The following is a 41,797-nucleotide window of genomic DNA, read 5'->3' on the forward strand; positions in this document are numbered from 1 at the left end:
ACTGCTCGCCAGCGCCCGGAGGCGAGGCATGCGCTGCGATCTGCTCGATCTGCGCAACTCCGGAGATACCGCTGGCGATCGCAGCCGCGTCGTCGGCTACGCGGCGTTCGCTTTCTACGAGAACTAGATGACGACCCAGGTGGAATCCACCGCCCGGCGCGGAGCGGTCCTGCTCCGGCTGGCGCGCCGAGTCATCGAGAGCGAACTGGGCCTCGGAGGCGAGCGGGCGGACGATCTCGAGGCCGATTGGCTAGATCAACCCGCCGCCACCTTCGTTACCTTGCACCTGGACGGCCGCCTGCGAGGCTGTATCGGCAGTCTCGGCGCCCGACGAACGCTGCGCGAGGATGTGACCCGCAACGCCCTTGCGGCGGCTTTCGAAGACCCGCGGTTTCCGTCGTTGACGGCCGAGGAGTTGGCGAGCGTGAGCCTGGAGGTTTCGATCCTTGCGCCCGCCGAGCCCATGCAGTGCTCGAGCGAGGACGAGCTTCTGAAGGCGCTGCGGCCCGGTGTCGACGGGCTGGTTCTCGAGTGTGGGGCGCACCGATCGACCTTCTTGCCGCAGGTCTGGGAGAGCTGTCGCGAGCCACGGCGTTTCGTGGCGGCGCTGAAGCGCAAAGCCGGCCTGGCGAGCGACTTCTGGAGCGAGGAGATTCGCTTCTGGCGCTACACGGTGGAGAAGTTCGGCGAAGACTGAGCCTCTTGGAGTTTGGGGGGCGATAGGCCAAAGTCGGCCAGCGTCGCTACGGGTGTTTAGCCAAGCTGCTCACTCGGCGCGGAGAGCCTCGACCGGATCCAGTCGGGCGGCTCGGCGCGCCGGCATCACCCCGGACGCGATGCCGGTCAGAAAGCTGACGGCGATGGCCGCGAAAACGAAGATCGCGGGCGTGTGGACCGGCAGTCCTGGGACGGCGGTGCGGATGAGCGCGCACAAACCGAGGCCGGCTCCGATTCCAAGCAGGCCGCCGAGCATCGCGAGGACCGCCGCCTCGGTGAGGAAGACGAGCTCGACCTGACGTCGGGTCGCGCCGAGCGAGCGGATGAGCCCGATCTCGTTGGTGCGCTCGCCGACCGCGATCCACATCATCGTGAGGATGCCGATCGCGCCGACCAGAAGCGAGACCCCGCCGATGGCGCCCACCGCCATCGTGATGATGTTCATGATGTTGCCGAAGGTCTCGAGCATCGCTGCCTGGGTGGTGATCGTGACGTCGTCCTTGCCGCCGTGACGCTCCATGAGCAGTAGCCGAATCGCTTCGGCGACGTCCTCGGGCTTGCGGCCGTGGGCGAACGTCAGATCGATTTCGTTGAGCTCGTCTTGATTGAAGATCCGCATCGCCGTCGTCACCGGGATGAAGGCGGCGTCGTCGAGGTCGAAGCCCATCATCTGCCCCTTGGACTCCATGACACCGACCACACGAAACCGAGAGCCGGCGATCTTGACGAACTTACCCAGCGGGTTCTCGCTGCTGAAGATCTCGCGTTTGAGCTTTGGGCCGAGCACCGCCTGCTGGAAGCCCTGCCGCGGGTCGCCTCCGGGCCAGAAGTCGCCAATTCGCACGGTCCATCGCCAGACCTCGTCCATCTCGGGGGTGATGCCGTAGACGAAGACACTGCGACCTCGACCACCGGCTTCGACGCGCGCCATGCCGAAGGAGAACGGCACGACGTCCTCGATTCCGGGGATCCGGCGCAGAGCCTCGGAATCGTCCAGCGTGAGCTTGTGGGTGCTGCCACCGAAGATACCCGGGATGCCACCGGTGTCGATCTTGCCCGGATTGATGGCGATGATGTTGGTGCCAAACTGCGAAAACTGCTCCACCATGTAGCGCCGGGTGCCCTCTCCCAGCGAAGTAAGCAGGATCACGCTGGTGACTCCGATTGCGATCCCGATCATCGACAGAATCGATCGCAGTCGATGGCTGGTGATGGCCCTGAGGGCGAGGCGGATGAGCTCGAGCACTGCGCAATCCTTACTTTATCTGCGGCTGAGAGCGGTCACGGGGTCCAGCCGGGTCGCACGGCGCGCCGGCAGGAATCCGAAGACCGTGCCGACGGCGACCGAGAGGCCGAAGGCGGCGGCAACGGCCCAGAGCGGCGGGCTCGCGGGCAGCGCCGGATAGAGCTGAACCAGGAGGGCGACTGCCAACCAGCCGACCGCGAGACCGAGCAGCCCTCCGGCGGCCGAGATGAAGGTCGCCTCGGTCAGAAAGGCCGCGAGAATCTGCGGGCCGGACGCGCCGATCGCCTTCAAGAGCCCGATCTCTCGCGTGCGCTCCGACACCGAAACCAGCATCACGTTCATGATGCCGATACCGGCGACGGACAATGAGATCGCCGCGATCGCTCCGACCACCAGCGTCAGGGTGTCGAGAATCTGGGAGAAGGTCGCAACCACTGCGTCTTGGGTCAGGATGGTGATGTCCTCTTCTTCGTGTCGCTCGGTGACCAGGCCGAGGATGGACTCCTTGGCGATATCTAGATCGGAATGGGCATGGACCTGCGCCACGACTCGAAATAGGGAAGAGCGATTCAACATGCGCATGCCGGTGCGAACCGGCACGATGGCAATGTCGTCGAAGTTGACGCCGACGTTCACGCCTCCTTCCGCGAGCACGCCGATCACACGAAAGCGCCAGCCACCGACCCGAAGAATTTCTCCGATTGGATCGGCGGCGCCGAAGAGCTCGCGGGCTGCCTTGGAGCCGAGTACGAGCTCGGCTCCGCCGCGGAACATCTCCTCGGCCGGCAGGAACTCGCCTCGGGCCATCTCGAGGTCACGTATCTCGAGGTACGATCGGGTGGTTCCAAAAACCGGCATCTGGCGCCGGCGGTCGCCCGTAGAGACCTCCTCGGTCCCGACGGTGACGGGCGCGACCTTGTGGACCGAGCGGATCTCGCGCTCGATCGCCAGAGCGTCGTCGAGAGTCAGGTCGTTCGGTACGCCCCCGAACCCGAACGAGCCCGAGGTCTCGGTCTTGCCGGGCATGACGATCAGGAGATTCGTGCCCAGTCCCGCGAACTGGTCGATGACGTAGCGCCGAGCGCCTTCGCCCAGAGCCGTCAGGATCACGACCGCGCTCACGCCGATCATGACCCCGAGCAGGCTCAGCGCCGTACGCAGACCGTGTCCCTTCAGGCTACCGGCCGCGAAGCGCAGCACGTCGCGCCACCGGATCGAATGAAGTTCTTTTTGCGCCATCGCGGTCAGGTCTCGGTGAGGATGGCCAGAATCTCGTCGAGTTGATCGCCGCGTACGCGTTTGGCGATCTTGCCGTCCACGAGGACAACGATGCGATCGGCGCGCTGGGCTACCTTGAGGTCGTGGGTCACGACCAGAAGCGTGAGCCCGGCATCGTTCATCTTGTCCAGTAGATCCAGGATCACGTTGCCCGATTTGGTGTCGAGGTTGCCGGTGGGCTCGTCGGCGAGCAGAATCGACGGCTTCATGATCGTCGCGCGGGCGAGCGCGATGCGCTGACGTTCGCCTCCGGAGAGCTGCTCGGGCTGGTGATCGGCGCGATTGGACAGCTCCACCGCCTCGATCGATTCGGCGACTCGCTGTCGTCGCTCGGCTCGTGGAATGCCGGCGAAAATCATCGGAAGCTCGACGTTCTCGGCAGCCGTCAGCCGCGGCACCAGATGAAAGAACTGAAAAACGAATCCGATGCGATGGCGACGGACCTCGGTCAGCTCTCGGGTCGATAGATTCCCGACCGCTCGGCCCTCGAGCTCATAGGTCCCGCCCGATGGGCGATCGAGGCAGCCGAGAATGTTGAGCAGCGTCGATTTGCCCGAACCGGAGGGACCCATGATCGCGACGTGTTCTCCGGACTGGATCTCCTCGTTGATGTCGACGAGCGCGTGGACCTTCTCCTCGCCGACCTCGAAGGTACGGTCGATTCCTCGCAGCCGGATCATCGTTTCGGATTCGGTGAGGCTTGCTGGCTGGCTCACGTCTCGTCGGTGTCGGATACCGCCTCGGCCTTGGCACCGTCCTCGATATCGGCCTGATCCAGGGACACGACCACGAGCTCGCCCTCGGCGAGACCGTTCAGGACTTCGGTGAAGTTCCAGTTTCGAATGCCGACCTCGAGATCACGCTCGTGCAGGGTTCCCTCGTTGAGCACCATCGCCTTGTTGCCCTCGATCAACGCGGCGGTCGGAATGCGCAGGACCTCGTCTCGAGTCTCGAGAATCACCTCCAGGTCGGCCGAAGTACCTGGAAGAAGCGTCGAGGCGAAGTCAGAGTCCTCGAGCTCGGCTTCGACCTCGACGGTGCGGTTCTGCTCCTGGATGTCGAGCACATAGGGGGCGACTCTGGTGATCTTGGCCGCGAACTCCCGACCTCGGTGCGAGTCGATCGTGACCCGAACCTGCTGGCCTGCTCGAATGCGGGCCGAGTCGACCTCGTCCATCGGCGCGGAAATGTAGATCGAGGACGGGTCGATCATGTCGAGCACCGCCGGGATCGGCAGCGCCGGCGGCGAGGGCGTGGTCCACTCGCCGACCTCGACCGTCAACTCGGCAATGACGCCGTCGAACGGCGCCCGAAGAAAGGTCTTGGAAAGCTCGGTTCGGGTTAGAGATACCGCCGCGCGCGCGCGGGCGGTCTGGGCCGAGGCGGCGGTGCAGGCGGCGTCGGCGGCAGAGTGTGCGCTCTCGGCCTGGTCGAGCAGGTCGATCGAAACGATCTGGTCTTTGGCCAGGCGCTGGACTCGCTCCATTTCGCGTCGGGCGCGCTCCGACGACACGCAGGCGCGGTTTTCCTCCGCTCGCGCCGCTTCGAGCTCGCGCTGTCTCAGGACGAGGTTGGCTTCCTGGGTCCTGGCGTCGAGCTCGAGGATGATGTCGCCTTTCGAGACCCGGTCGCCCTCGCGAAAGGGCAAGGCCAGGACCTGGCCCCCGACTTCGGGCGACAGCCTGGCGCGGTGGCGAGCCGTGACGGTACCGGCTCGCGAGTTCGTGATCGTCGCTTCGACCCGACCCTTCGCGACTCGCTCGACGCGAACCTTCAGAGGCTCGGGCGCCAGCACGGTCAGGCGTAGGATCCAGATCAGAGCGACTACGCCCACCGGTATTCCGATACGAAGAATCCAACGACGCATATTCAAAACTGTAGCAGTAACAGAGCGCCGCGCGCGATCGCTCTGGACAGCAGCGCCCCTCTTGCCTCTTCGGGTGGGTCGGGGCCCTCAGGGCTTAGTACGATGGAGCTGCCGTGTGTCGTCGACCGCGTTCCCCCACCCCTTGGCTACGACGCCTGGTATGGGCGCTTCTGGCCCTGCTGGGGCTCGTCGCCGTAGCGGTCGGGGTGCTCTGGCTGGCGTTGGGATCGTCTTCGGTACGGCAGAAGGCACTGGCCAGAGCGAGCCAGTGGGCGGAGACCAAGTTCGGGATCACCTTCAGCGCGCGCGACGTGTCCCTCCAACTCAGTCCCTTACACGGCTCGCTCAGCCTTGAGGGTGTCGAGGTAGCGAGCGTTTCGGCCGGGCCCTTTCTGGTCGCGGAGGACGTTCGGCTTGTGGCAAGCCCCTGGTCGGTTCTGCATGGCGCACGTCGAGTGAGCCACTTCGGAGTGTCTGGCGTGGTAGTGGATCTGGCCGGTGTCCCACCGGCGTGGCTGGAAACAAGCGACGAGGAGGCCGACGGTCCGCCACTGACGCTGCCTGAGGTGGATATCCTCGCTATTCACGGCCTGAGTGTCAGATCGCTCGCTTCGGTCTACGAGGCCGAGTGGCTGGAGGCAGCGCAAGCCGACGAATTGGCGATTGCTGGGCGGCTTCAAGACCAGCGCCTCGAGCTCGGTCTGGTGGAAGGTCGAATCACGATCGATACGACCTTCACGCAGTCACTCGTGCTCGGCCTGGACGGCCACGCGGCTCGCACGTCGGACGGAGTCATGATCTTGGATGGCTTGGAGCTCGCGTCCCCAGAGCTCGCCCTTCGTCTCAACGCGCGAGGCTCCGGGTTCGAGGATCTCTCGGGCGACTACGAATTGGAGCTCGATGCGGGCACAGTTCTTCGGGGCCAGGCTTCGGCCGCCAAGATCAGGGCGTCGGGTGTCTTCGATTCGGCACGAAAGCACGCCACTTTGAAGCTCGCGGCTCCGAAACAGAGCCTCGCTCTCGTCGAGGATCTCGTCGGTCCGGAGGTGTGGTCGCGCTACCCACTGGGCGATACGAGCTTCGATCTCGAGGCGGATCTCGAGCTCGACAACGGCAGGAGCGACGGTGAGGTGCGCTGGCAGGCGAGGCGAGCGGGAGTCGAGGTCTTGAGTCTGGAGGCGCAGCCCAGGCTCTCGATCGACGCGGGCTCTCTCGAGATGCCTTTCGAGGCTGCGGTCTATCCGGGCCGCGGAGGAACGCGCAGGTTGAGTGGAGTGGTCAGGGCCTCCGACGTGCGCCAGCCGGCTGCGGCGGTAATCGAACGAGGTGGGTGGGCTGTGAACGTCCCCGATCTCGAGTCCGAGCTCAGCTTCTTGCGAGTCCAGTGGCCGGAGCTTGTCTCGGCCGAGCTGTACAGCGCCCTCCGGAGTGGCGCCCGAGGCGCTCTGGCCGGCGACGGCACGGTCAACGGCCGACTCGTCGACCCTGAGCTGCAAGCCAGACTGGACTGGCAGCCGACATCGGCGTCGTTGGTGGAGGTGTCCTTCGCCGGATTCCCGGCTCAGGGTTCGGGAGACTCGACGGTTCGGCTGGCGGGACTGCCTGTGGATCTCTTCTTGGACGATGTTTCCGGACTGGTCAGCGGGAAGGCGTCGGCATCGCGTACGGGCACGAGCTCCCCGGAGATCCAGTTCGAGCTCACGACTTCTGCCCTTTCCTGGACCGGAGAGGCAGTCCTTGACGGCGCCAGCCTGAAGGGGCGATCGCGGGACGGGATCCTCGAGTGGGAAGCAGAGGGGAGATCGCCCACCCATGGACCCCTCGTGGCGGCCGGTACCCTCTCGACCGAGCTACCGATTGAAAGGGGAGAGGCACGGCTGCAGGTCCTCGCCGGTCCGGCCGCGCTTTCACGCCTCGATCTCGAGGCTCGGCTGGAAGGCGGCGTGCTCCGGGTCGCGACCCGAGAACCGGCCGCGGTCTTCGGCTCGAGCGCGACGGTGGAGGCGGCAGTGCCACTGAAGACCCTAGCCGGGTCGATTCCGGCGCTGGCGGACCTCATCCGCGAGGACCGGGTCCCTGGAGTCGGCGGTCCGATCGTCGCCGAGGTGGAGATCGAGCCCGGCGACTGGACGGGCGCGGTCGAGGACTTCACCGGGCACCGACTGGAAGCAGCGGCCGCCGGTGGCAGCCTGGAGATCGCGCTCGATCCGATGAAACCCGCGCTGGCAGAGGGCCGATTGACAATCTCAGGACTCGAGGTCGCCACCGAGACCGGTCGATGGCGGGCCGCGGAGGCTCTGGCGGCCCACTTCGGCAACGGTAGGGTCGAGATCGAGCCCTGGCGCCTCGTGAGCGAGCTGGCGCAAGTCGAGCTGAACGGCGATCTCTCACTCTGGCCCGGCTGGACCCCTGACCAGCCTCTGTCGCGCTTGCTCGCGCGGGGCCGCGGTGTTGTCGTCGCCGAGGCGCCGGCCGCTGACCACGACCTTCCCGGTGGTCTGCGGTCGCTCAACCTGCCGTGGCGGGTGGACAGCGGCCGGCTGGAGATCGTCGACGGGCGGTTGATCTTCGCGGGCGCCGATCCGGCCGATCCGGAAGAGCAGGGCAGGGTCGAGGCCGCGTTGCCGCTCGGAGGCGGGGAGGGTGGCCGAGTTTTCGACCTTCATCTCGAGGTGCCTTCTCGCGACTGGCGTGAAGTGCTTGGCCGGGAAGGGCTGGCGGAGGAAATCGACTCGTTGATCGCGGCACTCGAGGTCGAGCTGACCGGCGAGCTCGACGATCCCCTGGGCGTCAGCGGGTACATCGTCGTTCCCGAGTTTCGAGCGCGACTGGGTGAAAGGATCTCCGAGCTCGAGAAGCCACTGACGATTTCGATCCGAGACCGACGCGCCTTGCTCGAAGAGGGTGTCTTGAAAACTGCGGGAGAGTTGTTCAGTTACCGCGGAAGCATCGATCTTGCGGAGACCTGGTCGGCCGAGGAGGGCTGGGAGGCTGCGATAGCCCGGCTCGAGCTCCTGGCGCACGGGCGGCTCGACGGCGCGGTGTTGAACCCTCTGCTCCTGGGCGGAGTCGCCTCGGGCTCGGTCGAAGTCGACGTCTCGCTGTCGGGGGCCCTCGAGAATCTCGAGGGGCGGGCGCGAGTAAGCGGCGAGATAGCCTCAGTTGTCTATCGCGAACCCTATCTGGTCAGGCTGTCGGCGCTCGATATCGACCTCGGTTTCAGCGACGGCACGGTCGAGGTGCGCCGAGGGCATCTGAAGCTCAACGAGGGCGAGCTGGACCTTTCGGGAGTCGTCCTGGATGGAGAGGGAGTCACGGATCTGCGTTTGGCACTGCGAGACGCGAACTTTCGCCTGGACCACGGGCTGATTGTCAAGGTCGACAGTGATTTACGCTACCGATCGCCCCTGCCTCCGGAGGTGATCTCCGCCCTGGCCGAGGCGTCCGAACGCGACGCGTTGGTGTCGGGCCGGATCGAGGTGGATCGAGGCTATCTGACCCGACGCATCAACCTGGACGTCGATTTTCTGACCCAGCTGCTGGCGCCGATCGACCTGACCTCGACCACCGACGATCCACTCGAGGCGATCGAGCTGAACCTCCAGGTAACCACCCGGGAAGGCGTTCGGGTAAAGAACAATATCGCCGATCTCCTGGCCAGGTGGGACCCGATCTCGGTTCACGGCAGTCTTCTGCGGCCGGTGATCGAGGGGGTCGTCGAGGTCGAGCCGGGTGGCCTGGTCCACCTCTACGGGCAGACGGTTCGGCTCGACAGCGCGTCGATCTCCTACCCGGGCGATCTGGGCGCCGAGCCCAGGTTGGATCTGGAGACCACGACGTCCTTGGAGGACCCGTCGATCGGCCAGCTGGCCGGCAACGACCCCTTTCGAGGCGAGGATGAGACCGACCAGCCGGTCGTCGGCCTGGACGACGTCACCGGCGATCTGGCTCTTTACTACGGCGAGCAGCTTGCTCAACGGTTGAGTGAGTCGCTTGGCGAGATCCAGGTCTCGATACGGCCGGTGCTCGTTTTCGGCGAGGCGGATCCGACCACGCGCCTGACGGTGAGCCGGGACTTCTCCGCCAACGTGGCACTCGCAGCCTCGGTGGACCTGCGCAATGCCGAGAACCAGACCTATGTAATGGACGTCCGCGAGCTGCAGCGCCTGCCGGGACTCGTCGGACAGACATTCACCGACGACGAATCCGCCTACGGCGGCTCCCTCTTTCAGAAGCTGGAGTTCGGAGGGGCGCGGCGGCTCGAGGACACGGGTCCGCGGATTCGCCGGATTCGAGTCCCGAAGCTGGCAGGTGTTTCGAAACGAAGCATCAAGAGGAACCTGGGAATCGCGAAGGGCGACCGCCTGGCTCCCGGGTCGGCGTTCGCCGCCGAGGTCGAGTTGATCGAGCACCTACGGCGGCGCGGCTACCCGAGCGCCTCGGTGCGCATGATCGCTTCCCTCGATGAAGCCGGCGAGCGAGTCGAGTTGGACGTCGAGCTGGAGGCGGGACCCAGGATCGATTTCCGCTTCATCGGTGAGAAGATCCCGAAGGCACTGCGCGGATCCGTTCGAGACCTCTACCGGGTTGAAGCACCCGAAGCCGAGACGCTGGGCGAAATCCGGGCACAAACCGTTCGTGTGTTGCGCAGCCGGGGATTTCTGGATCCCCAGGTCGAGGTCGAGATCGTCCACGGAGAGTCCGACAGCAATCGGACGATCGAGGTGCGGGGTGAGGGCGGCGTGCGCATCGAGCCCGGGCCTCCGGTGTTCATGGGGCTGGGGCCGGAAGACGCCGAGATCGTCGCCCAGCGGTTCGCGGGACCCGTGCAGCGGGTCGAGCTGGCGCTGGGGCTGCCCGAGGCGGACCAGCGCCTGGTGAGCACTCTGGTCAAGCTCGGTTATCCGGACGCTCGAATCGTCCGGCGATGGTCCGAGCAGGAGGGCAAGGGCCTAAACGTCGAAGTCGAGACCGGAGCGCGCCGGCGAATTCACTCGATCGCACTGACCGGTGTCGACAACGATACGGAGCGAGCCAGACTGACCGAAGCGTTGGCGGTCACGGCGGAGAGCCCGGCGCGCGGCGATCTTCTGGCGCTTTCGGTGCTGCAGCTCGGCGAACAGCTCGAGGAGGACGGCTATGGGCGCGCGCGCGTTTCGCTCGCGACGGAGGAACTTCCCGGAGATCCCTTCAGAACTGCCGTGATCTTCGACGTAGTCAAGGGAGAGCGCGAGTCGGTGGGCGCGGTCGATTTCGACGGATTGCGGGCGAGCCGCAAGTCCTGGGCGGGGCGAGTCACCGACCTCGAAGCCGGGGACACGCTGGGGCCCAGCACTTTGAATTCGGCTCGGCGCAATCTTCTGAGTACGGGAGTGTTCTCGTCGGTGTCGTCTCGGGTCGAAGGCGCCGAGGGTGCCGGCGAGCTCGTCGTTTTCGAGGTGGAGGAGCGCGAGCGCTACGAGCTCGCCTACGGTGCCCGCTGGCGAAGTGAAGACGGCTTGAGCGCGGTTCTCGACGCGTCCAACCGAAATCTCCTCGGTCGAGGCGCCACGGTTGCCATGAGGGCGCTCTACCGGGATGACGACCAGAGCTTGCGTTGGCTACTCCGGCTGCCACGCGCCAGGAAGAATGCCGGCAGCTTCGAGATATTCGCGTCGGCTCGAAGCCGGGTGGACGCGGGCATTGTCGAAGACATTCTCGAGACCACGCTTCAGTATTCGCGGCCCTTTGGCGGGCACTCCACGGTACGTGTCTACGGTCGCTACCGTGACACCGAGCTTTCCGAAGAGAACCCGGATCCTTTCCTCCCGTTCGAGGAGAGAATCAAGCGGCCGCTCTTCGGGACGCAGTACATTTTCGACAATCGGAGCTCGGATCCGATTCATCCTCTGGGAACGTTCGTCAGTGTCGATCTTTCCGGCAGCGATCAGTCGTTTGGCGACTTCGGCTTCGCCCGCGTGTTCTCTCAGCTACGTCATTTTCGTGATCTGCCGCAGCTCGCGGGCAGGCGGCTCACTTGGGGACAATCACTCCAGCTCGGCGCCGCCGAAGCGTTTGGGGAACTGTTTCTGCTCCCGGTGGACCGCTTCACCGCAGGCGGTGAGTACTCGGTCCGAGGCTATGGCTTCGAGTCGCTGGGGCCGGAGGACGAGCGGCTTTTCGCGAGCGAATCCGCCGTTGTTGTCCTCAATCAAGAACTGAGATGGAAGGCGTTGGACCGGCTGTCGCCGGTGGCCTTCGTGGATGTCGGCAACGTCTATCAGGATCTGGGCGATCTGGGCTCGGCCCTCTTCGCGTCGGTTGGTTTCGGGGTGCGCGCCCTTACGCCGGTCGGCCTTCTGCGCCTGGACCTCGCGCACGCGCTAGATCGCCGGAGCGTGGATCCCGAGTTCAAGCTCTATTTTGGTCTCGGTACCTCCTTCTAGTTCGGGCAGCGGGGGACGTGGCGGGTTCGATATGGCACCTGGCTTGCGCTAAGCTGGTGCAGGGCCCGCGCGGCCCAAGCGAAAGGGAGGAGCCAGAGTTTTGTCCAGCAGATCGAAAAGAACTTTTGTAGTCGCCGTGTCCACTTTGCTGGTCCTGGCCATGAGCCTGGACGTCGAGGCCGGCAAGAAGAAGAACAAGAAGAAGAAGAGTAAGAAGAAGGCGGCCGCAAGTGTCACGGCGACGACCGAGGTCCCAAAAGCCAAGCTGACGACTTCGTTCTCGGGACAGATAAGGTCCGCGCAGAAGCATCTTCTGGCCTTCAACACTTCCGCCGCGGCGGCCGCGCTCGAGTCGGTCGAGTCGGAACGCGAGCCCGCGGTGTTGGCAGCCAGAGCTCGGGTTCTCGAGCAGAACGGTAGTTACGACAGCGCCGCCAGCATGCTGGAGGAGGCGGCCGCAGGTGCCGCCGGTTCACCCGAGCCCCTGATCTATCTGGGTGAAGCGCTGCTTCACGCCGAACGGCCCGGTGCCGCCGACGACGCTTTTGCGCGGGCGGAGAGCCGCGCGCGCAGCATCTTGAGCCTGGATCCCGAGAACGTGGACGCGCTGTACTTTCTCGGAGTCGCCGAGCAGCGCCGGATGCGCTTCGACGACGCTCTCGAGACGCTGACGAAGGTCCGAGCCGCGCGGCCGCGCGATGCGGTTGCCGCCTATCAGGTCGGTGCGACCCTGGCGTTCAAAAAGGACTGGGTAGGCGCGATGGAGGCCCTCGACGAGGCTATCGAGCTCGATTCGAGCATCGCTTACGCGTACTACTACCGTGGCCTGGCCGCCGGTCAGGCCGGCCGGAAGGACCGACTGGTTATCGATCTGGACAAGTTTCTCAAGATGGCCCCCCACGCTCCCGAGGCGGAGCGGGCCCGGAGAGTTATCAAGGCGGCGCAGTAGTTCTTGGCCCGACCGGAGCTCAGATAACCTCGATCTCGTCCAATCCCGCCTCGGCTTCCGGGTACTGGGGATCCATCCTCTCGAGGGTGGACACCAGGACCCGGGCGATGGCCAGGTTCCGGTACCACTTCTGGTCTGCCGGAATTGCGTACCAGGGTGCGTGTTCTGTGCTGCACAGAGTCAGGGCCTCCTGGTAGGCGGCCATGTACTCGTTCCATTGCCTGCGCTTGTCGAGATCGCCGCGCGAGAACTTCCAGTGGCGCGTGGGGTCGGACAGCCGATCCTCCATTCGCTGCTTCTGTTCGACCTTTGAGATGTGGAGGTAGAACTTGAGGATCACAGTTCCGGTGGCGGCGAGCAGTTCCTCGAACTGGTTGATCTGCTCGTAGCGCCGGCGCCAGACAGGTTCCGGAACGAGGGAGTCCACCCGCACGATCAGCACGTCCTCGTAGTGGGATCGGTTGAACAATCCGATCATGCCCTTGCCCGGTACCGCCCGGTGAACGCGCCAGAGATAGTCGTGCGCGAGCTCTCGCTTGCTGGGCGCCTTGAATGAGGTTACCTGCACGCCCTGTGGATTGACTCCCTGGAAGACTCGTCGAATCGTCGAGTCTTTGCCGCCTGCGTCCATCGCCTGCAGCATGACGAGAAGCTTTTGCTTACCCTCCGAATAGAGGCGGAACTGGTAGTCGGCGAGCTGCTTGCGGAGTTTTCTGAACTCGCGCTCGGCCTCGTCGCGATCGTCGTGGAACTTCTCGGCTCGGGTGGCCAACCGGCTCAACTCGAGCGGTCGACCCGGAATTATGCGGTGGCTATCGGGCACGTGACCTCCTTTTGGCGAAGCGGCATTCTATCGAGCCGAGGCCAACCCGATTCTCTCGCAGGTTGGCAGCGAAACGCCGGAGGGTGCGGCGCCGCGAAGTCAGCGGAGCAGACCAGGTTAAGATCCGTGCGTGTTCGCCCCCGTCACCTTGCCCTGGTGGCTGGCTGCGCTGCTGGTGCTGGCCGCCGCCTGGTTGATCCTGGAACACCTTCTGGTGCCCGGCGTTCGCTGGTTTCTCCGGCAGCGCATCAATCGAGTTCTCGACGAGGCCAACACCAGACTTCAGATTCATGTCCAGCCGTTCAAACTCACCAAACGCAAGGTTCTGATCGATCGGCTGATGTACGACTCACGGGTTCTCGAGGCCGCTGAAGCCTTCGGCGAGGCCAACGACATGCCGAGAGAGCTGGTAATGCGCAAGGTGGAGGGCTACGCGAAGGAGATCGTGCCCTCGTTCAACGCTTACGTCTATTTCCGCTTGGGCTACTGGCTGTCGCGCCGTCTGGCGAAGGCGCTGTTCAGGGTCCGCCTCGGCTACTCCGACGTGGACGCGCTCCAACGGGTTTCGCCGGACTCGACCATCGTTTTCGTCATGAACCATCGCAGCAACATGGACTACGTGTTGGTGTCGTATTTGGTGGCCGAGCGGACGGCCCTTTCCTATGCGGTGGGCGAGTGGGCGCGGATCTTCCCACTCGAGTCGCTGATTCGCTCGATGGGCGCCTACTTCGTGCGTCGCAAATCACGAAACGATCTCTATCGGAGAGTGCTGTCCCGGTACGTCGGGATGGCTACCGAGGAGGGAGTGACCCAAGCCGTTTACCCCGAAGGCGGGTTGTCTCGCGACGGTCGTCTGGGTAGCCCCAAGCTCGGCCTCTTCGACTACATGCTGCGCTCATTCGACCCGAATGGGAATCGGGACGTGGTTTTCGTGCCGGTGGGGCTCAATTATGACCGGGTGCTCGAGGATCGCACGCTGCTCTTGGATCTGGACGACGATGCGCCCCGCAAGAGGGGCCTGGCAGCCCTGATTACGGCGATCGGATTCTGGGCGAAGAACTTCAGACTCTGGGTTGCGGGCCGCTGGTACCGTTTCGGCTACGCCTGCGTCAACTTCGGCGCACCCGTCTCGATGCGTTCCTACCTCGCGGAGAGAGATCTCGACCTGAGGATGCTCGACCGGAGCAGTCGCTTCGCGCGGGTCGCTGATCTCGCCAACGAGCTCATGCGCGACGTCGGCGCGGTGGTTCCGGTGGTGCCGGTCTCGCTGGTCGCGACGATTCTGCGGAGGGCGCCGGATCGGGAATGGACCAAGCTCGAGATCAAGGCCGAAGTCGGCGAGTTGATGGCTGACCTGGAGCGTCGCGGAGCGCATGTCTACGTCCCCCGCAGCGACGACGACTACGCCATCGAAGTGGGCCTGAGGACCCTGACCCTACGGCGGGTCGTAGTCGAGGACGGCGGTCTCTTCACGACCCGGCCCGGGGAACGCAGTCTCCTCACCTACTACGCGAACTCGATCGGCCATCTGGTGTAGAGGCTTCGGCGAGCATCTCTCGGACCTTGCCCTCGAGCTTGGTAACGCCGGCCGAGAGGCCGATCTCGAGTGCCTCTTCCGGGCTCTTGCCCTCGACGTGGAAGGCGCGGAGGGCGAATACGGCGCCGACCCGGTTGCTGCTGCCACAGTGGACCAGGACCGGCCGCTCGGCTGCCGCGAGCACGCGATCGAGCTCGCGGGCTACTTCCTCGCTCAAGCCGGCAGCGCCGTTGACCGGGATCGAAACGTGCTCCAAGCCGAGCTCTTCCAGCCATGCCGGCTCGTCCCTTGTTCCGCGCTCCGATGGAACTCGAAGGTTGACCACGGTGCGCACGCCGGCATCCCGCAGGGCTTCGAAGGCCTCTTTCGACGGCTGGCCTGCGGTGATGATTCCCGGCCAAGGTTCTCGGCCGTAGGGAACGAGCTCCGCGAGGCTGCTCCCCCCAATTGCGGTTGCTTCGGGGGTGGGCGACGGCGTCTCATGGACTACTTGCGCCGCAGGCTCTTCCGAGCACGAGATTGCAAGACTCAGGACGCAGACCAGGAGGATCGCGTGGGGCGTCGAAGTGCGCTTCATGAGCGCGATTGTATCGGGCTAGCGCGCGTAAAGACGATGCTGCTCGACGAAAGCCCCGATCGCCTCGTCCGCTCCCTCGGGAAAGGCGACAAACCTGACGCCCATTCCCGAGTGCGTGCTCTCGTGCTCGCCGGCGTGGCGAACGACCTGACCGCGGCCGTGGATCGGCGTGAAGCGCTCCGGCAGCGTGAAATTGAAGACGAACTCGGTTCCGATCGGCAAGGGCTGCTCGCTTTCGAGGAGCATCCCCGAGCGCGAGATGTCGTGTGTGCGGCAGTGGCGGCGGTCACTCGATTCTCCGGTCTCGACCTCCAACTCGACATCCAGGCGAGCGGTGGTGCGCAGCGCGATGCCGAGCGCAGAGCTCACCAGCCGATCCAGGCTGATCGTGGGGTCGTTGATGTCGATGACCTGCACGCGAGGGCTGCCGTAGCCAAGCGCGGCCTCGTATTGCCTGCCTTCGGCCAGCATGAGCAGCGGCGTGTCCGCGTTCAGAGAGAAGCGTTGGGTCAGTCCGGTTGCCAGTGCCGAAACGCTCAGGTCGGGCAGTGGAATGCGAGTGAGAATGAGGCTGAAGCTCTCCTGAGCCGCCGCCTCCAAGCACTGCTGGCCGGTATCGACCCGGCTGGAGCTCAATCCGGTACGGTCGAGAATGCGGCCGAAGAAGTACCGGGACTCTTTCTCAGCCGCGACGATCAGGAGTTTTCTCTCCTCGGCTGTGGACTGATACACCACGGAAGCAGCCTCGCGCGGGCCCCGTGGGCAAGACAATGGCACATTTCACACTGAAGCCCTCGGGCTCTGTGCCACAGATATTGATGAGTGGCTATTTGTCTACACGCCGGATCAACTCGCCCGCCAGCCGAGCCGCCAACCGCACGTTGTTCTCGAGCAGGGCCCGGTTCACCGAGACGCTGGTTCCGGCGGTGATCTGATCCAGCTTGCCGAGGAGAAACGGCGTCACGTCCCGGCCCTGGACGCCTTCGCTTTCCAGAGCCTCGAGCGCCTGCGCCAGGGCACCGTCGTAGACGCCCCGCGACATCTCCGCGTCCTTCGGAATCGGATTCGCGACCAGCACTCCCGTCGGTTGTCGATCGAGGCGGAAATGAGTCGCCACAACGTCGGCAAGGTGCTGCAGAGAATCGCAACGAAGGTCGACCGCAAGGCCACTCTTGCGGCGGTAAAAGGCCGGAAACTCGTCGGTCCGGTAGCCGAGGACGGGTACGCCGCCGGTCTCCAGGGCTTCGACCGTTTTGGGTAGATCCAGGAGTGCCTTGGCGCCGGCACAAACGACGGCGACCGGATAGCGGACCATGGCGGTCAGATCGGCCGAGACATCTCCGCTGTCGATGACGCCGCGGTGAACGCCGCCGATTCCGCCGGTCGCGAAAACGGGGATTCCGGCGCGATGGGCCAGCGCCATCGTCGCTGCCACGGTGGTCGAACCCGCGCCTCCGGACGCCAGAACGGCGGCTAGGTTGCCCAGGTTTACCTTGGAAGCTCCCGATGAGACCAGCCGACCGAGGTCAGTCGCTTCGACGCCGATGCGGGCTTGGCCGCCCAGAATCGCGATCGTTGCCGGGATCGCCCCCTCCTCCCGGAGGATTCGCTCGAGCTCGACCGCGACTTCGAAGCCCTGGGGGTGGGGTAGGCCGTGCGTGACCAGGGTGGTCTCCAAGGCAACCACCGGCCGCCCGCCGGCCAGAGCCTCCTCGACTTCGGGCGCGATGGCAAGAACCGCTCTCATGCCACCAGGTCTCATCCGAACCACTCTCGGGCGCGGGCGGCGCAGTCCTTCGGGGTCGCCTGCAGAAGTCCCTCGGGCCCCCGCCCTTCCAAGGCGAAACTTGCCGACACCACAGCCTGTTCGAGGGCCCCGTCGAGCGGCCGGTTCCGGAGCAGACCCGCGAGCAGGCCCCCGGCGAAGGCGTCGCCGGCGCCCGTGGCTTCGATCACCGTCGACGCGCGGGGCTGCCACTTCTCGACGCCGCGGCCGGCACGGTCGTAAACCGTACCGCCTCGTGCGCCGCGCTTCAGGAAGATCTGCTCGAGACGACTCGCCTCGGTGTTTCGTTCCACAAGCCTGGCGAGGCAGCGCTCGGGACGCTCGAGCGCCGAGTCGAGCAGGAGCTCGTCCTCGCTCAGCAGCACCAGGTCGGCTCGAGCGAAGAGAGACCGTAGCGAGGGCAGCGAACTCTCTTGCACCAATTCGAAGGGGTCGAGCGACAGCAGCGCGTCGGGCCGGCTCGCGAGCCGATCCAGCCAGCCGGATTGGATCGGTCGAGGCATCGGCGCCAGATGGTAGGCCTTTGGATCCCATCCGCTCGGCAGGTCCGCGAACGTTGGCGACATCACCTCATGTGACGGGGTGTCGAGGTGGTGAACGACCTGCCGCCGCCGCCCCTCGTAGAGAAGCCAGGTCCTCATGCCCGGCCCCGGGACTCTTCGCAGTCCGGACAGATCGATGCCTTTCTCAACCAGGGCCCCCAGCACCTCTTCAGGATAGTCGCCTCCGACGACGCTCGCGAGGCCCACCGGGATGTCCCAAAGTGAAGCGCCGAGCGCTGTGTACAGGGCTGCGCCTCCGGGCTGTGCGAGGTTTGTCGTTCCGCTCTCGTAGACGACATCGTCGACGATGAGGTTACCCGCGACAACGAAAAGTGGATTCACGCTCGCGTTACAGTGTCGCGGAAGGCCCGGGCCAGGGCCTCCAAGCGAGTTGCGTCCAGGGGGTTCGACCAGGCCCCGTCTACTTTGACCGAGGAGCCGACAATGAGAGCGTCGGCGCCGCCGAATCGGGCGATGTTCTCCGCTGTGATTCCGGATCCCACCAGCGTCGGGACGCCGATGGCGGCGCTGACCGCATCGACCTCGGCCGGATCGGTAGGGCGACCGGTCGCGGTACCTGTGACCACGACTCCATCGGCTCGAAAGAACTCGGCGGCGTGGGCGGTCTCGACCAGGTCGATGTCCGCCGTTAGGGCGTGCGACGAGTGCTTCTTCTTGATGTCCGCGAAGACCCGGATGCCATCGGCGCCGATCGCCTTGCGATAGCGAAGCAGATCACCGGCATCCGCCTCCATGAGTCCCTCGTCGGCAACGTGCGCGAAAACGAAGCCCTCGACCCGCACAAAGGCCGCGCCGGCCGTGTGGGCTATCGCCAGCGCCTCGCGATTGGCACCTGCCAGAACCTGAACGCCGAACGGCAAGTCGACGGAGTCGCCGACTGCCTGAGCCGCCGCGGTCATGGACGCGACGATCTCGGGGCCGACGGAGCGCTTCGAGTACGGGCGGTCGTGCATATTCTCCAGGATAAGGCCCTCGAACCCGGCGCTCTCGAACCGGCGTGCCTCGTCGACCGCGGTGGACACGATCTTCCGAACCGGGATCGAATGAGATGGGGATCCGGGCAGCGCCTGCAGATGAATCACGCCGATGAGCGCACGCTCGACGCCGAAGATCGATTCGACTGTAGCCTTGCGATCCATCCTCAGGAGGGTAGCAAAAACAGCAACCATCGAGAGCTCTGCGCGTATGAGAACTTTGAGCCCCTATCGCCGGAGGAACCGGAAGCGCTCGAGCATGGCCAGCACGGAAACAGGATATGCTCCGAAGTGCCTCGCGCTCGCCTTTGGCGCCCGTACCGTCATGAAGCACCGGAAGCCCACCACGGTTCAGCGTACTGCAGCGGTCCTGGCCCTGTCGGTCGCCATGGGTATTGCGGGCTGCTCTGAGACCGCCAACGACAAGGGCTTTGAGCAGGCCGAGAAGATACCGGTGACCACCTCCTCGAAGAAGGCTCGGAAGTTTTTTCTCGAGGGGCGCGAGTTGGCGGACAAGATTCGATTCACCGACGCCCGCGATTATTTCTTGCGAGCGATCGACGAGGATCCGCAGTTTGCGATGGCCTACCTCTATCTGGCCAACAATGCGGCGTCGGCCAAAGAGTTCTTCTCTTCGTTGAAAAAGGCCGTCTTTCTCGCCGAGGAGGTATCGGAGGGCGAGAGGCTCTGGATTCTCGGTCAAGAGGCGGGGAACAGAGGCAAGCCCGAGCTTCAGCTGCAGCGCTTTTCCGCGCTGGTCGAGCTCTACCCCGAGGACGAGCGCGCTCACAACCTCCTCGGCGGTGTCTTTTTCGGCCGCCAGGAGTTCAAAGAGGCAATCGAGCACTACGAGCGCGCGACCGCGATCAATCCGGAGTTCTCTCAGCCCTACAACCAGCTGGGCTACGCGTTGCGCTCGCTCGGTAAGTACGAGAAGTCCGAGCACGCATTCAAGAAGTACATCCAGTTGATTCCGGACGAGCCCAATCCCTACGACTCCTATGCCGAGCTTTTGATGAAAGTGGGGCGCCACGAGGAGTCGATCGAGAACTACCGCAAGGCCCTGGAGAAGAACCCGCAGTTTCTGCCCTCTTTTGTCGGGATCGGGAACAACCAGATGTTCGTGGGCGACTACGAAGCTGCTCGCGCCACCTTTGCCGAGCTTCACGAACTGGCTCGCCACGGTGGCGAGAGGCGACTGTCGCACTTCTGGACGGCGGTCTCGTACGTTTTCGAGAACGACTTGGCCGGCGCGCTCGAAGCCACCCAAGCGATGTCGGCGATCGCCGAGGCCGACGACGACAAAGCGGCGTTGGCCGGCGATACCGTCTTTGTGGCCAATATTCATCTTTACAAGGGCTCGCCCGACGACGCCCTTCGGGACTTTCGGCGCGCGATAGAGCTCGCAGAGCAGGCCGAAGTGAATGAAGACATCAAAAAGACGGCTCGCCGCAATCTTGCCTACCAAGAGGCCAGGGTCGCGATTCGAAAAGGGGATCTCGAGAAAGCAGCTACAAAAGCGGAAGAGTATCGCCTGGCGGCTCGCTCGAAGGGCATCGCCAACGAGATGCGGCGGGTGCACGAGCTCGATGGAATCCTGGCCCTGCTGCGGGGAGACGCCGAGAGAGCCCTCGCGGAGCTCGAGCAGGCCAATGAGCAGAATCCGGTCGTCATCTACTGGCAGGCGAAAGCCGCCTTTGAGGTGGGCGACCTAGAGCGCGCTCGGTCTCTCGCCTCGAGCGCCGCTCGTTTCAACCAGCTGACGCCCAACTACGCGTTCATCCGAGACCGGGCGGAAGAGTTACTGGAAGCCCTTTCGCGCGGCTAGCGGCCTCACTCCGATCGTGCCCCGCTAAAGGTCTCGCGTCTATCCAAGGAGTCGAGTATGCGCCGTCAGCTAGTTATTCTGGGGATCTCTGTCGCCGTGGCCGGGTGCGTGGCGACCGCGGGACCGGATTTGAACGACCGCGAGACCCCGGCCTCGGAGCAAGTCGAGCCACAGGAGAGAACGAAGATGGACACCACTTCGGAAGCCGAAGCCCTTGATGTCGACCAGGACGCGGACCGGCTGGTCGCGCCAGCGGCCGGGCGCGTGGCGAAGAAGCTCGAGATCCATGGCGACGTCCGTGTGGACGAGTTCTACTGGCTACGGGAGCGCGAGAATCCGGAGGTCATCAGCTACTTGAAAGCGGAGAATAGCTACACGGCGGCGCTGATGGCCGACACCGAAACGCTGCAGGAGAAGCTTTTCGAGGAGATGAAGGGCAGGCTCAAAGAGGATGACGCGTCGGTTCCATACGAGTTAGACGGCCACTTCTACTACTACCGGTATTCCGAAGGCGGCGAGTACAAGCTGTACTGCCGCAAGAGGGGATCCCTGGAGACGGAGGAGGAGGTCATACTGGACGTGAACGAGCTGGCCTCGGGGCACGAGCACGTTCGCGTTAACCAGGTGCAGCCCAACCCGGGCCAGGATGTTCTTTCCTATGCCATAGACACCGTGGGTCGACGCTTCTACAAGCTCGCCTTCCGCGACCTGACGACGGGTCAAGACCTGCCCGACGTCATCGAGAACGTAACCGGCAATCATGCCTGGGCGAATGACGGCAAGACGGTGTTCTATACCAAGCAGCACCCCGAGACGCTGCGGTGGTATCGGATCTACAAGCACGTTCTCGGCACCGACCCGTCCGCCGACGAGCTGGTCTATGAAGAGACCGACGAGGAATTCAGCGCCCACGTCTGGAAGACCAACTCCCGGCGCTTCATCATGCTGGGTTCGGAGCAGACGCTTTCGAGCGAGTACCGTTACCTCGATGCCAACGATCCGGACGGAGAGTTCAGGGTCTTTCTTCCCCGAGAAGAGAACCACGAGTACTCGATCGACGATCTTGGCGACGGCTTCCTGATCAGAACCAATTGGAATGCGCTCAACTTCCGCCTGATGCAGGCGCCCGTGGGCTCGACCTCGAAGGATGACTGGGTCGAGGTGATTCCCCATCGCGACGACGTCTTCGTCGGCGATGTCGAGATATTCAAGGATTTCATGGTGGTCTCGGAGCGCAAGGACGGTCTGATTCAGATGCGAATCGTTCCCGGCGACGGTTCCGGAGAACACTACCTGGAGTTCGGAGAGCCCGCCTACGATGCTTACTTCTCGGACAACAAGACTTTCGATACGCAGATCCTGCGGTACGCCTACACCTCGCTGACCACGCCCGACTCGATCTTTGACTACGACGTAAAGACCAGGTCCAAGACGCTTCGCAAAGAGGACGCCATTCTGGGTGGCTTCGATAAGAGCAACTACGTCACCGAACGCCTGTGGGGCACCGCCCGCGATGGCGTCAAGGTGCCGATCTCGATCGTCTACCGCAGGGGTTTCACGAAGGACGGCAGCCGGCCGTTGTTGTTGTACGGCTACGGCTCCTATGGGAACTCCGTCGACGCCGCCTTTCGTCCACGCCGCCTGTCGCTTCTCGACCGCGGCTTTGCCTTCGCCATCGCCCACGTTCGCGGCGGCCAAGAGCTCGGCCGGCAATGGTACGAGAGTGGCAAGCTCTTCGCCAAGATGAACACCTTCACCGACTTCGTGGACTGCGGCAAGTTCCTGGTCTCGGAGGGCTATACGAGCCCGGACAGGATGTTCGCGTTGGGCGGCAGCGCCGGCGGTCTGTTGATGGGCACCGTCGCCAACGTGGCGCCCGATCTCTTCCATGGCATTGTCAGCCACGTGCCCTTCGTGGATGTCGTAACCACGATGCTGGACTCCGACATTCCGCTGACTACGAGTGAATACGACGAGTGGGGCAACCCGAACGAAGAGACCTACTACGACTACATGCTGTCGTATTCACCCTACGATCAACTCGAGGCCAAGGCCTATCCACACATGTTGGTGACGACGGGTCTGCACGACTCCCAGGTCCAATACTGGGAGCCCGCCAAGTACGTGGCCAAGTTGCGCCGGCTCAAGACCGACGAGAACCTCTTGTTGCTCAAGACCAACATGGAGGCTGGACACAGCGGTGCTTCCGGTCGCTTCAAGCGCTACCGGGAGACGGCCCTCGACTATGCCTTCATGTTGCGGCTGGCCGGGATCGACGATTAGGGCGGCGTCCGAGACGCGGAGCACACGGTCGAGCGCCATTGGGGCACGACCTGAGTGGTAAGATGAGGCGATGGGATCGGTTGAAAAGCTGCTTGCCCGGGTGAGAATCCGGGACCTGCCCCGCCGCCGCGTGTGCACCGTGAGCCCATCCACACCTCTCCACGAGGTCTACCGACTCCTGGACGAGGAGCACAGCGTGGCCGTTCTGGTCTGTGATGACAGTGGGCTGGTCGGAATTTTCACCGAGCGGGACATTCTCAACCGGACCGCCCTGGAAGGCGACTCCGACATGCCGATCGGCGATCTGATGAGTCCGATCAAGGCGAGTTTGACGCCCGACGACCGGCTCGCCGACGCGATCGAGGTCATGCACGAAGGCGGCTACAGGCACATTCCACTGCCCGATGACCAAGGACTCAAGCCCGGTCTCATAGGTGGCCGGGATATTTTGAAGCTCATCGCCGACTACTACCCGGAGACCCTGCTCAACTTGCCGCCCCGGCTGCACCAGCAGATGACCCGGCCGGAGGGTGGCTAGTGCTCTGCCCCAATTGCGCGGCGGACAACATTCCGGGTGTCGACATCTGCGAAGAGTGCGGAACCGACTTGGCGGGGCTCGACCTTCCGGAGGCACGGTCGGGCTTTCGCGGCAAGCTGCTGAACGCCAGAGTGGGGGACCTTCCGACCATGCCGGCGGTCATCGTTTCGCCCGATGAGACGGTACGCGATGCAATCGAGCGGATGCGCGAAGCTCAGGCGGGCTGCGTCCTGGTTCAGGAGGACGGAGAGCTGGTGGGGTTGTTCAACGAACGTCACGTGCTCACCAGGGTTCTGCGCAAAGACCTCGACGCGACAACGACCCCCATCTCCCGGGTCATGAGCCCCAAGCCCTTGAAGCTATCGCCCGAGGATCCCCCGGCTTTTGCAATCCACTGCATGGTGGCCTATGGCTTCCGGCACTTGCCCCTGGTCTCCGGCCGCGAAGTTCTCGGCTACGTTTCAGTGCGTACCATCCTGGCGTTTCTGCACAAGGACGTTATTGCCAGGGCCGCGGTCGCGAGCTGAGGGGGCGCTCACCGGGGCTGGTCATCTCGCCTCGGCGGCGGAAGCTCTGTTACTCTGCGCGCCAAACTCGCGACAACGGAGGATGCGATGGCGCTCTTGAAAAACGACGAAATAGAAGACGGTCTATCAGTGCATCCCGAGTGGAAATGGATCGGAGACTCGATCACTCGGACCTACGGGTTCCCGAGCTTCCGCGCATCACTGGCCTTCGTCGATTTCGTCGGTGAACTCGCTGAAGCCCGCGACCATCACCCTGATATCGATATCCGCTACAGCAAGGTAACCTTGATTCTCAGCACCCATGCAGCCGGTGGCCTGACCGCGAAGGACTTCGATCTCGTCGGCTTGATAGACGGCCGGGGCTGAACCGGAACTCATCGAGCCAGCCCGCTCGGGACGCTCGACAGAGTGGTGCCGCAGAGGCCGCTGCCCGACCAGAGCAGCCCTGCGTTTCAATCTGTGGGCAGCAATCAGCAGCACCTCTCAGGCTCGATTCACCGCCAAGGGGTAACATGCCCGGTGAAAGCAGACATCGATGATTGGCCAGGCGATCTTCTGCTACAAGATCCTAGAGAAGCTCGACGACGGTGGTATGGGCGTGGTGTACATCGCCCAGGACACGCGGCTCGAGCGTCGGGTGGCGCTGAAGTTGTTGCCTGACGATCTGGCGGGCGATCGGCAGGCCTCGGAGCGGTTTCAGAGAGAGGTCCGTGCGGCGTCGGCTCTCAACCACCCCCATATTTGCACGGTCCATGATGCCGGCGAGCACGAAGGGCGCCCCTTCCTCGTGATGGAACTGATGGAGGGCACGACACTGGAGCACTTGCTTCGAGGGGGACCGCTCGAGATTCGGCGAGTGATCGAGATCGGCATTCAGGTGGCAGACGCGCTGCAAGCGGCCCACGCGGCAGGTATCGTCCACCGAGACATCAAACCCGCCAATATCTTCGTCACCGCGCATGGTGAAGCCAAGGTTCTGGACTTCGGAGTGGCCAAGTTCACCAAGGGGCGAATAGGCCGGCACTCACCGGCGACAGGGGCCCAGAAGACCGAGCTCGTATTGACGATGCCCGGTGCAGCGATCGGCACGATCGCCTATATGTCGCCGGAACAGATCAAAGGCGACGAGCTGGACGCGCGCGCGGACCTCTTCTCGCTCGGGGAGGTTCTCTACGAAGCGGCGACGGGAAGGCGGCCTTTCGAAGGCAGCTCGGCTGGGGTCGTCTTCAGCCAGATCTTGACCGAGGAGCCCGTTTCTCCTCTTCGTCTCAATCCTCGTCTGCCGGACGAGTTCGAGCGGATCGTGAACCGGGCGTTGGAGAAGGACAGGGGACTTCGGTACCAGAGTTCCTCGGATCTCTACTCCGATCTCAAGCGACTCGAGCGCGATCTAAGCTCCGGCCAGCTCTCAGAGCCCGAGGAGGCAGCGCCGGCGCCGGCTGTCAACCGCACCCGGTGGGGTCTGTGGATCGGCGGCGCCGCGGCGGCCTTGGTCTGTGCCCTCACCGCCGGCATATGGCTGGGCCGGATCGGAGAGAGGCCGGTGACCGAGGCCAGGGTCTCTCCGGCGCTCAGCTCGGCGTCGGTCGCGGTCCTGCCCTTCGTGGACATGAGCGAGGGCAAGGACCAGGAGTACTTCTCCGACGGTTTGGCTGAGGAGCTCCTGAACGTCCTCGCGCAGATCCCGGGCCTGCGAGTGGCGGCGAGGACCTCCTCGTTCCGCTTTCGGGGACTGACCGGCGACGTACCGGCGATAGGCCGGCAGCTGAACGTTTCGACTCTACTGGAGGGGAGTGTCAGGAGGGTGGGGAGTCAGGTTCGAATCACCGCTCAACTGATCAATGTCACCGACGGCTTCCAGTTGTGGTCGAATACCTACAACCGGGAGATGAACGACATTTTCGAGGTCCAGGACGAAATCGTCCGCTCGGTCGCCGCGGCGCTCGAGGTTACCCTTTTGGGGCCAGTGGCCGGTGGCCTCAAGCCCCGGGAAGAAAACGTTGACGCCTACGGTCTCTATCTTCAGGGGAAGTACTTCCTGGAGAAGCAAAGCGAGGCGAACCTCGAGCAGGCCGTGGCGTACTTCGACCAGGCCCTGGCGCTCGAACCCGGTTACGCTCGGGCCTGGGCCGAGCTGGCGCGAGTCCGCTACCACCAGGCGAATAGGGGTTTCTTGCCGGCGGACGAAGGATGGGCGAAGGCGAGGGTGGCGGCGGAAAGGTCTCTGGCACTGGACAAGACCTTGCCCGAGGGATGGACTGCCTTGGGTTGGATCAGGGCTTTTCGAGACTGGGACTGGGCCGGAGGGGATGAGGCCATGCAACAGGCGCTAACGCTCGCGCCTGGAAGCGCGGCTGTGGCTTATCGCGCGGGAGTTCTTGCCGCGACCTTGGGCCGCTTCGATGAAGCCATCGCTCTCTTCCAGAGGGCGGTGAGGCTCGACCCGCTCAGTGTGTCCGCCCGGGCCAATCACGGGCTTCTTCTCTACTATGCGGGTCGCCTGGAAGACGCCGAGGCGGCGTTGAAGAAGGCACTCGAGCTCAATCCGGAATTCCCGAATGGTCATCTGTTGCTGGGTATGGTCTTTCAGGCGCAATCGCGGCAGCTGGAGGCGCTCGAGGAGATGGAACGGGAGACCGACCCCAGCCTACGCCGCTACGGTCGGGCACTGGTACTTCACGCCCTGGATCGGAAGGAGGAGGCTGAGGCCGCTCTCGCGGAGTTGATCGACAACGACGCCTCCCGGTCAGCCAGTAAGGTCGCTGAGGTATTTGCGGTTCGGGGAGAGTTCGATCGCACCTTCGAGTGGCTGGAGCGAGCCTACGCTCAGCGCGACAGCGGTCTGAGTGTCTTAGCCCTCAACCCCAACTTCGCTACCCTTCACGCGGACCCTCGCTATCAGAGCTTTTTGGAAAAGGTGGGTTTGGGGATGGTAACGGCTCAATCCGATCGGTAGACACCTTTCCGCCCGTCGCCTGGGGGGCCAGAGTTAGCTGGTTGACAGAGATCTTCCGCCGCGATAGGTTCCCAACCGAACGTTCGGTTGGGAGTTGGACCCCAATGACAACGGCTGTTAAGGATCCGAGATCGGAAGTCTCTGTGGAACAGGCCCTCGAGGCTGCTCTGCATCTGTTCTCGAGTCAGGGCTTCCGGGCGACCTCCATGCGCCAGATTGCCGCGGAGTCTGGGCTTTCGGTCGGCAACCTCTACCACCACTTCGCCAACAAGGAGGAGATCTTTCAACGCCTCATCGACCAGTACTGGGAGTTGGTAACTGATCCCGAGCATCCTCTTACCAGGGTCCTTGCGGCTGGCGGTTTTCCAGAGGACCTGGAGGAGATGGCTGCGGCGATCGAAGAGGTCGTCGAGGATTTCAGGCCCTACATCCTGCTGATCTATGTGGACGTGATCGAGTTCGAGGGGCGGCACATTCACTCTTTCTACGAGGGCATGGCCGGCCGCTTCGAGGCGGTCTACGCGGACCGCTTCCGCGAGCGGCAGGCGGCGGGCGACTTCGGCGACGTCGATCCCATGGTCGCGGTCATGGTGGCGACCCGCTGGTTCTTCTATTTCTTCACCGTCGAGAAGTGCTTCGGAGTTCCGATGCACTTCGGCATGAGTCCCGAGAAGGCAACCACGGAATTCATCCGTTTGCTGCGCTACGGCCTGCTGCCCAGACCGGGCGGCGAACACGTCAATGATGCTGCCGCTCCGCTCCCCGGTTCGGCAGGAGAGGAGGCACAATGAGTTGGAGCAACCCACCCATTCTTCGGATCTGCTGCGTGATTCTCGCGTTCATCTTTTTAGCGGCGACGCTGCCCGCACTCGCGCAGGATGAAGCGGCCGTTGACGACCAGGAGGCGGAGTCCCCGGAGGCGGAAGCCGAGATGATGCAGGAGAGTGAGGTCATCACCGTCACCGCCCGGAAGCGCGAGGAGAATATCCAGGAGGTGCCGGTGGCTGTCACCGTGGTCACGGGCGAGCTCCTCGAGGATCAGGGTGCCGGCGACATCTCCGAGATCCAGGCGCAGGTGCCGAATCTCTCAATTTATCCCGGCCGCAACCAGTCGACCACCTTGACCGCGTTCATGCGCGGCGTCGGCCAGGCCGATCCGCTTTGGGGCGTAGATCCCGGCGTCGGCCTCTACCTTGACGACGTCTATATCGCCCGCCCGCAAGGCGCTCTTCTCGACGTCTTTGACGTCGAGCGGGTCGAGGTCCTGCGCGGTCCGCAAGGAACCCTCTACGGTAAGAACACGATCGGAGGCGCGATCAAGTACGTGAGCAAGCAGCTGACGGACACGCCCGAGGGGAGCATTTCTTTCACCGGCGGCGACTTCGGCAACCAGGACGTCAAGTTCTCCGTCAGCGGTCCGCTCATCGAGGGCAAGCTGCGCGGCAAGCTGGCGTTCGCTTCGTTGCAGCACGACGGGTACGGCACCAACCTGTTCACCGGGCGTGACCTCTCGGACAAGGACACCACCGCCGTCCGCGTCGCTCTCGACTGGCTGCCCAGCGAGGACGTCCGGGTGAACCTGGCCTTCGACCGGACCGAGGACGACGCCGAGCCCAAGGGCTACGCTCGGCTCGGGCCCAATTTCTGGTGCCCCGCCTTCGGTATCACCTGTGACCCGCTGCCCGGCCTCTTCGATACCGAGGGCGGCATCGATCCCGCCAACGGCACTGACTCCGAGGGCTACTCGATGGTGATCCAGTGGGACATCAACGAGGACTGGCAGTTCAAGTCGATCACCGCCCACCGTGAATCGGACACCAGGAACAATATCGACTTCGACACCACGCCGGCGGTCATCGCCGACACGACCACCTTCTATTTCGACGACCAGGACTCGCAGGAGTTCCAGTTCATCTACACCGGTTCCGGGAAGCTCAACGGTGTGCTCGGCTTCTACTACTTCGACGGTTTCGCCGGCGGCCTGGTGCCCTTCAGCTTCGTCGGCGGGGCCGTCACCGGTACCACCGACGGCGACACGGACACCGAGTCATTGGCGGTGTTCGGTGATGGCAGCTACGCCATCAACGACAAGCTGACCTTGAACTTCGGCCTGCGCCTCACCGAGGAGGACAAGAACGGGCGTGCGTTCAATACCCTCAACACAGTTCCCGGCGGCGTGGCTGCCGACTACGACGACACTACGACCTTCTCGTCGGTGTCGCCGAAGCTGGGCCTCGACTACCAGGTCAGCGATGACGTCATGTGGTACGTCTCCGCGTCGCGCGGTTTCAAGAGTGGCGGTTACAATGTACGCGCTCAGGAGACGTTCTTTCCCGAGTCGGCGCTGCCCTTCGATGACGAGGTGCTGACCGTAGCCGAGGTCGGTGTTAAGTCGCTTGTCGCGGACCGCAGCCTGATCCTCAACGCCGCCCTCTTCACGGGCGACTACACCGACGTCCAGGTCTCGACCTTCACCTCCTTGGACGCCGACGGCGACGGTGTGGACGACTCCTTCTTCGGCAATTTCCTCAATGGCGGAGACGCGACGCTCAACGGCCTCGAGGTGGAGTGGGACTGGAAGTCGCCAACCACGACCTGGCTGGGTGTGTCTGGAAACCTGAGCTACCTCGACTCGAGCGAGGACTTGCTGGATGCCGACAACGACGGCTTCGCCGATACCCAGGTGATCACCAACGCGCCCGAGCTCACCGGCGCGCTCAATCTCAACTTCAATACGCCGGCCTGGGGCGGTCTGATCTCCGGCAGCATCGGCTACGCCTATCGCGACGACTCGGAGCTGACCAACGAGGGCGGCCCCGATCCGTTCGATGATACCCAGCCGCTGCTGCCCATCGTCCAGCCCTCCTTCGATCTGTGGAACGCCTGGATCGGCTGGCTGTCGGGCGACGGCAAGTATCGGTTCACCATCAACGGCAAGAATCTGACCGACGAGGAGTATCTGACCAACGGCTACAACCTCCCCACCCTGGGTGTGTTGACGGGATCATTCGGCGATCCGATGCGGGTGACCGCGACCTTCGGTTATCGGTTTTTCTAGTCAAACACGACTCTCGCCCCGGTGGTGACTCCACCGGGGCGAGAGCTACACAAAAGGAGGCGGCATGATCGAGACCGGATTGGCGGGCAAGGTCGTTATCGTCACGGGCGGCGCGGCGGGTATCGGCCGGCAGACTGTCCGAGCATTCGCCGACGAGGGCTGTCGCGTTGCGGTTTGGGACATTGGCGTGGGCGAGGCACCGGCCGCGGGGATGTTCCAGACCGTCGACGTCTCGGATTCCGCCGCGGTGAATGCCGCCGCCGAACAGGTGGCCGAACGCTGGAAGGAAATCGACGTTCTGGTCAACAACGCCGGCATCGTGCGGGACGCCCAGCTGGTGAAGTGGAAGGACGGCGAGGTGGTCGCGGTGATGACCGACGAGCAGTTCGACGCCGTCATCGCGGTCAATCTGAAGGGCGTTTTCAACTGCGGCCGGGCGGTGGTGCCTCACATGATCCGCGGTGGTGGCGGAGTGATTCTCAACGCCTCCTCGGTGGTCGGTCACTACGGAAATTTCGGGCAGAGCAACTACGCGCCCACCAAGGCCGGCGTGATCAACATGAGCCGCACTTGGTCGAGGGAGCTCGGGCGGTATGGGATTCGCGTCAACGCCGTGGCGCCGGGCTTCATCGGAACGGAGATACTCAAGGCCATGCCGCAGAAGATCCTCGACGGCATGGTCGCGAGAACACCGATCGGGCGAATGGGTGAGCCCGAGGACATCGCCAACGCCTATGTCTGGCTGGCGTCCGACGCCGCGTCTTTCGTGGCCGGTTCGGTGCTGTCGGTGGACGGCGGTCTCGTGGTCGGTACCTGACCAGAGCCGGACATGAGCCGATTTGGACAGATCGTCGCCACCGGCAGCTATCTGCCCGAGATAGAGGTTTCGAACGACGAGTTGAGGAAGCGCTTCTCGGGCGAGTTTCCGGACTTCGTCGACGAAATGGAGCAGTCGACGGGGATCAAGAAGCGCTGGTACGCACCCGAGGACTGGGCGACTTCGGACCTGGCGCTGCGAGCGGCCCGGAGCGCGCTGAAACGTGCCGGCAGGAGTCCGGAGGAGATCGATCTGATCATCGTCGGTACGGACTCGCCCGACTACATCACGCCGGCGACCTCGGTCGTGGTACAGCACAAGCTGGGCGCGGTGAACGCGGGCACGTTCGACATCGGCTGTGCCTGTGCCTCGTTTCCGACCGGACTGGCCACGGCCGCCGGCTGGTTAGCGACCAATCCCAGTCTGCGAACGGTCTTGGTGGTCGGGGTCTACATGATGCGCAAGCTGGCGGCGCCGGATGATCCGACCATCTTCTTCTACGGCGACGGTGCCGGCGCCGCCGTGCTCGAGGCCGGATCGGAGGCCGGCTTTGTGGTTGCGGCGACGCAGGCCGACGGCTCCTATCACGGGCACTGGGGTATCTATTCCGGTGGGACGTTCGAGCCAGCCTCGGCTGCAAGCGTCGAGGCCGGGCGCACCCAGGTGCGGTTGGTCGAGCGCTACCCGCCGGAGATCAACCACGAAGGCTGGCCCCGCCTGGTCCGCAGGCTGGCCTCGGAAGGGGGGTTTACTCTGAACGAGCTCGATCTCGTGTTGTTCACCCAGGTGCGAAAGCCCTCGATCGAGTTGGTCATGGATGATCTGGGCCTTCCGGACGAGAAGACCCACACGATCATGGAGGAGTGTGGCTACACCGGTTCCGCCTGTCTTGCCATGGCGTTCGACGACGCGGTCGGCAAGGGTAGGGTGAAGCCGGGAGATTTGGTCGTCTTTGTGGGTTCAGGTGTCGGCTACAACCAAGCGGGCTGTGCCTTCCGAGTGCAGCAGGCGCTGGATGGGAGCTCATGAGAAACAAGATGGGACAAGTTGGTTCGGTTCTCAAGTGGGTTCTGGCCGCTCTTGCTCTGGCGGCAATCGTGGTGATTGCCCTGTTCTGGTACGTGAGGGCCAACCCGTTGGCGGTTTACGAAAGCACAACTCGCAGGTCGCTGGCCAAGTCGGGACTCGAGGTCAAGAGCTTCGAGAGTACGGCCGGGAGCCTGGCCTACTGGGAAGCCGGCGAGGGGCCGGCGCTGGTGCTGTTGCACGGTGTCGGGGATCAGGCCGGCGCGTTCCAGGGCATCGTCGATAGCCTGCTCGCCGACTACCGGGTGCTGATCCCCGACCTTCCCGGTCATGGTGACAGCGAGCCGGAGGAGGGACCCCTGCCGATGGGCATCGTCTACGGAGGGCTCGAAGAACTGCTGGCCGTTACCTTGGACGACCAACCGGCCATCCTGGTTGGCAGCTCGATGGGCGCCTGGCTCGCGACGATCCATGCTCATCGCCATCCGGAAGCGGTGGCGCGCGCCGTCCTGATCAACGGCGGAGCTCTGGCCGGCGACCGGCCGGACCTGAGTCTGACGCCGGTCGATCGGGAGGCGGCGCGAACTCTGATGACGGCGCTTCGCGACCCCTCCAGTCCGCCAACGCCGGACTTCGTGCTCGACGACATCGTAGAACAGGCCTCCAAGGGACCGATCGGGAGAATGACCGCGGAGCTCGACGACCTGGTGGCTCATCTCTTGGACGGCCGCCTGCACGAGGTGACGGTTCCGGTCGACCTGCTGTGGGGTGAGTCGGATCAGTTGATGACGCTCGCGTACGCCGAGCGCATGGCGGGGCAGCTGCCGCGCTCGCGGCTCACTACCATTCCCGGCTGCGGCCACCATCCGGCGAACGAGTGTCCCGCCAAGCTGGCCGCGAGGTTGGGTGAGGTGCTTCGAACGGAGCCGCCTCCTCCTACTCTGACGGGCCCCATCGAGGAGCTGATGGAGGAGGCCGGCGCGGAGGGGGTGCCATGACGACGATCGAGATCCTGGCGCACAAGGTCGAGGGCGACGGAGAGCCCGTACTTCTCCTGAACGGCGGGCTGATGACCTATGCCGCCTGGGAGCCCGTTTCGGCGCTGCTGGCAAAGAGCCATCGACTGGTGCTCAACGACCTGCGCGGACAGCTGCTGAGTCCGGGCAGGGCGCCGGCGGCTCTGGCCGAGAACGTCGGCGATCTCACGGACCTGCTCGACCACCTCGGGATCGAGTCGGCGCATGTGCTCGGCACCTCCTACGGTGGTGAGATCGGTCTTTTCTTTGCGGCCCTGAGACCCGAGCGGGTGCGGTCTCTCATCGCGGTAACGGCCTCGGATTACGCCACCGAACCAATCTGGCAAGGCGTCGAGGATCTGCGCCTGTTGGTCGAGGAGGCCCTTGCGGGCGGCGACAAAGGACGCTTGCACGACCGAGTGGTCGAAGAAGTCTACTCCGACGCCTTCCGAGAGAAGTACGCCGATGAGTTGGCGGCGCGTCGTCAGCAGGTCGCGGCTCTTCCCGATATCTGGTTCGAGGGACTCGAGGGCATCATGGCCGCGACCGAAGACCTCGATGTGCGCCCGTACCTGAGCGCCATTCGCTGCCCGACGCTGGTCGTCATCGCCGCGGGCGATCGCGTCATTCCGCCGGAGCGATCACGCGCCCTGGCGGCCGCGATTCGCGGCGCGGAAATCCGTACGCACGAGACCAGCGGCCATGCCCTGGTCGCTGAAGATCCGTCCTGGCTGACCGAGGTCTGCCTCGAGTTCCTGCAAAAGCACGAAATCCGATAGGAGAAACGATGTTTCACAAACCACTCTTCATAGCCAGTTATCACCAGTCGAGATTCGGCAAGCTCAAGACCATGACCGTCCCCGAGATCGTCTCCAACGCCGTCCTCGGTGCTTGTGCGGAGATCGACGCCGGGGCTTCGGCCGTGGACGTCGCGTCGATCGGGTCGGCCTGCGGCTTCACGCTCAATGATCAGGGACTCTTGAGTGGCCTGATGGCCATGGTACCGGGCCTCGAGGGCAAGCCGATGGAATCGGTCGAAAACGCGTGTGCCTCGGGAGGGCAGGCGGTCCTGTCGGTGGCGCACAAGCTCCTGCTGGGGCTGGGGGACGTCGGCATCGCGGTCGGCTTCGAAAAGATGCGCAACGACGAGGGCAAGATGGATGGCAAGCTGGTCGGCAAGGCCCTGGGTGTGTTCTCGCATCCGGACGAGCGGGAAGGCAAGGCCTACATCTTCCCGCATCTGTTTGCGGAGGTGATGCAGCTCTATATGGAGACCCATGGAGTGAGCGAGGAAGACCTCGCCCGGATTGCGGTGGCCGAGTACGCTCACGCCACTCACAACCCTGACGCGCAGATGAGCAGGGTCGATCTGACCCTCGAGCAGGCGACGACGATCGAGGGCATCAACCGCTACATCGTCGAAGGCTTGCCGCTCAAGACCTACGACTGCTCACAGATCACCGACGGGTATGCCGGACTGATCCTGGCGACCGAAGAGGGGCTGGCCAGGCTCGGGGTGGCGAAGCAGGATTGTGTCGAGCTCGCGGGCTTCGCCCAGGCCACCGACCCGGTCAAGAAGGAGGGTCGGGACGTACTGCGTCCGGCCGGCGCGCTCAAGGCGATGAGTACCGCTTACGAGATGGCGGCGGTCACACCCGCCGACGTCACGGTCGCCGAGGTTCACGACTGCTTTACCGTCATGGGCGCGATCGGGGTCGAGGTCATTGGCAAGGCTGGCTACGGCGAGGGCGCCCGCTTCTGGAAAGAGTGTCGGGCGTCGGTACAGGGGGATTGCGCCGTCAACACGTCCGGCGGTCTGATCGCCAAAGGACACCCTATTGGCGCGACGGGTGTCGCGATGATCGGGTGGGCGGCCAAGCAGCTAATGGGCAAGGCTCCTGCCGAGCTCCAGCGCCGGGACGCCGAGGTGGCGGCGACCTTCAACATCGGTGGACCGATCTGCGCGTCCGTGTGCACGGTCTTGAAGCAGGCAGCCTGATGCGGGCTCGTGGTCCTGCCCCCGAGAGCGCCTTGGCGCCGTTCGGCAGGCTAATCCTCCAGGGGACGGCTCGGGCTCGGAGGCCTGCAGGGGGCGGGCCCTCGCCTGCGCTCCGCAGCGCGCAAACCGCAAGGGGCCTCCGGTCGTCATCTCGAGCGCTTGCGGAGAGCCCCCTGAGCGGGTTGCCTGCCGATCCGGCGAGCATCGGCGCTCGCCCACGAATCACTCTGACCTCGAGCCGGCACTGTGCCTGAAGGGCCGTCCGCGTGCCTCTTGCGAGCGAGGTCCGCCGAGCGAGAAGACGGCACCGGCGGCCCTCAATCGGTCTGCTCAGCCACAGAGCTCGGCGCCACGGTTGCTTCAGAGGAGAGGAGTTATGCCTGAAGTGACGCCCGACAAGAGCGGTCACCTGCCGTTCGGCGAGCACCAGATCTACTGGGAGTACCACGGCAAGGGTGACAAAGAGGCGGTCTGTCTTCTCAACGGCCTCGCCATGCACACTCCGGCCTGGTACTGGTGCCTGCCCGAGCTTGTCGACGAATACGACGTCATCCTGTACGACTATCTGGGGCAGGGCCAGTCGTCGTGCCCGGACGAGCCGCACTACATACCCGACTTCTGCCACTACCTGACCGGGATCATCGATCATTTGGGGATCGACAAGATCCACGTCATGGGAATCTCCTACGGCGGGTTCATCGCGCTCGACTACGGGCGGCTCTATCAGGAGCGGCTGCACACCTTGACCCTGTCGGGGATTCTGCTCAGCCACGAGCGCCAGTTCGAGATGTATCAGGATCTTTCGCTGCTCTTCTACCGCTCCGGTCAGGTGGCCTTCGAGATCTACACGCATTACCTCTACGAGAAGATCTTCGGCGAGCCGTTTCTGAGGGCTCTGCCTCCGGAGACTCTCGAGGACATGCGCCAGCGCTTCTTCAATCGCTACAAGGATCGTGTCCACTCATTGGTGCGCCTGACCGAGGCCCAGAACCCCTTCTTCGAGGCGCTCGAGGAGCGCCTGCCGGAGTACCGTGCTGTCAAGACCCCTACGCTTCTGGTCTCCGGTGACCAGGATCGAGTGCTGCCTCTCTGGCAGCAGAAGAAGATGCTCGATGTCTTCCCGGACATCCGGTTCGAGCTGGTCGAGGGTGCCGGGCACGTCCTCTATCTCGAGAAGAAGGACATCTTCTTTCCGATGCTGAGGGCGTTCATGAAAGCCAAATCGACCGACTTCCAGAGCGGCGGAAATGCCTGAATCTGCGGCGTCACGCTTCGATCGGGCTCCTCGACGTATGTCCGATACGCCGGCTGTGACGAGGGAGGCCTAATGCCCGACCCTCCGACGAACGGCACTGCGCCTGAAAGGCCGGCCGCGTGCCTCTTGCGAGCGAGGTCCGCCGAGCGAGAAGAGCGCACCGGCGGCCCACTATCGGGTCGAACCGCGGGAGAGCTGCGAACGGCAGACGGTCGACACCCTTCGATTAACTCGAGGGCAAGCGGAGATCGACCGCTACAGCACGGGACGGTCGACCGTTCCGGAGGCGGAGGCTAGCCCATGGAACCCAAGATCCTGGCCAGCTGGCTGCTGGTCCTCGCCTACATGACCACCATCATCGTCCTGGTGGTGCGCGGCGCCCGGCGCAACAAGAGCGTCGCCGACTACGCGGTGGGCAACATCGCGTTTTCGCCGATCGCGGTGGGGCTGGCGCTGGCGGCGTCGACGACCAGTGCCGCGACCTTCATCATCAATCCCGGGCTTGTGGCCTACTTCGGGCTGAGCGCCGTCTTCGGCTTGTGCGTGGTGCTGCCGATCTCGATGTTCATATCGCTGGTCGTGCTGACCAAGGGCTTCCGGAAGTACGGCGAGTCGGTCAAAGCGCTGACGCTGTCGCAGTGGGTTGGACAGAGGTACGAGAGCAAGGCGTTTGCTGTCTTCTTTGCGTTTCTGTCACTGCTTCTGGTGACCTTCATCGTGCTCATTCTGGTAGGCCTGACCAAGGTCGTCGCGGCGTCCCTGGGATTGAACGAGACCCTGGTGCTCGCGGCGCTGGTGGTTTTCTCGTTCGGCTACATGATGTTCGGCGGCGCTAACTCGATGGTCTACACCAACACCGTGCAGGGCGTGATCATGCTCGTGGTGGCGGTGATTCTGCTCGGCTCGGGTCTGGAGCACTTCGCCGGAGGGTTGGGCGGTTTCCTTGGCAAGCTGAGAAGTGTCGATCCCAATCTCGCCACGCTCTACAACACCGAGAGCCCACTCTTCCGGGACGGCTTCGCAGTCATCTTCTGCACCATCGTTGTGGGGATTGCGATCGTCTGCCAGCCGCACATCATCACCAAGTCGTTGCTGCTCAAGAAGAAGAGCGACGTCAACCGCTATCTCGTCGCCGGCATCATCGTGCAGATGCTCTTCTTCTTGGTGGTTGTCGTCGGCCTTTACGCCCGGATTGAGTTCCCCGATCTCATGCACGGCGGTCAGACGATTCTTCCGGACAGCGTCACCTCGACCTACCTGGTCACGCAGTTTTCCTGGTTTGTCGGAGTGCTGGTGTTTCTGGGACTGATCTCGGCCGGCATGTCGACCCTCGAAGGCCTGATTCAGTCGATGTCGATCATCATCACCAACGATCTGATCCACAACATCCATGACTGGATCACCGGTCGGACTCTTACGGATCACTACCTCTTCATCTTGAACCGGGTCGTGATCACCATCCTTGCAGTAGTGGCCTTCGGCTTGGCCTACTGGCAGCTGGTGGCGCCGAACCTGAGCGTGATCATCTTTGCCCAGCTGGGCGTCTATGCCTTCTTCGCGGCGGCGTTCGTGCCCGTGCTCTTCGGAACCTTTCTGCACGATACGCCGCGCGTAGCGGTGGTCGCCGCCGCGGTGACCGCGGTCGTGGTGCACTTCGCGCTCTACTACACCGGGCAGAGCTACTTCCCGTACTACGTTGGCGTGTCGGTCAAGAACCCGGGCATCTCGACCGCCCTCGGGGTGGTGGCTGCAACCGTGGTCGGGGGAGCTCTTCATCTCGCTTTGCGAAATCGGCATACCGGTTCAAGCGCATGACGGACGGATTCACCATGGGGATCGTCGGCGCGGGGATGTACCTGCCCAACAGGGTGATGTCTGCTGCGGACATCGCCGAGGCGAGCGGCCTGGAGGAATGGGTGGTTCGCGAGAAGCTCGGTATCGAGCAGAAGCACGTTACCGATCCGAATGTCCACCCGAATGAGATGGCGGCTCGGGCGGCGAGGCAATGTCTGGACAAGACCGGCATGGATCCGAAGGAGATCGACGTGCTGCTGTGCACGACCGAAGAGTGGAAGGAGTACGCTCTTTGGACCGCGGGAATCGATCTGGCGGCGGAGATCGGCGCGGTCAACGCCTGGGGCATGGATGTGCACATGCGTTGCGCGACCACTATCGCGGCTCTGAAGCTGGCGCGGTCGTTGATACGCGACGATACCTCGATTGAGACGGTCATGATCGCGGGCGGCTATACGGTTGCCGACTTTATCGATTTCTCGAACCCGCGCACTTCGTTCCTGTTCAACATCGGAGCAGGCGCCGGCGCGTTGATTGTGCGACGCGACTGGCCCGAGAATCAGGTTCTCGGCAGCCACCTGATGTCCGACGGCTCGATGAGCCGCCACGTGATCGTGCCCGCGAGCGGCACGATCGAGCATCCGAGCGACGAGGCGGTGGCTCATGGGCGATTCAAGTTCGACCTGGTCGAGCCCGAGGCGATGAAGAGCCGGCTCGGGGAAGTCTCGATCGACAACTGGATGCACTGCGTTGACGAGGCCCTCGCCAAGTCGGGCACCAAGCCGGACGGCACGCCCTACGGCCGTAAGGATCTCGGCTACCTCAATATGCTTCTGGTCAAACCTTCCGCTCATAGACAAATCCTAGAGCTGCTTGGGCTGTCCGAAGCGCAATCGGTCTACCTTGGGCATATCGGCCACATCGGCGAACAGGACGCGATCATCTCGATGATCGAGGGCGAGCGCACCGGCGCATTGAAAGGCGGCGACCTCATGGTGATCCTCGGCGCTGGAATCGGCTACGTCTGGGGTGCCGGCATCGTGCGGTGGGGCCCGGCCGGATAGAGCCGACTGGAGGAGGCACAATGATTCCGCAGACGTCTCACTACGTCACCGACTGGCTCGGCAAGCGCGCCGGCCTGACACCGGATCGCGTCGGGCTGATCGAAGGTCTCGGAGGGCCGAAGATCACCTATGCCGCTTGGAACGCGCGCGTCAACCGAAGCGCCAACTACCTGCGCTCGCTGGGAGTCGAGGAAGGCGATCTGGTCTCGGTCTACTCTTCCAACTGTCCCGAGTTTGTGGATCTGTTCTGGGCTGTGGGCAAAATCGGCGCGATTCTTCACAATCTCAACTGGCGCCTGACGGTTCACGAGCTCCGCGAGATCGTCGCTGACGCCGAGCCGGTGATGCTGTTTTACAGTCCGGACTGGCAGTCACAGGTCGAGGAGTTACGGCCATCCTTCGAGAGCATTCGGGAGGTAATCGCGTTCGGCGAGCCGGCCCCTGGGGAGCGCTCGTTTTCAGAGCGAGAGTTGCAGCCCGAGCAGCTCGACGGTCTGCCCCAGCTCACGCTCGACCATCCATGGGGCATCTACTACACGGGTGGCACCACCGGCCTGCCCAAGGGCGCGATCCTGACCCACGGCAACATCACCTGGAACAGCGTCAACACCATTGCCTCGTGGGGCATTCACGGCGCTCATGTCGCGGCGCTGCAGCTGCCCTTCTTCCACGTCGGCGGGCCGAACATCTTCATGGTGCCGCTGGTTCATGTTGGTGGCACCACCATTCTCTGTCGGGAGTTCAGCCTCGACGAGACCTTCGATTTGATTGAGAAGGGCGGCATCACCCACTACGTCGGCGTGCCGACGATGTACCAGATGATCCAGGCCGATCCGCGCTGGGAAGAAGCCGATTTTTCCAAACTCGAGCTGGTGATCTCTGGCGGTGCGCCATGCCCGCTGCCGATCATGCAGAAGTTCTGGGATCGCGGTATCGACTTCAAAATGGGCTACGGCTTGACCGAGGCCACCGGCAACAACTTCTGGCTGCCGAGGGAGAGGGTCCGCGACAAGACCACCGCGGTGGGTATGCCGATCTTCCACATCGACATGAAGATCGTCGACGAGAGCGGCGCCGAGGTCGGTCCGGGCGAGGCCGGGGAGCTTCTGATTCGCGGTCCGCACGTCATGCCCGGTTACTGGAATCGGCCAGAGGCCACGGCCGAGACCATCAGGGATGGCTGGCTCTGGACGGGCGATCTCGCCGTAAGGGACGACGAGGGCTTCTACACCATCAAGGGCCGCTCCAAGGACATGTTCATTTCCGGCGGGGAGAACGTCTACCCGGCGGAGGTCGAGTCGGTGATGTTGGCCTTCGAGGGGGTCGCCGAGGCGGCTCTGGTCGGGGTGCCCGATGAGAAATGGGGAGAGGTGGGCAAGGCCTGCCTGGTGCTCGCTCCCGGAACCGACTTCTCCGAGGATTCGTTCAAGGCATTTCTGGCCGAGCGCCTGGCCAAGTACAAGCTGCCGCGAATTGTCGAGATTCTCGACGAGCTACCGAAGACGGCTATCGGCAAGATCGACAAGAAGCTCCTGGCGGAGAGCTGAGCTCAGCGGGATCTCTGGATTACGCTCACCAGCAGCGACACGTCCGAGGCGGCGTTGGTGCTGTTCAGGACGTCCTCGACGATCGCCAACCACAGCTGACCGCGGCTGCCCAGAGGTCGGCTGGCACCGAGAGTGCCGTCGATGATCGAGCCGCCGAAGTTCTCGAAGGAGTCGGATGGAAGAGGACTGGGCTCGCGAACGCGAGCCAGTTCGAAGGGCTTGGTGGTGCCTGCCAGCTGAAAATGAAGCGCCCAGGTCGACAGGCGATAGGCGCCGCCCACGTGACCGCTGATCATCGGCGGAGTGTTCAGGCCCACGTCTTCGAACGGGCCGCCGAACGGGAAGGTGGCGTTGAGATTGCCGTGGACCGCCCAGCGTGGCCACCGATAGTCGCTGGCGACACCCACCGATACGTCGACATCACCGCTTCCCATCAAGTAGTCCTTGTCACCTGTCGGCAGCTCGAGGGCGGCTCGCCAGGCGAACGCCGGTCGCCGTCCGGATTGGGCCAGCACGATCCTCTTGAGCGTGATCGCGAGGTCTCCAAGGCCCGAGCGGGGGCCGGGCAGCTCGAAGAAGGTCTCACCGTCGCGTTTCAGCTGGAACCGAAACAGCGCGTTGGCCGGAGATTCCCGCTCGAAGGCTCGTTGCACCTTGAGATCGCCGAGGGAGTCTTCGACCGAGCGAATCGAACCGTCCAGGAGTCCCGTGTGGTACTGGTAGAGGGGAAGCTCGACCCCGAGGTCGAGCTTGTCCGAAAGACCTCGTCGGTAACGCAGGTTGACCCGCGTGATCTCCAAGTTGATCTCGGCGTCGAACTCGCTCGGTGGAAGGTTGCGGATATGGAGAACGTTGGACTCGGATAGATCCACGCCGAACACCGATTCGCCGTGTCTCAGAGTGCCAGCCCCTTCCGGCGCGAGCTGAAAGAAGATCAGGCGGAGTGGAGAGACGGTCCGCAGCGGAACCGGTTCCAGGCGACGGTCGGACGAAGGCTGTTCCGCCGCCGCGGCCGGCGGCAGGCAGAGCACCGCGAGCCAAACGAGGGTCGCGGCCACCGTCGAGCCTGCTTGCAGACGCCGCAGCGATTCTGGTCGGACTAATCTCATTGGTCACGAATAGTAGCAACGGCGCGCGGGGCGCTTCACTCTGCCCGCAGCACCTCAAGCGGCCGCGCCGCGAGCGCCCGGCTGCCGGCCAGGACCGCGGCTGCCGAGGCCAGGGCGACGCGGGTTGCGCCCGGGATGGCGACCGGCAGCGGCCCCCTCGCGGCCCGCCCGCTAGAGGTGCAGCGGGCACAGGGAACCGCCCCGCACGCCGTGGCTACCACGCGTGACCAATGAGACT

At 64.0% G+C, this 41,797-nt stretch carries 33 protein-coding genes; 22 read left to right on the plus strand and 11 right to left on the minus strand.

Going from position 1 to position 41,797, the window contains the following annotated elements; translation table 11 throughout:
• Together amrB and amrA are read left to right on the plus strand one after the other, a co-directional pair.
• A partial coding sequence (amrB, locus tag GY769_19590) for an AmmeMemoRadiSam system protein B (GenBank protein MCP4204124.1) occupies positions 1–127 on the plus strand: 127 nt, incomplete at its 5' end.
• Positions 128–697: an AmmeMemoRadiSam system protein A gene (amrA, locus tag GY769_19595; protein MCP4204125.1), complete on the plus strand. Its 570-nt coding sequence runs from the start codon at positions 128–130 to the stop codon at positions 695–697.
• A 69-nt stretch (positions 698–766) separates the two neighbouring features.
• Here amrA and GY769_19600 read toward each other — a convergent pair whose 3' ends face one another.
• From GY769_19600 to GY769_19615, 4 genes are all read right to left on the minus strand, one after another.
• A complete protein-coding gene (locus tag GY769_19600) occupies positions 767–1,897 on the minus strand; it encodes an ABC transporter permease (protein ID MCP4204126.1) in 1,131 nt (376 codons plus the stop codon).
• Between the two features lie 81 nt (positions 1,898–1,978).
• Positions 1,979–3,178, minus strand: a complete 1,200-nt coding sequence (locus GY769_19605) for an FtsX-like permease family protein (GenBank protein ID MCP4204127.1) — start codon at positions 3,176–3,178, stop codon at positions 1,979–1,981.
• Between the two features lie 29 nt (positions 3,179–3,207).
• Positions 3,208–3,921 carry an ABC transporter ATP-binding protein gene (locus tag GY769_19610; protein MCP4204128.1) on the minus strand — a complete coding sequence of 238 codons (714 nt, stop codon included), beginning with the start codon at positions 3,919–3,921 and terminating at the stop codon, positions 3,208–3,210.
• A gap of 32 nt (positions 3,922–3,953) precedes the next feature.
• Positions 3,954–5,075 carry an efflux RND transporter periplasmic adaptor subunit gene (locus tag GY769_19615; GenBank protein MCP4204129.1) on the minus strand — a complete coding sequence of 374 codons (1,122 nt, stop codon included), beginning with the start codon at positions 5,073–5,075 and terminating at the stop codon, positions 3,954–3,956.
• Positions 5,076–5,221: 146 nt separating this feature from the next.
• Here GY769_19615 and GY769_19620 point away from each other — a divergent pair, with 146 nt between their 5' ends.
• Entirely contained in the window at positions 5,222–11,533 is a 6,312-nt protein-coding gene (locus GY769_19620; GenBank protein MCP4204130.1) for a BamA/TamA family outer membrane protein, read from the plus strand.
• A 136-nt stretch (positions 11,534–11,669) separates the two neighbouring features.
• Positions 11,670–12,482, plus strand: a complete 813-nt coding sequence (locus tag GY769_19625; GenBank protein MCP4204131.1) for a hypothetical protein — start codon at positions 11,670–11,672, stop codon at positions 12,480–12,482.
• Between the two features lie 19 nt (positions 12,483–12,501).
• Here the strand turns inward: GY769_19625 and GY769_19630 are convergent, their stop codons facing one another.
• Positions 12,502–13,305, minus strand: coding sequence for a polyphosphate kinase 2 family protein (locus tag GY769_19630; GenBank protein MCP4204132.1), 804 nt, complete (start codon positions 13,303–13,305; stop codon positions 12,502–12,504).
• A gap of 130 nt (positions 13,306–13,435) precedes the next feature.
• On the opposite strand from GY769_19630, the gene GY769_19635 reads away from it, so the two are divergent.
• A complete protein-coding gene (locus GY769_19635; protein ID MCP4204133.1) occupies positions 13,436–14,842 on the plus strand; it encodes a glycerol-3-phosphate acyltransferase in 1,407 nt (468 codons plus the stop codon).
• Here the strand turns inward: GY769_19635 and GY769_19640 are convergent.
• The 5 genes from GY769_19640 to GY769_19660 all read right to left on the minus strand — a co-directional run bounded on the left by GY769_19640 (position 14,805) and on the right by GY769_19660 (position 18,907).
• Positions 14,805–15,419, minus strand: a complete 615-nt coding sequence (locus GY769_19640) for a hypothetical protein (protein ID MCP4204134.1) — start codon at positions 15,417–15,419, stop codon at positions 14,805–14,807. The genes GY769_19635 and GY769_19640 overlap by 38 nt on opposite strands.
• Positions 15,420–15,437: 18 nt before the next feature.
• Positions 15,438–16,151 (minus strand): hypothetical protein, encoded by a 714-nt coding sequence (locus tag GY769_19645; GenBank protein MCP4204135.1) that lies wholly within the window; start codon positions 16,149–16,151, stop codon positions 15,438–15,440.
• 94 nt (positions 16,152–16,245) lie between these two features.
• Positions 16,246–17,166: a pseudouridine-5'-phosphate glycosidase gene (locus GY769_19650; protein MCP4204136.1), complete on the minus strand. Its 921-nt coding sequence runs from the start codon at positions 17,164–17,166 to the stop codon at positions 16,246–16,248.
• An 11-nt stretch (positions 17,167–17,177) separates the two neighbouring features.
• On the minus strand, positions 17,178–18,089 hold the full coding sequence (locus tag GY769_19655) for a carbohydrate kinase family protein (protein ID MCP4204137.1): 912 nt from the start codon (positions 18,087–18,089) through the stop codon (positions 17,178–17,180).
• A complete protein-coding gene (locus tag GY769_19660; protein ID MCP4204138.1) occupies positions 18,086–18,907 on the minus strand; it encodes a BtpA/SgcQ family protein in 822 nt (273 codons plus the stop codon). Before GY769_19660 ends, GY769_19655 begins: the two co-directional genes overlap by 4 nt.
• Before the next feature lie 160 nt (positions 18,908–19,067).
• On the opposite strand from GY769_19660, the gene GY769_19665 reads away from it, so the two are divergent.
• The 17 genes from GY769_19665 (at position 19,068) to GY769_19745 (ending at position 40,450) form a co-directional block, all read left to right on the plus strand.
• Entirely contained in the window at positions 19,068–20,570 is a 1,503-nt protein-coding gene (locus GY769_19665; GenBank protein ID MCP4204139.1) for a tetratricopeptide repeat protein, read from the plus strand.
• A 186-nt stretch (positions 20,571–20,756) separates the two neighbouring features.
• Complete coding sequence (locus GY769_19670; protein ID MCP4204140.1) at positions 20,757–22,853, plus strand: S9 family peptidase; 2,097 nt, start codon at positions 20,757–20,759, stop codon at positions 22,851–22,853.
• Positions 22,854–22,923: 70 nt separating this feature from the next.
• A complete protein-coding gene (locus GY769_19675; GenBank protein MCP4204141.1) occupies positions 22,924–23,391 on the plus strand; it encodes a CBS domain-containing protein in 468 nt (155 codons plus the stop codon).
• Positions 23,391–23,918 carry a CBS domain-containing protein gene (locus GY769_19680; protein ID MCP4204142.1) on the plus strand — a complete coding sequence of 176 codons (528 nt, stop codon included), beginning with the start codon at positions 23,391–23,393 and terminating at the stop codon, positions 23,916–23,918. Before GY769_19675 ends, GY769_19680 begins: the two co-directional genes overlap by 1 nt.
• An 87-nt stretch (positions 23,919–24,005) precedes the next feature.
• Positions 24,006–24,284 (plus strand): 4a-hydroxytetrahydrobiopterin dehydratase, encoded by a 279-nt coding sequence (locus tag GY769_19685; protein MCP4204143.1) that lies wholly within the window; start codon positions 24,006–24,008, stop codon positions 24,282–24,284.
• A 169-nt stretch (positions 24,285–24,453) separates the two neighbouring features.
• Positions 24,454–26,874 (plus strand): protein kinase, encoded by a 2,421-nt coding sequence (locus tag GY769_19690; protein ID MCP4204144.1) that lies wholly within the window; start codon positions 24,454–24,456, stop codon positions 26,872–26,874.
• Between the two features lie 104 nt (positions 26,875–26,978).
• On the plus strand, positions 26,979–27,665 hold the full coding sequence (locus GY769_19695; GenBank protein MCP4204145.1) for a TetR/AcrR family transcriptional regulator: 687 nt from the start codon (positions 26,979–26,981) through the stop codon (positions 27,663–27,665).
• Positions 27,662–29,932, plus strand: a complete 2,271-nt coding sequence (locus GY769_19700) for a TonB-dependent receptor (GenBank protein MCP4204146.1) — start codon at positions 27,662–27,664, stop codon at positions 29,930–29,932. The genes GY769_19695 and GY769_19700 overlap by 4 nt, the downstream gene beginning before the upstream one ends.
• Positions 29,933–29,996: 64 nt before the next feature.
• Positions 29,997–30,749 (plus strand): SDR family oxidoreductase, encoded by a 753-nt coding sequence (locus GY769_19705; protein MCP4204147.1) that lies wholly within the window; start codon positions 29,997–29,999, stop codon positions 30,747–30,749.
• A 12-nt stretch (positions 30,750–30,761) separates the two neighbouring features.
• Positions 30,762–31,778: a ketoacyl-ACP synthase III gene (locus tag GY769_19710; protein ID MCP4204148.1), complete on the plus strand. Its 1,017-nt coding sequence runs from the start codon at positions 30,762–30,764 to the stop codon at positions 31,776–31,778.
• Entirely contained in the window at positions 31,775–32,773 is a 999-nt protein-coding gene (locus GY769_19715; protein ID MCP4204149.1) for an alpha/beta hydrolase, read from the plus strand. Before GY769_19710 ends, GY769_19715 begins: the two co-directional genes overlap by 4 nt.
• Positions 32,770–33,570, plus strand: coding sequence for an alpha/beta fold hydrolase (locus tag GY769_19720; protein ID MCP4204150.1), 801 nt, complete (start codon positions 32,770–32,772; stop codon positions 33,568–33,570). The genes GY769_19715 and GY769_19720 overlap by 4 nt, the downstream gene beginning before the upstream one ends.
• An 8-nt stretch (positions 33,571–33,578) precedes the next feature.
• A complete protein-coding gene (locus tag GY769_19725) occupies positions 33,579–34,790 on the plus strand; it encodes a thiolase family protein (GenBank protein MCP4204151.1) in 1,212 nt (403 codons plus the stop codon).
• A gap of 376 nt (positions 34,791–35,166) precedes the next feature.
• On the plus strand, positions 35,167–36,045 hold the full coding sequence (locus tag GY769_19730) for an alpha/beta hydrolase (protein MCP4204152.1): 879 nt from the start codon (positions 35,167–35,169) through the stop codon (positions 36,043–36,045).
• A gap of 300 nt (positions 36,046–36,345) precedes the next feature.
• Positions 36,346–37,860: a sodium:solute symporter gene (locus GY769_19735; protein MCP4204153.1), complete on the plus strand. Its 1,515-nt coding sequence runs from the start codon at positions 36,346–36,348 to the stop codon at positions 37,858–37,860.
• Positions 37,857–38,903, plus strand: coding sequence for a 3-oxoacyl-ACP synthase (locus GY769_19740; GenBank protein ID MCP4204154.1), 1,047 nt, complete (start codon positions 37,857–37,859; stop codon positions 38,901–38,903). The genes GY769_19735 and GY769_19740 overlap by 4 nt, the downstream gene beginning before the upstream one ends.
• Before the next feature lie 20 nt (positions 38,904–38,923).
• Positions 38,924–40,450 (plus strand): long-chain fatty acid--CoA ligase, encoded by a 1,527-nt coding sequence (locus GY769_19745; GenBank protein MCP4204155.1) that lies wholly within the window; start codon positions 38,924–38,926, stop codon positions 40,448–40,450.
• Between the two features lie 2 nt (positions 40,451–40,452).
• Here the strand turns inward: GY769_19745 and GY769_19750 are convergent, their stop codons facing one another.
• The gene (locus GY769_19750) at positions 40,453–41,559 is read right to left on the minus strand and encodes a DUF3187 family protein (protein ID MCP4204156.1); all 1,107 of its coding nucleotides are present in this window, start codon (positions 41,557–41,559) and stop codon (positions 40,453–40,455) included.
• Positions 41,560–41,797: the final 238 nt, after the last annotated feature.

The sequence above is a fragment of the bacterium genome (assembly GCA_024224155.1).
Classification (GTDB): domain Bacteria; phylum Acidobacteriota; class Thermoanaerobaculia; order Multivoradales; family JAHEKO01; genus CALZIK01.

Bases quoted from the DNA above. Each gene is read 5' to 3' on its own strand.
- GY769_19670 (MCP4204140.1), top strand. From the start codon at position 20,757: ATGGACACCACTTCGGAAGCCGAAGCCCTTGATGTCGACCAGGACGCG.
- GY769_19725 (MCP4204151.1), top strand. From the start codon at position 33,579: ATGTTTCACAAACCACTCTTCATAGCCAGTTATCACCAGTCGAGATTC.
- GY769_19735 (MCP4204153.1), top strand. From the start codon at position 36,346: ATGGAACCCAAGATCCTGGCCAGCTGGCTGCTGGTCCTCGCCTACATG.
- GY769_19700 (MCP4204146.1), top strand. From the start codon at position 27,662: ATGAGTTGGAGCAACCCACCCATTCTTCGGATCTGCTGCGTGATTCTC.
- GY769_19745 (MCP4204155.1), top strand. From the start codon at position 38,924: ATGATTCCGCAGACGTCTCACTACGTCACCGACTGGCTCGGCAAGCGC.
- GY769_19640 (MCP4204134.1), bottom strand. From the start codon at position 15,419: ATGAAGCGCACTTCGACGCCCCACGCGATCCTCCTGGTCTGCGTCCTG.
- GY769_19715 (MCP4204149.1), top strand. From the start codon at position 31,775: ATGAGAAACAAGATGGGACAAGTTGGTTCGGTTCTCAAGTGGGTTCTG.
- GY769_19675 (MCP4204141.1), top strand. From the start codon at position 22,924: ATGGGATCGGTTGAAAAGCTGCTTGCCCGGGTGAGAATCCGGGACCTG.
- GY769_19705 (MCP4204147.1), top strand. From the start codon at position 29,997: ATGATCGAGACCGGATTGGCGGGCAAGGTCGTTATCGTCACGGGCGGC.
- GY769_19610 (MCP4204128.1), bottom strand. From the start codon at position 3,921: ATGATCCGGCTGCGAGGAATCGACCGTACCTTCGAGGTCGGCGAGGAG.
- GY769_19720 (MCP4204150.1), top strand. From the start codon at position 32,770: ATGACGACGATCGAGATCCTGGCGCACAAGGTCGAGGGCGACGGAGAG.
- GY769_19685 (MCP4204143.1), top strand. From the start codon at position 24,006: ATGGCGCTCTTGAAAAACGACGAAATAGAAGACGGTCTATCAGTGCAT.
- GY769_19660 (MCP4204138.1), bottom strand. From the start codon at position 18,907: ATGGATCGCAAGGCTACAGTCGAATCGATCTTCGGCGTCGAGCGTGCG.
- GY769_19650 (MCP4204136.1), bottom strand. From the start codon at position 17,166: ATGAGAGCGGTTCTTGCCATCGCGCCCGAAGTCGAGGAGGCTCTGGCC.
- GY769_19730 (MCP4204152.1), top strand. From the start codon at position 35,167: ATGCCTGAAGTGACGCCCGACAAGAGCGGTCACCTGCCGTTCGGCGAG.
- GY769_19600 (MCP4204126.1), bottom strand. From the start codon at position 1,897: ATGATCGGGATCGCAATCGGAGTCACCAGCGTGATCCTGCTTACTTCG.
- GY769_19740 (MCP4204154.1), top strand. From the start codon at position 37,857: ATGACGGACGGATTCACCATGGGGATCGTCGGCGCGGGGATGTACCTG.
- GY769_19665 (MCP4204139.1), top strand. From the start codon at position 19,068: ATGAAGCACCGGAAGCCCACCACGGTTCAGCGTACTGCAGCGGTCCTG.
- GY769_19690 (MCP4204144.1), top strand. From the start codon at position 24,454: ATGATTGGCCAGGCGATCTTCTGCTACAAGATCCTAGAGAAGCTCGAC.
- amrA (MCP4204125.1), top strand. From the start codon at position 128: ATGACGACCCAGGTGGAATCCACCGCCCGGCGCGGAGCGGTCCTGCTC.
- GY769_19710 (MCP4204148.1), top strand. From the start codon at position 30,762: ATGAGCCGATTTGGACAGATCGTCGCCACCGGCAGCTATCTGCCCGAG.
- GY769_19750 (MCP4204156.1), bottom strand. From the start codon at position 41,559: ATGAGATTAGTCCGACCAGAATCGCTGCGGCGTCTGCAAGCAGGCTCG.
- GY769_19695 (MCP4204145.1), top strand. From the start codon at position 26,979: ATGACAACGGCTGTTAAGGATCCGAGATCGGAAGTCTCTGTGGAACAG.